Raw genomic sequence first — 54,538 nt, 5'->3', positions numbered from 1 at the left:
GCCCTTGATCGGCCGAGAGGTGATCGTGCCGTCGGCCTGGATGCGCAGATAGGTTTCGGGCGAAGCGCTCAAGACTTCGATGCCCCGAGTTTGAGGTAGGTCGCATAGGGCACTGGGCTGACCGCGCGCATCTGCTCGAACGCCTCAAGACCACTGCCGGCGAAGCCTCGGCGGGCCAGGTTGGTCAGGCAGATCTCGTAGCTCTCGCCATCGGTGATCAGCCGCTGTGCTTGCTCAATCTTGGCCAGATAGTGGGCGCGGTCATCGCGCAGACCCAGGGTGTTTTCGTCCACCAACCCCGGCGAGTATGCGGTGCGCTGGCTAGGTGGCGACGCCTCAGGGGCTTGTTCTGGCGGGGGTCGTGGCACCTCGCGCGCTTGGCCTGCTGGCACTAGTTGGCAACTGAAGATCTGCCCAGTGTCCTGATCGAGAACCACAAAGTCGGTGGCAAACAGCCATTGCGCATCGGGGTGGCGGCCTCATGGGCGTCTTCGCCGTCTGCGAGCGCCTTGAGCTCATAGCCAAAATAGCCAACCAGCCCACCGGCGAATCGCTCGCCCCACCCCGGGGGCGCATCCACGTGGACGGCCGTCACAAGGTCAGCGAGCAAGTCAAAGACATCACCGTGGATGCTTCGCTGCCCGCTTGGCCCCAGCAGATTGAGCGTTTGGGTGGGTAAGTCATAGTCGAGGCCGACCCCAGTTGAGCCGACCGCCCCCATCACCGATGGAAGCCAAAGGCCTGATCAGCATTGGCATAGCGCTGCCGGAAGACAGTCGCCGGATCAGGCGGATCAATAAGTTGTTCCACGTGCAACACCCAGGAGGCCTGACCACCGACCGCGAGGAATGACTCGATGATTCCGGTGCTCGGCCCTGGTGTTGGTGGCTCTGGTGTTGGCGGCCCTGACGTCAGTTGCTCAGACGTTGTCGACGAGACCGGCTCAATCGCCACCCCGGCCAGCCGGACAAAGTTAGCCAACAGCTCCCGGCCGCCCTGGCTCGCAATCGACTCGGGGTGGAACTGAACTCCCCAGATCGGCAGCGTTCGATGCGCCAGGGCCATCACGATGCCATCGCCGGTGCGTGCCGTCACCTCCAGCGATTCAGGCACATCGGTGCTGATCAGCGAGTGATAGCGGACCACCGGCAGGCTGGCGGGCAGCCCGGCAAAGAGGCCATCGCCGCTGTGCTCAATCACGTCAACAACCCCGTGACGAGGCAGCGGCGCGGGGTGGTGCGGCCGCCAAAGGCTTCATTGATGCCCTGGTGCCCCAGGCATACCCCGAGGATTGGCCGTTCCGCCCGGGCAATGACTTCGGCGCACACCCCGAAGTCCTCACCTCGCGAGGGCCTGCCTGGCCCTGGCGACAGCACAAAGGCATCGATCTGAGCTAACGGAAGATCCGCATACCGAGTCGTGTTGGGGAAGGTGAGCGGCTGATCACCGGTGACTTCGTAGAGATATTGCGCGATGTTGGCCGTGAAGGAGTCGGCATTGTCGATCAACGCGATCACCACGGGGCACCTCTCCAGCGATCTATCCGGCGCGGGTGAAGTCAGCGGGGTTGAGGCCACAGATTGGCGCGATATGGGTCGGTGTCGCTTCATACGCCGCACCTGTTGACCCATCACTCTCGATGATGTCTGCGAGTTCTTCGGCGGCCCCTGGCGGTGGATTATCGCCCAACCGCTCCAAAATAAGCGCCGCCGGACCGGCCGATGGAGACTCGGAGACTTCAAGGAAGGCGACGCACATTTCGCGGATAGCCCGATCGATGTCTTCATCGGAGCCTGAGACCACCGTGATGGGTTCCGGCTCACCTGCGTCGTCAGTCGATGCTTCATTCGACGACTGCGCAGCAGGTTCCGCGACGGTGGTGGGCTCAGCAGACGAAGTCACCTCAACCGTGAGAGGCGCTTCGTCCGCTGAGTTATCCGTCCCACACGCAGCCAACACGAATGCACTGGCCGCGCAGAGAATCAGGTGACACCTCATCGCCACAATCTACGCCTGCAGTGTGCTCGCAGGTCAGAGGCGCACGACCATCTTTCCGGTGTTGGCGCCCTTGAGGACACCAAGGAAGGCGTCGACGGAGTTGTCGATGCCGTCGACAAAGGTCTCTCGTGCGGTCAGTTTGCCTTCGGAGAGCCAGCCGCCAGCCTTCTGGGCGAACTCGCCGCCGAGGTCCCAGTGGTCGCCGACCAGGAAGCCCTGAATCGTGCCACGGGTCTGGATCAAGCGGGCCAGGTTGCGCGGGCCGGGGCGGGCTCGGTGTTGTTGTAGACCGAGATGGCGCCGCAAATCGCGATGCGACCGCCTTCGCGCAACGCACCAATCGCAGCCTCCAGGTGCTCGCCACCCACATTGTCGAAGTAGATGTCGATGCCCTCGGGTGCGGCTTCCTTCAGCTGCGGGGCAACTGGGCCGTCCTTGTAGTTGAAGGCGGCGTCGAAGCCAAGGTCGTCAACCACGTGCGCAACCTTGTCCGCCGACCCTGCGCTGCCGATGACCCGGCTGGCGCCCAGGGCCTTGGCGATCTGACCGACCATGCTGCCGACAGCACCAGCGGCACCAGAGACGAAGACGACGTCGCCTTCCTTGATCTGCGCGATGCGGGTCAGTCCTGCGTATGCGGTGAGTCCCGTCATACCCAGCATGCCCAAGTATGCCGACGCTGAGGCGACGGAGGTGTCGACGACCCGAGCTTCGTCTGCTGGCATGACGGCCACTTCGCGCCAGCCCAGACCGTGCAACACGTGGTCGCCGACGGAAACCTTGTCCGAGCGGGACTCTTCGACAACGCCGACTGCAGCACCGGTCATCGCTTCGTCCAACTCATACGGTGCGGCGTAGGACTTGGCGTCGCTCATCCGACCACGCATATAGGGGTCAACCGACATGACCTCGTTGCGGACCCGGATCTCGCCATCAGCCAGTTCAGCGATCTCGCTCGTGACGAGGTTGAAGTCCTCCTGGGTCGGCCAACCAACGGGCCGGGAAGCCAGACGTACTTCGCGGGGTACGGTGATCTGCTGTGTCGAGTCGCTCATCATGTCCTCTGCTTGTTGCTTGCGCCTCCGGTACAGGGGGCTAATGGGGCCAACCACACGAAGGTGGCACGTATGCCCGATTCAGTGATTTCGGTGGTAATGGCCAGATATCTGGCAAACTCGGTCATGCGCACAATCTTGAATGTGATCTGGCTGCTCTTTGGCGGAGCCTGGTCCACGATCGGCAACGTCATTTGGGTGATCGTCGCTGGTTGGTGGCTTGCGATCGGACACATCGTGACGTCAATCCCGATGTTCTTGTCCATCGTGGGCATCCCGTTGGGCCTGGCCAACCTCAAGATGATCCAGATTTCGCTGTTGCCTCTGGGCAAGATGATCGTGCCGAGCGACAATCTGCGCTTTGCGAAGGCTCAGCAGTCCAATATTGGCCGCGTTGAGTGAGGCTTCGGTCAGCTGAGGCCTAGGCCGCGCTCGGCATCGGCAGCAGGTGTGCCACGTGGCTGTTTGCTGCGGCGGCGGAGATTTGCACGGATCCCCAGGCTTCCATGGCCGCGACGCCTAGCCAGACAAACAGCCCGGCGCTGAGGGTTGCCGCGATAGCACCGGCCATCTGGCCGCCGCGACGCAGGCTGCCAATGATGGCCCCAGCGACGATGAGTAATGCTGCTAGATCGATCAGGCCAAAAGCGCTGAGGTCAGTCACGGTGAATCCTCGAGTGTTCGTCAGTAGAGCCTTTAGCGTCCGGCAGTCTGCTGTGCGAGTGCTGTCAAGAGCCCGTGCGCTGCCTCCTAGTGGAACTTTGCGCCCGAAAACGGGCCATTTTTATGCGTGAAACGCCACTAGGACGCATCGCGATGTGAGCGATGCCACGCTTCAAAGGCTTCGCGACTGGTCTTTGACGGGGTGTAGCCAAAGACTTCTTTGAGCCGATCGTTAGCTAAGACGGGTCGATGCTTCAAGAAAATGGTCTGCTCCGGGCCATACGCCGTGAGGTTGAGTCGCTTGCCTGCGGCCAGTGCTGCCTTCAACACCCGTTCCGGTATGGCGAGCACGGGCTTGCGCAGTGTTGTCGCGATTTCATCGATGCTCAGCGCCCCGTCACCGGCGACGTTGAAGGCCCCGGTGGCTTGGCCGGTCACCGCGCGCTCGATGATCGCCGCGACGTCGGTGTCCCAGATAAAGACAAACGGCGAAGCTGACCCGCGAATCTTAAGCAGGCGCTTGCGCTCAAACAGTGCGGTGATCTGGTTGCTGACGCTTTCGCCCAGGATGGTGCCGATCCGCAAAATGACCTGCTCAAGGCCTGGGTGCTCGGCTCGGGTCGCAGCAAGCATCTCTTCGACTTGGCGCTTGTGGTCGCTATAGGCGAAGGCCTCATTGCCGCGCAGCGGGTCATCTTCATGCAGCCAACCGTCGTGGGCGGCGCCGTTGTCTGGGTGGTAGCCATAGGCCGCGCCTGAAGAGGACACGACGATGCGGCGCACGTTGTGGCGCACACAGGCGTCGATGACGTGCTTGCTGCCGTTGACGTCGACGGCATACTCCAGGGCTCGCGACGAGTCTTTGCCTGGTGTGACGATGGAGGCCCAGTGGACGACCACGTCGATGGGTTGAGCGGCGAAGACCTGCTCGACTACATCGGCCGAGGTGACGTCCATTTGGCGGTAGTCAACACCTGCGACCGGGTTGGCCGGAGCCCGCAGGTCGGTGCTGATGATGGAGTGGCCCGCTGCGGCCAAACCAGCGACGACGGAGGTCCCGAGGAAGCCGTTGCCGCCGGTGACAAGGACGGTGCCGGTCATGTCACGCGCCTCAACGCACACGGCCCGGCGCGACGACTGGTTCGGGTTCATCCTTGGTGCGACGAGCCCACAACTGAGCCACGATCAGGCCAGCGATGATGTCCCAAATGCCCCACCAGGCGGCGACCAATGCCATACCCCCAAGTCCGCCGTAGAAGGTGAAAATCAGCACCAAGCCCAGGCCCGAGTTGCGGATGCCGACTTCAAAGGTCATCGCTTTTCGGCTGCGCGACGGCAGGCCGGTGACTCGGGCAATGCCATAGCCGAGGCCGAGTGATAGGGCGTCCTGCAGCACGACCGCGATCATCACGATCATGATGTAGTTGACGAAGATGTCCCAGTTGCCGGTCAGACTGATCACGATGATGGCCCCAAGGGCCAGGAACGCGACTGGCCCGACGATCTTGCTGGCCTTGGTGGCAAAGGCGGGTCGCAGGTTGGCGATCGTCAGGCCCAAGACAAACGGGATGCCGATGACGACCAAGATCTCGCTGAGCACATCCCACGCGTTGAGCTCAATGCCTTGCAAGAGGGTTGAGCCAGTCGGGTGCAGGCCGCCCCAAAAGCAAAGAGCGGCGCCATCGCAAAAATCGCGATCACATTGCCGACCGCCGTCATTGACACCGAGAGCGCCACGTCGCCCTTGGCCCGGTGGGTCAGGATGTTGGAGACATTGCCGGGCGGGCAACAGGCCACAAGCAGCATGCCGAGCGCGACCGAGCCACGCACGTCAAGCAGCAGCGTGAGCAGGAAAACGAGGCCGGGCAGCACCAAGAATTGAGCAGCGATGCCGACCGCGATGGCCTTGGGCCGGCGGAAGGCCTCTTTGAAGTCAGCCACTCGTGTGTCCAGCGCGATTCCAAACAGCAACGCCGCCAGAACGACCTTGAGCGTGAGCAGCGAGCCTTCGTCAAAGGCAATCCGTATGTTGTCGACATCCGTCATGCTTGCGCTCCGATCGGCACTTGGGTGCCACATTCAGCGCCTGCAACTCCTCGGCGAGCACCGAGACATAGGCGTGCTTGTTGACGTAATACGACATCCGCTCCAGCGCCAAGTAGTTGTAGCCACCCGTGACGTCAGGTCGCGGACCAGCAAACTTGGCCTCGAACGCGGCAGCGGCTTCGGGGTTAGCCGTGCGCGCCTTGAGGTAGGAAGCGAGCAACTCAGCCTGCGCATACCGGCCCTGCCAGCCAATCCCCGACGACTCCAGCATCCCCAGAATGAAGAGGTTCGGAGAGTTCGGCGGGAAGATATTGAGATAGAGGTCAGGCGATTGGCCACCCCAGTTGAGGTGAGCCCTGTCGAGGAAGGGTAGTGCAGCCGATAGCCGGTCGCCAGCACAATCAAGTCGTATTCGGTGAAGCTGCCGTCTTTGAAGCGGACGCCAGTTTCTTCGAACCGATCGACATCGGGGCGCACCTGCAGGTCGCCGTGCCCCGCGTGATGCAGCACCAGGGTGTTGACGATGGGGTGCGACTCATAGATCTTGTAGTCCGGCTTGGGAAGCCAAAACGGCTGGGGTCGCCGGTGAATTGGCGCAGGATGCGGGTGTCGATGGCCTGCTTGATCTTGGGTGGCAGCGGTTTGCCCTGGTTGAGGGTGTCGGCCGGCTTGCCGAAGAGATATTTCGGCACGAAGTAGTAGCCGCGACGCACCGACATATCAATGGACTTGGCATGGTGCACCGCGTCAACGGCGATGTCGCAGCCTGAGTTGCCAGCCCCGATGATCAACACTCGCTTGTCGGTGAAAATCCGCGCGCTCTTGTATGCGCTGGTGTGCATGATCTCGCCGCCGAACTCTCCGGCGAAGGTCGGGATCGTCGGCTCGCTGAGAGTGCCGTTGGCGGCGATGACCCCCGCGTGCTGATGAGTGGATTCGTTGCCGTCGGCGTCGCGAGTAGTGACGAGCCAGCCGCCGCTGCTTTGCTCGTCGTTGATGACTTCGGTGTCGATGACTTCGGTGTCGAAGCTAAACCCGTCGATCAGGCCAAAGTGTTTGGCGAAGTCGGTGAAGTATTCGCGCAGGTCACCGTGGCTGGGGTAGTCAGCGACCTCGTCGCGCATCGGGAACTCATCAAACTGCGTGGTGGTCTTTGACGAGATCAGGTGAGCCGACTCATACATCGTGCTTCTGGGGCCCTCGATGTTCCAGAGACCACCCACGTCGCTTGCCAATTCGTAGCCGTGCCACTCAATGCCATAGCGCTGCAGGGCGCGGGCAGCGGCCAGGCCGGTCGGGCCAGCGCCGATGATCGCATAGCTGCTCGGGTTGGGCTTTGTCACGCTTGGCTCCTTGGGCTTTGCGGATGCGCCGACTCATCATCTGCGCGTAGAGGGAGGGGGATGCGCGGCGGATATACCAGGACAGTTGGGCGATCCGGCCGACCAGGACGCGGTCTTTGCCATGCTCGATGCCGTTGATGATCGCGTCGGCGACGTCTTGCGGGGTGACTTCGCCGCCCGTCGAGGGCCGATGTTCGGTGCCGACCATCGGGGCTGCCACAAAGGTTGGGTGCACGAGGGTCACGCCGACGCCGTCTGGCTCTAACTCTGAGCGCAGCGCCTCAAACAGGCCGGTGACCGCGTGCTTGGAGCCGACATAAGCCGGGCGGCCGACAACGGGGGCGAACCCGGCGACTGAGCTGACGGTGACGATTCGTCCGTGGCTTGCTTTGAGGGCGGGCAGTGCGGCTTGAGTGCAGGCCAGGGCGCCGAAGTAGTTGACGGCCATCACGCGCTGGTGCGCTGCGATGTCGTGCTCGTCGAAGTCGCCGATCAGTGAGAGGCCAGCGTTGTTGATGAGCACATCGATGCGGCCCTGGTCGGCGAGGATCTGCTGGAAGGTTGCTGCGACGCAGGATTCATCGGTGATGTCGCAACCGAGGATGGGCGCGCTGGCTTGGGCTGGGATGTCGACGCCAATGGGGATGCCGCCGGCTGCGCTCACGGCCTCGACAAGAGCCGAGCCAATCGAGCCTGCCGCGCCGGTGATGACCACCACTTTGGCGTGCAGATCAGGAGGTTTTACCGCCACGGTGCGGACCTTTCAGCCAGGGATTTATCGCATCGTAGCAACGCGGCCCTGCCCAGGTCCGTCTTCTCGGCCACCGTCTCAGAGCCCGCCACCCACCTCACCTGAGCCCCACCGGAATCAGCCCGCGCTTCCCGGCGTTAGTTGAAATGTGAAGAACATTGGCTTTTCCTCGTTTGGACACTGGAACCCGGCAAACGGCTCGCAGACTCGCTCTGCCTCCGACGTGCTGCTGCAGTCGATTGACCTCGCGGTGGCCGCTGAGGAGTTGGGCGCTGACGGCGCGTACTTCCGGGTGCATCACTTTGCCCGGCAGTTGGCTTCTCCCTTCCCGCTGCTCGCTGCGACCGGCGCCAAGACCTCAAAGATCGAGATCGGCACCAGCGTCATCGACATGCGCTATGAAAACCCGCTGTATATGGCCGAGACGGCTGCCGCCGCTGACCTCATTGCGGGTGGCCGACTGCAGTTGGGGATTAGCCGTGGATCGCCCGAGCAGGTCGTCGAGGGCTATCAGTACTTCGACCACGCCTCGCGCGATGGTGAGAACGACGCCGACATGGCGCGACGGCATACCGCCCGATTTTTGAGGCGATCCAAGATGAGCGGTTCGCCGAGCCCAATCCGCGGCCGATGTTCCCGAACCCGCCGGGCAAGTGGGCATCGACCCGCAGTCGCCAGGTTTGCGCGAGCGGATTTGGTGGGGCGCCGGCACGCGAGCGACCGCTGAGTGGACTGGTCAGCAGGGGATGAACTTGATGAGTTCGACGCTGCTGACCGAAGACACTGGCGTGCCGTTCCACCAGTTGCAAGCCGAGCAACTTCGGGTCTTCCGTGACGCTTGGGATGCCGCTGGCCATCAGGGCACTCCACGCACGTCGGTCAGCCGGAGCATCTTCCCGCTGGTCACGGATGCGGATCGGCAGATGTTTGGCCGTGAGGCGCTCAGCCGCGACCAGGTTGGTCATATCGACGGTGGGATCGCGCGATTTGGCAAGACGTATGCCGCTGAGCCCGATGTGTTGATTGAGCAGTTGGCCGCTGATGAGGCCGTGCAGGCCGCCGACACCGTGCTGTTGACGGTGCCGAACCTGTTGGGCGTCGACTACAACGCGCACCTGTTGGAGAGCTTTTGACGCACGTCGCTCCCGGTTTGGGCTGGCGCTAGCGGCGGGATGAAAAACACCCCGGGGGTGTTGAGATAGATAGAGGCCGCTCCTCTGATCCCCAGGACTGCCTAGGTTGATCGCAGTGTTGAGCCGGCCATACATTTTTGGAGGATCAATGAACAACCTTGGTATCCAGGGTCAGGCTGCCCCCGAGTTCCGTGTCCCCATGTGGATGAAACCCGGACGGTTCGCCAGCGCCCGAGGTCAAGCTTGCTGACATCACCGAGCCGTATATCTACCTCTACAACTTCCAGTCGTGGTGCCCCGGGTGTCACTCGCATGGCTTCCCGACGCTGAAGGCAATTCAGGCAGGGCTTGAGGAGCGCGGCCTGTTGGATCAGGTGCACTTCACGGTCGTGCAGACGGTCTTTGAGGGCCATGACCAAAACACCGCCGAGCAGGCTGTTGCGTCGCTGAAGCGGCACGACATCACCGGCGTTGACCTGGGACATGACTCCGGAGAGCCGCCGACCATCATGGCTGACTACCGCACAGGTGGCACGCCATGGGCCGTCATCATTGGCCCGCCACAGGGGCCAGAGGGTTTGCGCCCGGTCTTGGCGAACGACTTCCGAGTCGACGCTGAGGTGCTGGTCGACTCGTTCGCGAAGTTGCTGGCTCCGGCCGATGCACAGGACGAAGCTGAGGCTGCACAGGCCTAATGCTTGACTAGAAGCGGTGGAAGCTGAATATAGCTTCCACCGCTTTGCGTGCCCGCCTTCGTCGCGTGCTGCGCTAACCTCGGCGGATGACTTCCACCTGGCCCACCGTCGCGGCCGATGAATTGCTCTGGGTTGGCGGCGAAGAGATGCGCGCTGTCGACAAGCACATCTTTGACGAGTTGGGCTATTCGATCTTTCAGACGGTCGAGAATGCTGGCCGCTCGCTCGCCGAGGTGACCCGAGGTTGGTATGCGCCGCGCGAGGCCATCGTGCTGGTGGGCCGAGGCGGCAATGGGCTTGGCGGGTTGGTAGCCGCTCGACATCTTGCAGCAACCGGCGTGGAGGTCACTGTCGTATTGACTGCTCCTCGGGCCGACTTTGACGGGCCTGCCGGTGTGTTGTTGTCGGCGCTGTCTGGCTTTGAGGTCCCGGTCGTCGACGATCCCACGCCACTGGCCGAGTTGGGGCCGGGCGGCGATGGCGTGATCTTGGACGCGATGGTCGGATACAGCCTGCAGGGCGAGTTGTCGGGTCCGGCCCGCGAGCGTGCCGAGCAGGCCAACGAGCATCCATGGCCGGTGCTTGCTCTTGATAACCCCAGTGGTGTTTCGGCTGATGCTGGGCCTGGCGCAGATGGTGCGGGCTCGCTTCCCGCAGGTGCCATCGATGCTGACGCCACCATGACGCTGAGCCTGCCCAAACATGGTCTGCGCGATCTGCCCGGTGAGCTATTCATCGCTGACACCACCATTCCGCCGACGGCCGTGGTGGCTGTTGTGAGCAGAAGAAGTGGCCACGTTCCTTCCTGCGGCTCTGCGCATACCCCGCGCACTCCCCGTTTTACCTCGGCCAAATCTTGCGGGTCGTCTAGCTCGAACCGGGAGCCATCCCCACTCGCCAACAGTCGCAACCTTCCCTGTCCACAGGCAACAAGTCGCCCCCAGCGCAACCAGCACGAATCGCGACACACTGTTTTTGTGCCACCCACCGCCCTGTCCCGACTGGAGGCATACGTCTCCCCTGGCCAGGCATTCACAAGGCGCCAGCTCGAGCGGCGATTCGGCGGACATGCCCTGCGCGATGCTCTCGAACAGGGCCCGCTTGTCCCAATGCTGCCAGCCGTCTTCGGCGTCGCCCCTACCCACGGTTTTAGCTGCCGCGCTTTGGCAGCTTCGCTGTGGCTAGACGAGCGTGGCATTCTCGGCGGCACCACTTCGCTCCGACTACTCACTTTGCTTGACCGAGACCCACCCCAAGTGACCGGAATCGTGCCCACCGGAAGTCGGCTGAAGACTCCCCCTGGCTAAAGCTGTACCGACGCAACGTTCAGGTGCCTCGCAGTTGGGCTGATGACATGTTCGTGGCCCGCGCCGATCATGCCCTGGTGCAAGCTTGGCAGCCGGGGCGCGAGGGTGTCGTCATTGATGCCGTCCGCCGCAGAATGGTGCGAGTGTCCGCGATCGCCAACGCGGCAGAACGCTATCCACGCGTCCAGGGCCGTCGCGATCTGCAGCGTTTATTGACACACCTTGAAGGAGGCGTCGAGAGCTATTTGAGTGGATCGCGACCACCCAGGTCTTCACTGGTCCAGAGTTTGCTGAGTTCAAGCGGCAGGTGAATGCGCGTGTTGATGGGCGGCGTTATGTCCTCGACATGTGGCACGAACAGGCGCGATTGGCGATTGAGTTAGACGGGCAGGCATACCACTCTGGAGATGTTGCGCGGCAGCGTGACGTCACCGAGATGCCGACCTCGCGACCCTTGGGGTCCTCACCATCCGTTTCACGTATGCCGACATCACCGGCCGCCCGCAGTGGTGTCGAGACCGTGTGAGACGAATACTGTCGACGCGGTTGCGCCCTGGAGGAGCGATTTGAGCGAAATCAGCCGGTTCTCGCTCAAATCGCTCCGCTAGGAAACACCAGGCGCGCTAGTCCTTGAGGAAGGTGCGCAGCGCGTTAACAAAAGCCTCGGGCTGCTCCGAGTGCACCCAGTGACCTGCACCCTTGATCGTGGCCTTCACGGTTGAGGGGAACAGCGCTCGCATCGCCGGGGTGTGCTCAGGCTTGATGTAGGGCGAATCGCCGCCCGCCAGCCACAACACTGGCCCATCGTTGGTGGCACCTATCTCAGGGAAGCCACCAATCTCGGACAGGCTGTTGCGCAGCAGGTCGAGGTTTGGCCGCCATTGCCACCCATCGGCTCCTCGCTGCAGGTTTTGCAGCAGGAAGCCCCGCACGCTGGCCTTGGGTATGTCCTCAGCCAGTTGCTCATCAGCCTCACCCCGACTGGTCAGCGCGGCGAGGTCGAGCGCGCTCAGACTCCCCAGCAGGTGCACGAAGTCGTCGACGCCATTGCTCGCAGCAGGCGCGATATCAACAATGACCAATCGACGGATCAACTCGGGATGCCGCAGCGCCAACACCATCGCGACCTTGCCGCCGAGTGAGTGACCCACCAGGTCAATCGGCCCATCGCTAGCGAAATCCGCCGCCAAATCAGCCGCAACCAGTTCAGCCATCTCGACATAGCCAAAGTCGTCGGTCCACCCAGATCGCCCGTGATTGGGGAGGTCAACGAGCAAGGAGCTGTAGTCAAGCTCCAAGGCCTTAGCAATCGTCGTGAAGTTTTTGCCCTGCCCCATCAGCCCATGCAGAAAGACAACCTTGCGGCCCCCTTGTCCAACAACGCGGCTATGGATCTCGACTGATTGGCTCACGCCCCAACGGTAGAGGACGCGAGCCGCACCAGCCGCCAATCGCCACCCATCAGGCGATCAATCATTAACCCCGCAATGCACTCGCAAAGATCGCCGGGAATTTGCGCCATTGCGGCTTGGCAGCAAATGCCGTCAGCCGTCGAGCCGTCGTCGCAGCCGTCGTGTTGTTCACAAACCACGGCGGTTTGGGCGAGATCGACAGTTCGCCGCCCATCAGCGAGCGCGGCAATGGCCGGAACGGGCCAGAGACAACGGTCCGCTCAACGTCATCGAGCAACAACGCGTTGTGCACGACACCGATCCCGCTCTGCACATCTTCAGGGGTATGCCCGGGGAAAGCTCCCCAGGTCGCACGCGGTGACAAGAAGCCCAGGGCCGTCCACGCGTTGACGCCGATCGTGCCGTAGCGCAGCCGAGCAACGAGCGCTTCCAGCGACGGCCCAATCGCCTTCTTGGTCTTCGGGTCCATGATGATGTTGGCGCCCAACGTGCCATGCAGGTGCTCATTGCTGGCATCGATCGCATGCGCCAAGAACACCTCGCCCTCACCCTCAATCTCGGCGACACCCAACACCGGCGCGAAATACTCCGTGCTCAAGGCAGGCTCGACATCGTCCAGCGATAGGCCAGTCACCAAGGTCCGCTGGCCAGCGACAGCCTCGGCCTGGTCATAGGTCGTGCATGCATCCGACACCCGGCCATCGCTGCCCGGATACCAGCCGGGCCGCTTGGGCGCATCAGCAAGCGCCGTCCGCACTTCTGCCAAAAACTCATCCTTCTGCGCCCAATCGGAGCTCACAATGACGACCTGACCAGCAATGCAGTTGAAGCCACCGTTGTGCAGTCGCATCGTCGCCACATGATTAGCCTGGAACTTCAGGTCGGCCTTGGACCATTGCCCCGGCACCACGATGACCGGTGAAACTCCACCCAGTTCAGCCGTCACCGGCTTATCCACTTGGCGCTCACCGAGCCTGCGGTTGGCTTCACCTTCGGCGCCGGACCCCCAGACGATCGCGTTGAACGTCTGTTCACTGCCGGTCATGTGCACCGAGGTGATATCCGGGTGGCTAGTCAGCGCGCTACCGACATCGGCCCCACCCGTCACGATCGCCACCAACCCGGCGGCAAGGAAGGGCTCAAAGATGTCCTGATAGACCGAAAGCAGGTCATCCGTGATCGGGTTCAACTTCAAAATGACCGTGCGGTTGTGTGCGAACAACTCGTACAACACATCCAGCGGGGCGATCGCGAAGATGTTGCCTGCCCCCAACACCACCGACACTCCGCCGGTATGCGAGGGGTCAAGTTGCGTCAGCCCGGCACGTTCGCGCAACTGGACTTCGGTCACCCCAGGTCGAGTCCACACGTGCGCGGCAAAACCGCTGAAGAGCAGCCGGTCAAAGACCGAATGCGGCAACACCGAGACCGACTGGCGTCCGCCGGGGGCCGGCTTAACTGCATACCCACGCAGGACTTCGTCGCCGTCGAGGCGACTGAGAGTTTCCGCGAGCGCCTCGACATAGGTCTGCACGGCATACGGGCCGCTGCTCCACTCTTCCCCGACCAGTGGCGAGCTAGCTGGCAAGCCCTTAATCTCGGCCGCGATATTGACCCAGCGCTGAGCGTTATCGGCGCACAAGGCACCGACCTCAAGAAGCATTTTGCGCCGCTGAGCAACGGGCATCGCCGCCCAATCACGCTGTGCAGCGTTGACGGTTGCCACAGTAGCATCGAGGTTTACCGCGGTCTGGATGGTCATGGTGACCTTTCGCTCAGGGGCTTTCACTGTGACACAGCAACCGCAAACACGCAGAAGGGGCCGGTGCCCGCAGGCCCGACCCCTCTGCTTAAGCGCAGACTACTTACTCTCAGCCAGCTCTTCTTCCTTCTCCAAGCTCGCGCGGGCCTTAGCCGAAGCAACCTTGTTGATGGACTTGTGTCGCTGTAGGTCCCAGTAGGCGAACACGAAGTAGATCACGGTGCACCAAATGGTGAGGTCGTAGAACAACTCGCGGTTCACAAAGTAGGTGTACAGGTCGGGGCTATCGAACATGACCCGCCAAGCCAGCACGGCCGGGACAACCAGACCAACAACGATCCAAATGGCCTTGATGATCTTGGTTAGCGTTGTTGTGTCCTTGACCTCAGAGAATCCGCCCAGCCGAGCCTGCTCCGCCTGGAACTCCACAACTCGCTTGTTGTAGGCGGCCTCGGCCGCTTTTTGCTCGGTGAAGTCTTCACCCGCACCGGCCTGTTTGGCCAGGAACATGTAGAGACCCACAGCCAAGAACCATGTCGGCACAAAGAGGTAGTAGAACGGGATGATGTTGAGGAAGTTCAAGCCGAAACCAAAGACCAAGCAAACGCCCCAGGTGATGACGGCTGGCATGTTGTTTTTCAGACCCTTGTAGCTCATCCAGTATTCGGACAGGCCGTACTTCGCGAAGAGTTTGTGCTCGGCGTAGGCAATGCCACCCAGTGCCACCAAGATCAAACCTGCGTAGGTCAACAGCGGCAGGATGCTCTTGTAGATGAACGGGAAGCAGGCGGCGACGATAGCCACGAGGCCAACCTGGATGGTCACCCGCCAGCGAGGGCTGTTGGGCAAGAGTGCTTGGGCTGCCAGACCCGCCCGGTAAAGGTTGGAGTTCGCAGTGGTCCAACCCGCGACGATCACAATCACGAACCCGGAAGCACCAAGTGCATAGAAAGCCACGTCACCGGGCTCCGCCTCCAAGATGCTGACCTGCATCACGGCTGCGGTTGCTGCGCCCATGAGGCCAGCCGAGATCCAAGCAATGTAGTGACCAAACATCATGCCAGCGCTGGTTGCATACGCGGCGTTGGGCGTCTTCGCGAAGCGCAGCAGAGCCATGTCGATCAGACCGAAGTGCGCGAAGGTGTTGGCTGCCCAAGCGAACCCGATAACCTCCCACAAACCAATGCCCGGCTCACCAGCAGCGTTGGTGCCAGTGAAGACGCTCTCGCCAGCGATCGCGATGAAGTCGTTAAATCCGGTCAGTGTTGTGTAGCCGGTGACCGATTCGGTCAGCGCGGGGATGAGGACCATGCCACCAACGGTGAACATCACCATCAGCCAAGGTGCGCAAATACCAGCAAATTCACTCAACGCCTCAAAGCCGAAAGCGGCAACCAGCACCACAATCGCGCCCACTGCAAGCGCAATGAAGACAAAGTATGGGCTGGTTGGGTAGGCCTCGACCTGCGGCGGAATGTTGGAGACCACTCGCACAGCAGTAGCCGACACGGCAATCATTGCGGCCGAGATGGAGATGAAGATCAACACGTTGGCGCCGTTGTACAGCCTGAGAGCAGGTCGCCGCCAATGCGTTCCAGGTAAGCAAACAGGCTCAACCGGGTGCTGGTGACGATGGGAGCAGTGATGAAGCGAAAACTCAGCACAGCCAGGGTGTTACCGATAATCAGACCAATCAGGATGTCCCAGATCCCGGCACCCAGGCCGACGAACGTCGCACCAATGACGAACTCAGTAGCCGCTACGTGCTCCGCTGCATACAGACCGAAGAAGTGGCCAAAGCCGGTGCGTCGGTGGGCGCGACTGGCAGTTGCTCGTCGTCGAGGTCCTCCAGCTTTGCGTTTGGATCACATCCAGTCGTGCTCATGCGCGCCTCCCTGCGTGGTGCCCACCCAGGGCCCGTGAATGTGAAGTCATGACGGGGTTCACTCGTCGGCCGTTAGCGACTGTTGGATGACGGTGCCGGTCACCCATTGAGCGTTTTCAGGGCTTCCTCGACGGTGATCTCACCTTCGACAGCTAGCGCGAAGCGGTTGCCCACTGCGGTGCCAATGCTGGGGAAGGATGGGATCGCGACGTACTGAATGCCGGTGTAGGGAACTGGCTCGACCGTGGGGTTGTTGGGGTCGGCCGACTCAATAGACTCCAGTGCCAACTCGGCGAACGGCGCCGCATCCGTATACTCCTGCGTCTCGTACAGCGAGGTACGCGTGCCAGGAGGAACGTTGGCCCAACCGTCTTCCGCGGCGACGAGCTCGGTGTACTCCTGCGAGGTGGCCCAGGCGACAAAGTCCTTTGCTGCCTCAGGTGCATCCGTGCTCTCGGGAACGGCCAGCGACCAGGCCCATAGCCAGTTGCTGTTGACCTCCAGGCCGGTGCCGGGGGCGAGCGCAAAGCCGACTTCGTTGGCTACGCGGGACTCATCCTCGTCCGTGAGGGCCGAGCCAGCGACCGTAGCGTCAACCCAGATGGCACAGCTGCCTTCTTGGAACAGCTCCAGGTTGCCGTTGTAGCCAAGCTCGAAGCATTGTCGGGGCCGAAGGCCTGCAGCATCGAGGTGTAGTCGCCCAGCGCATTGCGCCAATCCGCGCTGTTGAGCTGCAGGGGCGTATGCGTCGTCGAACCACCGGGCGCCGTAGGAGTTGGCCATCGCGGTGATCAACGCGACGTTTTCACCCCAACCGGGAGCGCCTCGCAGGCAGACCCCGTTGACGTCTTCGCTGTCGAGTTGCTCGGCAGCTTCCATGATGAATTCCCAGGTGGGCTGTTCGGGCATCTGCAGGCCGGCCTCGTCGAAGAGGTCGGTGCGGTACATGGTGAAGGTCGACTCACCGTAGAACGGCGAAGCGTACTGCGTGCCTTCGTAGGAGAGCGCCTCGCTGATGGCGGGCAGCAAGTCCTCGGCGTTGTAGTCCGCTGGCATGTCATCCAAGGGCAGCAGCCACTCGCGCTCACCCCAGATCGGGACCTCGTAGGTGCCAATGGTGACGATGTCATAGCCGCCACCATCAGTGGCGATGTCGGTGATGACTCGTTGGCGAAGGGTGCTTTCTCCGAGAGTCTCAAACTCGACGGTGACGCCGGGGTTCGCCTCTTCGTAGACAGAAGCAAGCTCCTGCATACGCACCATTTCGCGGTTGTCGACAGTGGCAATGGTCAGCGTCGTTTCTTCGTTTGAGGACTGGGCCACCGTAGCGGTGGTCGCCAGCATGCTCGCCCCGGCGACGGTCACTGCACCCACAATGTAGGGCCGCGTGCTTCTTGGCATCTGGATTCCTTATCGTCTTTGATCGGCATCTCGTGCCCAACGAGAGCGGCACCCCGGCCCCCCCCAATCCCCGCTCCTGTCCATGACCAGCGTGTGCTCATATGAGCGAGGCTGATCTCACATGAGAGTGACCCAAAAAGAGATGACTGTCAAGGGATTCTCAGACTCTTATGGGCAAAAGTTCAGTCAAGAGAAACCCTGCAGGCCAAGGGTGACGGGCGCACCCGGCGGCGCACGGCTACTTAGACCAGCCCATCGGCTCGCCGCACGACGTCACGCAAGAACGTGTCCAAGTCGGCAGGATCGTCGATGTATTGCGAGGGCTTGATCGCAAAAGTCGTGTATCCCTGCTGCCACTGCTCCGCAATTGGCGCCATCGCAGCCCCCAAATCCGCGCATGAGTCGTCACTGCTGAACGTCGCACGCGTCCCCCCAATCATTTCAATCTCATCGATGCTGCGCCCGCCTTGGGCAAGCGCAGACCGCAGCGTTTCCAACTCCTGCTCGGTAGGCGCACCAAGGGGTGGAACCCATGACCCATCCGCACCAGGCGGTCCAGGACCGGGCCGCTGACTCGCTGAGCGCCGAACCAGAGACGAGGGCCTTCGGGCCGGCTGGAAGACAAGGATCTCGACGAACTCCTGGCCGACACGTCTTCAGTCGCGGACACCCTTGCCCTTTTGACCGCTACGTGGCTCTCACCAGCCAAAACTTCGACAAGGTGACTGACCTGTCAACCCTCGTGCCGGTGCCCGAAGCGCCCTGGTTCCCCGCCGACCTGATCAGCTGGGAAGCCCGTTGGTGCCTGGCACACATCACCGCCGAGGTCGCGCGGCATACCGGACATGCCGACATCATCCGCGAAACCATCGACGGCAAGAGGGCGTATGAGTTGAACGACTTGGCCGAGGCTCAGGCCGGCTGAGCCACCCAAGCCCCCCGGCTCCTTAGTCACCAGCGACCTGGGGTGCTACCTCGGTGCCCAGAAGTTCGATGCCGCGCAGCAGGTCAGCGTGTGCGAGTCGAGGGTTAGTCATTTGGATGGAAACCCGGTCAACTCCGCCCAACTGCTGAGACACTCGCCGCAGTTTGGTGGCGATGGTGTCTGGGTCGCCCATGAAGAATGCGCCGTCGGGTCCGCTGGTGGCATCGAACTGGCCGCGGGTCGGCGCAGCAAAGCCCCGCTCGAGCGACACCTTGGTGAACATCTCATGCCACCCCGGATAGATGGTGTCAGCGGCGGACTGGACGCTGCCTCCCACGAACCCAAACACGTGCAGACCCACCTGAAGCGACTCGGGGGCATGCCCTGCCTGCGCACCGGCGCGGCGGTAGAGATCAATCAGCGGCGCGAATTGCTTTGGCTGTCCGCCGATGATGGCGACCATCAGCGGCAACCCGAGCAGGCCCGCCCGAACGAATGATTCTGGAGTGCCACCAACACCGACCCAGATCGGCAGTGGGTGCTGACTCGGGCGCGGGTAGACACCCTGCCCGGTGAGCGCTGGCCGGTGCTGACCTGACCAGGTGACGTGAGTCGAATCGCGGATCTTCAGCAGCAGATCGAGCTTTTCTGAGAACAGCGAGTCATAGTCGGAGAGGTTTAGGCCGAACAGCGGAAAGGCCTCGGTGAACGAACCTCGCCCCACGACCAGGTCAATCCGCCCCTTGGAGATGAGGTCGAGAGTGGCGAACTGCTGGAAGACACGCACCGGATCGGCGGCGCTGAGCACTGTCACCGCGCTGCCCAGCCGGATCCGTGACGTCCGTGCTGCGGCAGCGCCAAGGATCACCGGTGGCGCTGAGTCGTAATACTCCTCGCGGTGGTGTTCACCGATCCCGAACGAGTACAACCCCGAGGAATCAGCGAGCGCAATCTCTTCCAGCAAGTGTTCGATCCGCTCCTCAGCCCCCACCACGCGTTCGGTCGTTGGGTCAGTCACCGTCGAGACGAAACTGTCTACTCCGATGTGCATGGTGTCCTCCTGTTGGACTATTGACGAGCTGCATCCTTCAATGTACTTGACGTGTCAACAACTGTTCGCGCGGATTATTTCCCGCGAGCTCCATTAGCAGGTGGCGACTCCCTAATGGCAGCCGCGGCGACCATACTAAAAAGATGACTCACCCACTCGAGATTTCGTTCACTCAGGGGATCACCGTCGTGTTGTCGACGGTCGGCATGTATGCGGCGTTCCTGATCATGATCAGGGTCTTTGGGTCACGAGTGCTGGCTCGCATGTCGACGTTTGACCTGGTTGTCACCCTGATGATGGGCGCCATCGCTGGTCGAGTCGTGCTCGGCCACACGCCCGTTTTGGCTGCTGGTGTGCTTGGCCTGGCAACCTTGCTTCTGCTTGAGGTCATCGTCGGCATCGCCCGAGCGAGTGACCGCGCCACCTGGCTTCTCGCGCCACCGCCAGTGATGATCATCGAGGACGGGGCCGTGCTCAAAGAAGGTATGCGGCGCTCGCACGTCACGCACGCCGAGGTTGCCAGCGCGCTGAGACAAGCAGGGTCAGGCACATCGCCGAGGTGAAGTACGGCATTTTTGAGTCGACCGGCCAAATCAGCGTGATGCGCTACGGGCGTGAAGTTGACCCCGAGTTGCTGGTTGATGTCATGCGACCTGGCAACAAATCCAAGACCAAGCTCCAACCGCCCCCGTCCAAAGATGACGCGGCGGGTGGCACTTGAACAATCAAGGGATGACGAACCCGCAGCCTAAGCCACCCACCACCGCAGTGCTCCACCTGGGTCGCGAAGAGCTGGTGATTCGCCAGCGCTACGAGGTTTTGAGCATTGTTAACGACCTGCTCATCGGCATCTGGTTTCTCGTTGGCAGCATCATGTTCTTTTCAGACACCTGGGCCTATTGGGGCACCTGGCTGTTCGTCATCGGCAGTGTCGAAATGCTCATCCGTCCGGCCATCCGGTTTGCCCGACACGTGCACCTACAGCGCTATCAGCCAAGCAACCCGGCGGTCGGAGCAAGCGGTCAAGATTTCTAGGCCTAGTTTCCCGCGGCCGGGTTTGCCGAGTCGGCCTGGTGACGCTCGACATACGGCATGACGGTCGAGCCATCACCCATCGAACCGGACGCGATCACGCCCAGCGAACCGTCCTGATCCAAGATCACGGCCTGCACGTTTTCTGCGAACCATGCCCACTCTGACGGACAGCGGTGTCGACGTCGATGTGCGTGAGTCGATGCTTGCGCAGGGCAGCATTCTGCAATTCGCCACCGTAATAAAGCAACACCGGCGGCGAATCGAGAATTCGCCTCATGAACTTCCACCGAGCGCGGCCAGCGGCTAATACCCACTGAATCGTGACCAGCAACACCAACGCTGCCACGGCTTGAGCAACGCTAACTCCGACGGCCGTGATGACTCGACCGAAAGCTGAACCCAAAGTGACTCCGATGACGAAGTCAAGCGGTGTCATTTTCGCCATGGTGCGTGGACCGGTGCCACGCAGCAGCAATACGAGTGTTAGATAGCCGACCGTGCCGAGTAAAAGGGTGTGCCAAATGGGAGCCCATCCGGACCAAAAATAGTTAACATCCATGTCTTCAATGGTCACACGGATCAGCGCGCGGTCTATGGCGCGCGTGCGGTCAGGAACAGCGGACTGTTCAAGCCTTCTGCAATTCCTGCGCCAGCATCACGATGATGCCGCTGGGGCCACGAACATATGTCAATTTGTAGACACCTTCGTATGTCGCTACCCCGCGCAGCGGATAGCAACCGTGCCCGGCGGCGACGGCGAGCGCCTCGTCGATGTCGTCGACCGAGAACGCGACCCGGTGCATACCGATCTCATTCGGCAGCGCGGGCTGTCTCTCGATCGCGTCGGGATGAGTGTACTCGAGGAGTTCGATGCTGCCTCGACCGTCTGGTGTTTGTAGCACTGCGATCTTGGTGTGATTGCCGTCGATCCCCACCGCTGTCTCTGACCATTCACCACTGACCTGGTCTCGGCCAAGAACGTTCAAGCCAAGATCGGTAAAGAAGGCGATCGCGGCTTCAGATCGCGAACCGCGATGCCAACATTCTCAAGTTTGATGGCCATGGATGCACGATACGACCCCTACCCAAGCATCGCGCTGGCCGAATACCGGTGTAGCAATTGAAAACGCTACGGACACTTCGTCAGAAGGTCCGTAGCGTTGTTGTTCTTCAGATATCAACGACTACGCGTGGTTGTCGTCGTTCTTGTCGTTGAACGCGTCCTTAACGTCTTCGCCAGTCTGCTTGGCAGATGCCTTGCCCTGGTCGGCCTTGCCCTCTGCCTGCATCGAGGTGTTGTCCGTCGCGCCGCCAACAGCGTCCTTAACCTTGCCCTTGGCGTCTTCGGCCGCGTTGCTAATTTTATCGCCGAGTCCCATGAATTCTCCTTCGCTAGATGGACGGTACGTTCACCACAATTGGACATTTTTGCCTGGCATGCAAGCCCAACGCCACCAAATCTGTCGGACGGCTTGAGAATCCACTTCTGAAGTGCCCTTTGGCCCAAAAACACCCCCCTGGGGTGCCTCAAGCGACCGAGACCCCCTCTGCCTGCGAGATCGCCCACGCTGCGTTGATCAGCCCGATGTGACTGAAGGCTTGCGGAAAGTTCCCCAACAAGTCGGCACCTGCGGGATCGACTTCCTCGGCTAGCAACCCGACATCGTTGGCATAGGAGATGGCTAGTTCGAAAGTCTCGCGGGCCCGGCGCGTTTCTCCGATCAGGGCCTGAGCCTGAGCCAGCCAAAAGGTACACAGGAGGAACGTCCCTTCTTCGCCTTCTAGACCGTCCTCGGCCAGATAGCGAAAGACCAGGCCGTGATCGTCGGTCAGCCGCTCTGCAATAGCGTCTATGGTCGCGCGGACCCTTGGGTCATCAACAGGTAGAAAGCCGACAATGGGCAGCATCAAGACCGACGCGTCGAGATGGTCTGAGCCGAACGACTGGGTGAACGCTTGTGCGGTGTCACTCCATCCTTGGTCAAGAATGGCCGTCGCGATCTCTTCCCGGGCCGCTTTCCACTCGGGTATGCGAGCCTTGGCCTCCAGAATTTCGGCTAGCTCGATTCCGCGGTCGAGGGCAACCCAGCACATCAATTTTGAATACAAGTAGTGGCGGGGTTCGCCGCGTATCTCCCAGATACCTTGATCGCTTTCGGTCCATCGGGTCGTGGCAGCCTCGACGGCTGAAACGAGGAATTCTTGCGTCTCGGTGTCGAGATCGCCCAATTGATCTTGGAATCGGTGTGCTGCACCGAGCAACTCGCCATAAACATCGAGCTGTCGCTGGTTCCAGGCGCCATTGCCTACACGCACCGGTGTGCTGTCGCGCCAGCCTCGTAAGTGGGGCAAGGACCGTTCGCTGAGATCTCGCTCGCCGCCAACCCCAAACATGATGGGTAGGTCGTTGCCTCGCAGCATTGACGTCGCCGCAGCGTTGGTCAGGAAGGTGAAAAAATTGCTGGCATCGTCGGGACAGGCAGCAATCCACAATGCTTCCAGCGTCAGGCTGGCATCTCGCACCCAGGTGTAGCGGTAGTCCCAATTGCGGGAGCCGCCCACCGTTTCGGGCAGTGATGTGGTGGGAGCGGCCACAATTGCTCCGGTTGGTTGATATGACAGTGCATGCAATACCCGGCCAGAGTGGGTCACCAAATCAGGCCAGGGACCGTCGTAGTTTTGACGCTCGGTTGACCACCGTTGCCAGTTTGCGATCACGTCGTTGAGGCCTTCTGCTATCTCGCTTGAGGACCAGACATCGGGCACCGCCTGTGAGCTGGTGCGGTGCTGGAGGGCAAACCCATGCGACTGACCGCTCGACAACTCAAACTCGGCAGTCACCGACTCGCCTAGTTTCACCTCGGCCGGGGAGGAAAACACCAAGATGTCGGCTCCACCGCGGGCCACCACCCCGCCGTCAACCGCATGCAGCAGTGGATGGATCAAGCCGTACTCAGGTCTAGGTGCATAGTCCATCGTGAAGGCGATGCTGCCTTTGGTGCAGGTCACCTGTCGAAGAAGCACCCCAGGTGATTGGGCTGCCAAGTCGTGATCTGGCGTATTAGGCCCGATGGACATCGCATCAAGCACAACCGCTTCACCAGTCGCGGTCCGGTAGGTCGTCTCGAGTGCCATTGACCTGTCCAGATAACGGCGCTCGATGGATGCCTCATCCACTGGACGCAAGAACCAGTGCCCACCGTCGTCATCGAGCAAGCCGGCGAATACTGCTGGGCTATCGAACCGAGGGAAGCACAGCCAGTCGACACTTCCGTCGCGACTAACCAGCGCCGCCGATCGGCAATCCGACAACAACGCATAGTCAGCGATTTCTTGGGATGCCATCAATGGCTCCTTATTCTTGGCCGCGGGTTGTTTCGCTGAGTCCCATCTTCTATTGCGCACGGGCTAACGCAGGTTAAGACTGGCACCCATGTCTAGTCGTATTGCAGCTATCGCCATTGACGCCGAGCAACCAGGACTCATTGCCAGATTTTGGTGTGATGTTCTTGGGTGGCACATCACCGAAGAACACAACAGCATCGTCAGTATCGCAGCGCCCGATGGTGTGGGGCCAACGATCGATGTCTTAGTAGTCCCTGAGAGCAAGTCCGTCAAAAACCGCATCCATCTGGATTTGACTGCCGACAGCCCCAGCGCCGCGGGCGAACTCGAGCGACTTCTTGCCCTAGGCGCGCGCCCCACCGATGTGGGGCAGGACGCAGATGAGAGTTGGGTAGTGCTCAGCGATCCAGAGGGAAACGAGTTCTGCCTACTCGCGGTCAGGTGAGGACAGAACATGACATGCACTGACGTCGTGGTCATTGGTGCAGGTCAGGCCGGCTTGTCGGCTGGCTACTATCTGCGGCGAGCGGGACACCGGTATGTGATTCTCGATGATCAGCCCACCCCCGGTGGCTCTTGGTCTCACGCTTGGCCCTCATTGCGACTGTTTTCACCGGCGCAATTCTCGTCGCTGCCGGCCAGACCCATGCCTGCATGGCCCGATGGATTTCCACCCGCTTCACACGTGGTCGAATACCTCGCTGAGCACGAGCGCCGATACGATCTACCGGTCAAGCGACCGATCCGGGTCAGGGAGTATGTCGAGACGGATCTGACCTCGTCGTAGAAGCCCAGAACTGCTTCTGGCGAGCGCGTCGAGTCATTAGCGCCACTGGCACCTGGCAACAACCATTCTGGCCGATCTACCCAGGCGCCCGAGAGTTCACCGGAAGACAACTGCATACCGTGCACTACTGCGAGCCCACGGAGTTCACCGGACAACACGTCGTCGTTGTTGGTGGCGGCAACTCCGCCGCCCAACTTGTCGCCGAAATCTCCACGCAGGCAGATACGACGTGGGTGACTACTAGCCCGCCACGGTTCCTACCCGACGATGTCGATGGCAGGGCGCTCTTCAAACTCGCCTCTCAACGCGCCGCTGCCCTGGCCGCTGGGCACTCCGATCCGGGCGGAATAGCAGAGCTAGGAGATGTGGTGATGGTGCCCGAAGTCCGGGCAGCCCGGGATCGCGGTGCTCTCAAAGCGCTACCGATGTTTGACCGGCTCACCCGACGCGGTATTGCCTGGAAGAATAAGCACCAGCATGCCGATGCAATGTGTGGGCCACTGGTTTCCGACCCGCTTTGAACCACCTTCGACCATTGCGGTTGCGCGAGCACGACGGCACCATCGCCGTGTCGGGGACTCGCGCCGTGAAGGAGCCGAGGTTGCACCTTCTCGGCTACGGGGATTGGACTGGGCCGGGATCGGCCACCATCGTCGGTGTCGGCCGAAGCGCCCGAGACGCTGTTGCTGAACTAGATCTCTAATTTCAACTCATCCTTGAATCATTCCAACCAGGAAGTATTCTCGATGAATGTTGACCCCAGAAGTTCCCGCTGAATTGGCGGCCGACCAAGAGTCTGCGGAGTCCATGATCCGTGCTCGCGGCGTGCGGGTCACCGCTTCTCGGGTGGCTGTGCTGCGAGCCGTCAACGAACTGCCCCACGCAGACGCAGATACCTTGACCCAGGCCGTGCGGAACCGGCTCGGTGCTGTGTCGACCCAAGCGGTGTACGACGCACTCGCGCTTTTCAAACAACTGGGGCTGGTCCGAAGAATCGAGCCAGCTGGCTCGCCGGCTCGTTTCGAGACGCGGGTGGAGACAACCACCATCACGTGACTTGTCGTCAATGCGGGACCATCGCCGACGTGGAATGCCCCTCGGGCGAACCACCCTGTCTGACCCCGCCCGATACCCAGGATTTCCTGATCGACGAGGCCGAGGTCATCTATTGGGGCCGCTGCGCCGACTGCCAACAACAACCAGTGTAAAAGACCAGCCCACACGTTCCCACGAACTGTGGAAACATCCCTTTCCCATGAGGAGACACATGACCAACGCTGACAAAGATTTGATCCACGACGGCACAGACCCCAGCGGGTCGGCTACTCTCGGTGGCGCGCCGGCTGAATCTGACCGCAATAGCCTGAGCCTGTCGCCCAATGGTCCACTGTTGCTTCACGACGTGCACTTGGTCGAGACGCTGGCCCACTTCAACCGAGCAAACGTGCCAGAACGCCAGCCGCACGCTAAGGGCTCGGGAGCCTTCGGCGAGTTCGAGGTGACCGGTGATGTCTCTGCCTACACCAAGGCGGCTGTTTTCCAGCCCGGCACCAAGACCCGTATGTTGTCTCGTTTCTCGACGGTCGCGGGTGAGCAAGGATCGGCTGACACGTGGCGTGACGTCCGCGGCTTCTCACTGCGTTTCTACACCTCCGAGGGCAACTTCGACCTGGTTGGCAACAACACGCCAGTGTTCTTCATTCGCGACCCCATGAAGTTCCCGCACTTCATCCGTTCGCAGAAGCGCTTGCCCGACTCTGGCCTGCGCGATGCCACGATGCAGTGGGACTTCTGGACGCATACCCCGAGTCGGCCCACCAGGTGACCTACCTCATGGGCAACCGTGGCTTGCCGCGCTCGTGGCGCTACATGAACGGCTACGGCTCGCACACCTACATGTGGGTCAACGAAGCCGGTGAGCGCTTCTGGGTTAAGTACCACTTCCACACCAACCAGGGTGTGGAAAACCTCACGGCAGACGAGGCCGAGCGCCTTGCCGGAGCGGACGGTGAATACCACCGCCGCGACCTCTTCGACGCGATCGGTCGCGGGGAGCACCCCACTTGGGAGTTGTCGGTGCAGGTCATGCCGTATGAAGACGCGAAGGACTATCGCTACAACCCGTTCGACCTGACCAAGGTCTGGCCACACTCGGACTACCCGCTGATCAAGGTCGGCACGATGACCCTGAACGAGAACCCGACGAACTTCTTCGCCCAAATCGAGCAGGCCGCCTTTGCGCCGAGCAACACCGTGCCCGGCATCGGCTTCTCCCCGGACAAGATGCTGTTGGGCCGCGTCTTCGCCTATGCAGACGCACACCGCGCCCGGATTGGCACCAACTTCCACCAGTTGCCGGTCAACCAGCCGGTCAACAACGAGCCAGCCCCCTATATCGTCAACGGCAATATGGCCTATCAGCACACGGGTGATGCCCCGGTCTATGCGCCGAATAGCTTCGGGCGCCCCTACGCCGATCAAGAGGGCCCAGTCGCCGAGGGTTGGGAAGCCGATGGCGAAATGGTGCGCCAGGCATACATCCTGCACGCCGAGGATGATGACTGGAGACAGGCCGGCACCTTGGTTCGCGACGTCTTTGACGACGCCACCCGTGATCGTTTCGTTGACACTGTTTCTGGTGCTCTAGCGGGGGTTCACCCTGAGGTGCTGGAGCGCGCATTCCAGTACTGGCACAACGTCGATGAGCAGATCGGCGCCCGTATCAAGGACGCCGTTCAGGCCAATGCAGCAGCGGGCGATGCCGATCCCGCTCCAGAGACCATCCTGCGGGAGCCAGCCACCAACGCGCGGACCTAACCAAGCAACACGGCTGCTCAAGCCAACAACCAGGCCCGCCGGGTGCAAGCGCTACTTCGCTTGCACCCGGCGGGCCTGCGGCAGTTGTCCGCGCTGACGCATGACAGCGAGAACACGCCGGTGACTGTCTATTCGTTGTCGCCACCAGTGTCTTGGGGCATCGCTGGTCCGCCCTCGACGGTGGCAGTCTCCCCTGCGTCAGGACGCACCCACGCGCGTACGGCCGGGCTGTCTTGCCCAGTAGCCCGGGTGTAAGCACGAATCTCTAGGCGCTGGTCGACCATCTGCTGGCGTAGCCCGGCATACCGAGTGGCTAAACCGGGCACTCGGTCGATGACGTCCATCACCAGGTGATAGCGATCCAGGTTATTCAACATCAGCATGTCGAAAGGCGTGGTCGTCGTGCCCTCTTCGACGTATCCGCGCACATGCAGGTTGGAATGCCCCGTGCGCCGGTAGGTCAGCCGGTGAATGAGCCACGGATAGCCGTGGTAGGCGAAAACCACCGGTTTGTCGGGGGTGAAGATCGTGTCGAATTCCCGATCTGAGAGCCCGTGCGGATGCTCCTTCTCATCTTGCAGTCGCATCAGGTCCACCACGTTGACCAGGCGCACCTTAAGGTCAGGGATGTGCTCGCGCAGCAGAGCCGCCGCAGACACCGCCTCCAGCGTCGGCACGTCACCGGCACAGCCGAGCACCACATCCGGTGACTCCCCCGCCACCTCGGTGCCCGCCCAATCCCAGATGCCCAATCCACGGGTGCAGTGCTTCAAGGCCTCATCGACCGACAAAAAGCTCGGCGCGGGTTGTTTGCCGGCCACTACCACGTTGACGTACTGCTTACTGCGCAGCACGTGGTCGTAGGTCGACAGCAGCGTGTTGGTGTCCGGTGGCAAATACACGCGCACGATGTCGGCCTTCTTGTTGACCACGTGGTCAATGAACCCGGGGTCCTGGTGTGAGAAGCCATTGTGATCCTGGCGCCACACATGCGAGGACAGCAGGTAGTTCAACGACGCGATCGGCCGACGCCACGGGATTTCGTTGGTCACCTTGAGCCACTTGGCGTGCTGGTTGAACATCGAGTCGATGAGGTGAATAAACGCCTCGTAGGAGTTCATTAAACCGTGCCGACCGGTTAACAAGTAGCCCTCAAGCCACCCCTGGCACTGGTGTTCCGAAAGCATCTCCATGACCCGGCCCACTCGGGCCATCGCTTCACCCTCATCGTTTGGCAGATAACCGGCCATCCACTGCTTATCCGTCACCTCAAAGACGTTCTGCAACCGGTTGGAGGCTGTCTCGTCGGGCCCAAAGATCCGGAAGTTATCGGGGTTGAGCGTGATGATGTCCCGCAAGAAATTGCCCAGGATGCGGGGAGCTTCGGTCATCGAGCCGTCTACCTCGACCCCGTAGTCGCGCCAGTCCGGCATCCGCAAATCGCGCAGCACCAGACCGCCGTTGGTGATTGGGTTAGTAGACATGCGCAGAGCGTCCGGCGGATTGGCCGCAGTGATCTCAGCAATCAGAGCACCGTCGTCGTCGAACAACTCTTCAGGTCGGTAGCTGCGCAGCCAATCTTCAAGGTTCTTCAAATGTTCGTCGGTATCGCGAGCGTTGGCCAGCGGCACCTGGTGTGAGCGCCACGAGTTCTCGGTGCGCTTACCGTCGACCTCCTTCGGCCCGGTCCAGCCCTTCGGCGTGCGAAAAACGATCATCGGCCACAGTGGCCGTTCTTGAGGCTGCCCTGCGGCGTCGCGAGCAGCAGCATCAGCCTTGATCTGAGCGATCTCGTCGAGCACGACATCGAGCAGTTCGGCATACCTGCGGTGCGCGGTTGCATGGTCTTCGTCTTCAAAACCGCCCGTGAAAAAATGTGGCTTGTGACCGTAGCCGTGCATCAAGGCAGCGAGTTCGTCCTCAGGAATGCGAGCCAACACTGTTGGGTTGGCGATTTTGTAGCCGTTGAGGTGCAACACCGGCAACACCACACCGTCGGTATGCGGGTTGAGAAACTTGTTGGAGTGCCACGACGTGGCCAGCGGGCCAGTTTCGGCCTCTCCATCACCCACGACCGCGAAAACCAGCAGATCAGGGTTATCGAAAGCTGCTCCGTAGGCGTGAGACAGCGCGTAACCCAGTTCACCGCCTTCATGGATCGACCCAGGCGTCTCTGGGGCAACGTGTGAGGAATGCCGCCGGGAAATGAGAACTGGCGGAACAGGCGATGGATGCCCTCGGTGTCACCGGTGATGTCTGGGTACGTTTCGGTGTAGCTGCCCTCCAGGTAGCAACTGGCCACCAGCCCGGGGCCACCATGGCCCGGGCCCGTCACATACAGCGCGCTGGTGCCCCGCTCGGCAATGGCGCGATTGAGGTGCGCGTACAAGAACGTCAGCCCGGGGTGGTTCCCCAGTGGCCGAGCAAGCGCGCCTTGACGTGCTCTGGCTTGAGCGGTTCGCGCAAAAGCGGGTTGTCAAGAAGGTAGATCTGGCCCACAGACAAGTAGTTGGCGGCCCGCCACCACAAGTCCACTCGCCAAAGCGTCTCATCGGATAGCGCCTGATCCGTCGAATCCTCCCGGCTCGGCCAAGCGTTCTCGGAGATCGTGTACGTCTTCATCGCATTCCCTGCCTGTCGATTGCATCAGGTGGTGGATCGGACCCAACTCGAATGGTGCGCGACCCCGGCGACGTGTGCAGGATGTCGCAAACATCGCCAAGCTAATTATGGCACCACTCGCGCAACTGTTCGAGCTGCAGGCCGTGTGTCATCCCCCAACTCACTGCACGGGCGCGGGTATCGACATCGATTTTGCGATAGGCGCTACGAATGTAGGACTTCACTGTGTTTGCGCTCAGGTAACACCTGGCCGAAATTTCGGCATTGGACAAACCCTGCGTGATGAGCGCAAGCATTTCTGCTTCTCTGGGCGAGAGTCCCGCTTCCCGGCCTGGCCACCGTTGGGCCGCACCGGGTCCGTTGATGTCGATGTTTGGGTCGTCGCTATGGTCGGGATCGCGTGAGCGGTCGGCGTACATCACGACCTGTTCTCCCGCGTGGACGCGCTCTAGCGCAGTCACCAACTCATCGGCCGACAACGTCTTAGGCAAATAGCCCGAAAGTCCCTTCGATAACCCGGCTTCAAGCGCATCAGGCTGCGACTGCCAACTGTAAACCACGATATGACCACAGTTCGGATTCGCTACCAGGGTCTCGACATCTTCCCCATAAATCTGCGGCACGGCGAAGGTGTCATACAACGTGACATCAACGGGATCGGTCGGCGTCAGATTGACGTTAAGTTCGGCAACCCGAATGCGATCCCCGTAGGGCGCCAACATGTCGGCCAACCCGCGCACTACCACCTCGTAGTCGTTCATCAGCGCTACCGATAGCGTCGCTGAACCCGAGTTTGTGGTGCTCGGCTCGGTGGGGGCGCTCATGGAAGTGCAGATTACACCCACGCACCGAAGCCGATTTGAACAAGGCCCCTATCCAGCGATAGGGGTGGCCACTAACTGCGCTGCAGGACGCCACTCAACCGGCCACGAGCCTGTTCGGCGGGTCGCTGCTGTTCACCCTGCTGGGCACCCAAGACGACTAAGACACCCGTCACAGCAGGCAAAGCCCACTGGCAATACTTCAACTGCTGTTGTGCAGAAGCGAGTTCGCTGTCACTGCCCGCGGCTGGTTCGGTAACCCCCTGAGTGGGGTTGTCCTGCAGGTCATAGACCTTCTTGCCCAACATGCCGCTGTATACGGTCAATCCGACCCCAACGACAGTAAGAGCAGTTTTGACCGCGGTGTTCTGTTGCGCTTCCTCCTGTTGCTCGACGCGCTTTTTGTTGCCGGCGATGAGGCCTCAGGCCGCCCAAAGCATGCAGCGCAATCGCACCAGCGCTAACAGGGGCCCAGCGAGCCCAACCCAAGGAGGACAACCGCAATGCTTCTTGCGAAGATTGCGCCTGGGCCGTCGCTCCGTTCAAACCCACGGCCCCCATGAGGGATCCGCCGAACCATGCCCCCAGACCGAGATCGTGAGCAGACCTAACCAATGTGTTGCGTTCTGACACTGTTCCTCCTGAGACATCTGGTGAGTAGCCAGCAAGAGCCAGCTACGTGATCATTCACTAACTATTTCAAGTTAACCCCGCCGTGAACACACCCGAGAGGGTGCCCTCATTCCAGCCCCATCACACCGACATCTGGCGCAATTCGCGGCCGTTGAAGTGCACCAAACCGCGCTCAGCAAACGCGTTCAACCACCCGAGCATCGGCCACTGATCCCAACGCTCGTGAAAGACCTGCGCGTTTCGCACGATGGCGTCCAGATGCTCGATAGGTGGTGAGGATATGGGGTGATGTTGGTGGTACGCGTCGGCGCCGCCAACCCAGACGAGGTCGATCCCACGCGATCGGGCCGTCCATGCCAGATCAGTATCTTCGCCACCGTAGCCAACATAGTCCGGGCAAAACCCGCCCAGGATCGACCAGGTTTGCGGAGTGAGGGCAGCACTGAGGGACCAGAACAGATCGTGATTTCCCCGGGCTGGAGTTGGCCAGGGTCGGGAGCGGGTCGTGCTGGGTGGGGGTCTCGCACCGCGTCCAGTCCGTCACTATGCATCGGCGGCACCATCGCCTCAGGTAGGTATGTCACTGGCCCGCACCACAGTGCCGGACCAGACCCAAGGGCTGCGTCGGCATACCGACTTAGGGTGGAGTGCCGACCAGGCAGTCGACGTCGAGCAGCACAATGAGGTCGGCTCCGCGGTCAGTGCTCGCTGCACTCCCTCATTGCGGGCGTAGGCCAAGGGCAGCCCTAGCTCGTGTCCGTTGACTGCGAGAACGTCGACTTCACGATCGCCTCGATGCGCTGCCACCACCTTTGGTATCTCACGGTCGTCGATAGCCACGACGACGTGGTCGCTGTCCGGGTTTGACTGGGACAGCAGCCGTAACTGGTGGCGTAGATGAGTATGCCGACCGCGCGCAACGGTGACGACGCAGACCTTAGCCACCTTTACCTCCTCAATCGTGGCGGGCCGCTTGCTGGCACCCACCCGTTCAATGATGTCGGCGGCGCGGCTGGCGGCGTCGACAGTCTGCCAACGAGCCCATTGAGATGGCCGACGAATCGCTTCGGTCACGGCTGTGGCCCAATCGAGCCTGGCGAGGTCCTGACTGCCAACGGAGACCGCCAGTCCTAGACGACTCAACTCAGCCCCGAGATAAACTTGCTCTTCATGGGGTCGCGCTTGCGGGTATAACACTGCCGGTATGTCGAGCGCTGCTGTGTCGGCGATGGCATTCTGACCGCAGTGGGTCACGACCACCGCGGCGCGCGCCAACACGGCCCCGACGTCATCCACCCAATGAGAGCCACCGATTTCCACCCACGCCATATCTGGTAGTTGCTTGGAAAGATGTTGAAGAGTATCGCCAGTGGTTGTGCCATCGCGCCCGCTCAACAGCACACCTGTACTACCACTTTGGCGCGTAGCGTTCAGCCCTGAGATTCCTCCGGTATGGAAAACCTTTTCTGTATAGGGCTGCAGCGCTGGGTTTGGGCTGGCCTCAGGTGGCCACGGAGCCAGGATGGCGGTGGCGCACCGGTAAGCCAACGTGTGCGCATCATCGCTGCGATCACCTGGCTGCGCCACGAGAACGGTGTTCACCCCCAGCAAGCGCAGCAGGGTCACCACTTCAGCGGAGACGTCAACGACAAAAATGTTGGGACGTCGCTCCAGCACCCAAGTCGCTATGGCTGCCATCTTTGCGGAGAAGCCCGCGTGGGCCAGCGGCGCCCAATGCAACGCTCCGAAGGCATCCGGGTCTACGAAAGGTTCTGACCCATCGTTATCCCTGGGCAGGGTGATTCCCGCCTCCTCTTGTAGGTCTGAACCAAGAAACACCACGTCATGGCCCCGCTGCCGCAAATTTGCCGCGATGACTTTAGCGCGGGTCAGATGTCCAGCACCGTGGTCGTGAACGTAGTAGCCAATTACCATTCTGCAATCGTCTTCCGATAGATGTCCTCGTAGGCAGCGACCATGGCCGCCACTGAAAACCGCTGCATCGCACTGGCTCGCACCTCGGCTCGCGGCATAGCCGCGGTGCTGTCAACGTGCGCCGCTAAGGCCAGACTCGTGGCTTCATCCGTGTCTCCTGGACTGACCAACACACCCATGTGTTCATCAAGCACCTCAGCTAATCCGCCTCTGCGCAGCGCCAGCACCGGAGTGCCGGTCAATGCGGATTCGACCGCTACTAGACCGAAAGGCTCATCCCAGCGCGGCGTCATCAGGAGGAGCCCGGCGCTACCTACGACGTTCGCCGTCTGGTTTTGGCTGAGGTGTCCTTCGTAGTGAACATTTCCTCCCAAGAGAGGCTGCAGACGTGCCGTAAACCAGGCAGGGTCGCCGATCGGGCCGATCAGGCGAAGGGGTCGATCAGCGTGGCGGGCCGCAGCGACGGCGAGGTCAGCACCCTTTTCCGGCACCATCCTGCCCACCCACACTGCATCCGGCCCCCATTTCCGGTGGCGAACGTAGCCCCAGACACTCCACTGGGTATGACGACCGCTGGCTGCGACAAGGACGTCCACTGAGCGGCCAGCGAAGCGCTGACCGCGACGAAAGAGGCACGGGTTTTGCACAACGCGATGCCCAACTCCATCCACGGGAACGGAGGGTGTGTAGCGTTGTGACAAGGGGTAGGTCTACGGCTTCGGCGCTCATCAACGGCAGATGATGCAGGGAGTTGTTGTGTACAACGTCGAAGTCTGCGCGACGTCGCATCAGCTCACTTGTCACCGCGAGGAACGCGTTTTGGTCACGCAAAAAGCCCGGTTCGGGGAGTTGGGGGTCTATCGCCGCCACCGTCGAGAGGTCCGGCAAGACGGGGTGTTCGACCAATTCATCGGCGAAGTCGGGATCCGATCCGGGAGCGGCAAACAACGTCACCCGGTGACCTCGTTCGCGAAGTCCGCGAGCCAGCGTCGCGACATACGACTCTTGGCCACCGGCATACGGTTCGACCACCGGATGGCGAGAAGGGCCCAGCAAAGCGACTCTCACTGCGGAACGCTCAATGTGCCCAGATAATCCGCAAAACCACTTTCGGCCCGGCCGACACGACGCCCCGAGGTCGCGACGCGGGTGGTGTCGGTCGCAACCCATCGCGAAGTATGAGACCTAGACCGAGCGACAAGAGCAACATCTTCATGCGCCGACCGCGGACCAAACCCATCGACTTCGCTCCAGGTGCTCGCTCGGACACCTAGGTTGGCCCCGTGGACGTGGGGGTGGCCCTCCGTCAGCTGGTGCTTGCTGTGCCAGGTGGCGAGCAGGCGGGGGTCGTCCAGGCCGAACGGCTCCACGGTTCCCACGACAAGATCCATCCCGCTATTGGCCCACATCAGCTGACGGACTAGCCACGTGGGTGGCACAACGGTGTCGGCGTCGGTGCAGGCCAACCAGGTTTGGGTCATCTGCGGCCCACTGAGACAGCTCAATCCGTGAACTATCGCGGCGTCCCGGGTGGCTCCTACTCCTACCCCGGCCAGAGTCACTATCTGGTTTCCACTGGATAGCGCCACGGCTCCCGAACCGTCCGTACAGCCGTCTAAAGCCACCACGACACAGGTCCGCACGCCGGGGTAGACCTGTCTCAACGTGCTGATCGCCATAGCGACGCTCTTCAAGCAGGCCGGCAAAAGAGCCTCTTCGTTGCGTACCGGAATGGCGACGACGACCTGGTGGATGTTTTTCACGTGCGACCTTCTGACTCGGCGATCGAGGGCGCATCGGCCCAAACTTCGATACATAGATCCCCATCTCGATACTGAGCCGATGGTGAGTAGCCCAGCACAGTGCGAGCTTGCTCATGGACCAAAATTCCGTCTAACGGCACTGACTTCGTTGGATGCTGCCAATGGCATAGCAGCAGTTCGCCGCCCGTGACTAACGCTGCTCGGGCGCGGCGAAGGGTGGCGATCAATTCGGTCGCGGTCAGAAAATAACCAACCTCAGACAAGATCACCAGATCGAATTGCTCATGGGGTATGTCATTGGGCAAGTTCCCCGCTGTGATGTCGGCGGCTGGTGCGGCCAGCCGAGCGGCAGCCACCGCCCGCGGGCTGGTGTCAATCGCGACAACCTCTTCTGCGCGATTGACAAGCGCGGACGTCACGTGTCCGTCTGCACACCCCAACTCCAAAATCCGCTCATAGCGGGCGCGACCTAACGCGGCTAGGAGCAGTGAACGCCGTCGCTGCTCGTAGAAGGACTGGGCGTTTCCCCATGGGTCACTCCCCGCGTCATACATCTCATCAAAGGTGGCCGAGCGGGTGATGGTGCGGCTGTCTCGATCTTCTCGGCTCAAAACAGGCAACTCAGCGCCAGGGTCGATCAGTGTTTCGATGAGTCGCCGAGCACGAGCCAAGAGGGTCCCGCTCAGGATCGCTGCTACCGGTGGATGGTCAAAATTAACGTTGCTGGGCATGCGCTGCGAGGCAAACTCCTCCAGCGCCGCGCGTTTGAGCCAACAAGCGACCCGTGAGGGCTCGGCGGCCACCATTCGAGACCAGGGCACGGATGCGGGTTCGCTCCAATGCCACATCCAGATGGGAAAGTGAACTACTACGGCGCCGGTGATCTTCGCGGCGCGTTGGGCTGCGCGCCCCAACGAATCGTGGTCAGTGTGGCCGTCGTCGGTCCACGGGGCCAAAATCAACGTGGCCTCATCGCTGCGGTTGACGATGGCCTGCATCAACTCCTCCTCGTGCTCGCTCAAGCGCGCATCCGGCAGATTGAGGTGACTCAGATGCGCATGCGATGCCAACTTCTCGACCGCTCGCTGCACTTCATGGCGGCGCTGATCGCCCAACCGCGATCGGCCCGACTCCTCTAGGCCAGGCTGAGACCTTTCGCCGTTGGTTCCCATCAGCACCGTGATCGGCAGTTCCAAAGCAGCTAAATCGGCCAGCAGGCCGCCAACGCCAATCGTTTCGTCGTCGGGATGGGCAGCCGCGACCAACACCGTCGAAAAGCGACTAGCCGTCGCTACGAGGTCGAGGATTGGAACGTCCTCCCACTGCGGGGTAGACCACCAGACTGCTTCGCTTATCCCCTCGTCTTCATGCCTAAATTGCACGGTGTTCGAGTTCACTTGGCGGCTCCATGCGGCGAATCCACGTGAACGTCTGCGACGACAAGCGAACCAAGGCGAGCCAAGTCCCGCTCTGCGTGATGTTGACGCAGATACAAAGTGAGGTCCGCAACTCGTCGAAGATGGGGTTCGTCAAATGCCAAGGGACCGGGCCCTAGCGCATGCCCGACGCTCGTGATGACTCGCTCAGCGACCTCGGCGACACAGGCGCGCGTCCGGCTCGCCAGCAATGCAGCTTCGCTTGATGTCGTCTGCGGATCGTCCATCGCCCTGGCTGCTTCGCGCAAAGTTAACAGCGCGGAATGCAAAGCAGCGTCGCAGCAACCAAGGTGCATCAGCGCGATTTGATCCGGCGTCCGGCGTGCGGCTGCAGCTTTCAGCGCACCGGCTAGGGCTGCCGCGGCACCAAACCAGGCGGCAGCTACAGCCACCCCGCCCCAGGCGAAGCCGGGACGCTCTAGGTACCAACCGGGAGGGCCGACTGGTTCCGCCGCGGCGTTGTCCAATTCCACCGTTCCGGTGCTGATCTCTTGCAGGCCCAGCGCCTTCCATTCCGAAGGCAGCACCCGGACCCCCTCAGCACGCAGCGAGAGGGCAAACAACTGTTGTCCGACACCCTCAATTGACGCCGTGACGAGGGCGTGTGAAACCTGTGTCGCCAAGGAGCACCATGGCTTCGCGCCAGTGAGGGTCCACTGGTTATTAGCATCCGGTCCAGATGCCGTGACCCGCGTCCCAGGGGGCTAGCGGCGTAAACCCCCAGGTCCCAGGCGCGTCAGCCCCACGGGGTGGTTGGCTCGTCGACCCGGCTTGATGCAAAATCGCCAACGCGTCAAGGTGCGGCTCGATGACGCGTGCTGCGCTGAGGTCAATGCTGGCGATGGTGGCCAAAGCTGAGAGCACGGGCCAACTTGAAATCCCGATTTGAGGGCCCAAGCCAGATAGCGAGTTGGCTAGCCGGAGCGCGGAGTCGATATCGGCGGGACTACTGGGCACCCTGTGTGCCAACTCCTGATCGGCCCATACCCGGAATCCCCACGGTTCGGGTGACGCGGCAGGCTTAGTCGGCGGCAGTGTGGGCACTATTTGAACGATAGTCCCCTCAGGACTTAGGAGTACCCCCGCAAGGGTGGGACGGCAGCACGTTTGATGAGGCGATCAGGGCATGACCACGCATCAATATTTCTCCTCACTTCGGCTGCGAAACGATAGATGTCTTATGCCGCGCCAAGTCTATTCATAGAAAGAACATAGGGGGCGAGGACTCAATGGGGAGTAGCCCGCACCCGAGCCAGGAGTTCTCGACATGTTTACGACCTATTCCCTTCGCGCGGCTTGGTCATGTCTCACCGCCGACAAAACAATGACCAAGTCGCAGCGCGGCGAATCGCCCGCAAAGTCTGCGGGCCTGCAAGCGCCAGATCGCCCTCGCAGGCCCGCAGACCTACGCACCCTCTACCGCTGCCCAGCATTGCTTAAGGAGCCAACCGCTACTCAGTTGGATGGAACTACTTCAGATGCCGATCCACAGCAACACCGAACGTCTTCTGACTAGTCGGCTGAGACCGACCGTTCCTTTCAAAACCCGTCTACGGCGTACCGGTGTAACTTTGAATGCATGACTTCCCTCTGTCGGGGGTTGTCTTCCCTTGACGCGGGCGATCTTGAGCTAGCCGGAGGCAAGGGCGCCAACCTCGGTGAATTGCGCGGTGCTGGATTCAACGTTGCAGATGGCTTCGTTGTCACTACCGATGCCTACCGTCAAGCTGTTGCTGATCGCCACCTCCGACCGGGCAGCGGCAGCACCCAATCTCGCTGCCAACACAGGTGCGTGCCGAGGTGTTGTCTGCATATGGCCAGCTCGGCGCTGGCCAGGTGGCGGTCCGCTCTAGCGCTACGGCAGAAGACTTACCCGGAGCAGCATTCGCTGGTCAACAAGACACATTCCTGGGGGTCTTGGGCGAGGAACACCTGCTAGAAGCGATCCGCTGCTGCTGGACCCTCCTTATGGACCGAGCGCGCAATTTCATATCGCGCTCGGATCGGCATCAACTCCACTGACGTGGCGATCGCGGTGGTGGTACAACGTATGGTGCCGGCTGACCGAGCCGGTGTCCTGTTCACGGCTGACCCCATTACCGGGGCACGGGATCGGGTGGTAATCGACTCCGACCCCGGCCTCGGCGAAGCGGTCGTGTCAGGTCTCGTCACGCCCGATCATGCGATCGTTGACGCAGCCGTGCAGGTGATCGAGCACCGCGACGGACAGCGCGAAACCGTCATCCGTGCACTTGCCTCGGGTGGCACCGAAACGCTCGTCGGTGCCGACGCGGTGGCCCACGGCTCTCCTTTGCCGCCGCCGACTTTGCTGCGCTGGCTCGGATAGGCCGGGGCATCGCAGAGCACTGGTGGCCCACAAGACATCGAATGGGCCGTGAGCGCTGGCAAGATTGCCATCTTGCAGGCGCGTCCGATGACCGCGCTGCCGCCAGCGCCTATCTCGCTAAGCAGGGTGCAACGATTCTTCGGGCCGATAGTCCTGGAGTTGTTACCCAGGCGGCCCTATCCAATGGAACTGAGTGCCTGGATGCTGCCCACCGTCGGTGCCCTAGTTGAGCAAATGCTTGCTGGACTCGCTGGCGCCCGCGTTTCACTCACCGATACCGTCCCTGCTCAGGACGGAGTTGTGCAATCCTTCGTGCCACCCCGCCCCGCACACCCCTATTCGGCTCCTGCGCTCCCTATCCCGCACCAGGCGAAACGCCAACGACTGGCGACACGATCCACTGCACCACCGATACCTCGACGAGGCGACTGCGCTGGCAGCCACGGACGTCGCCTCGGCTCAGTGGGCCGATTTGGTCGAGATTCCTACCCAGGCCGCGCGCTTGGTTGATCTGGTCGCCCAGGTGCGGATCGGCTACCTACCGGCGGCAGCTGCGGGGATCATCCGACTGCGGCTCGTCGTGCGCGCCTTGGGAGCCGATCACCTGTTGCAAGACCTCACCGCACACGCACCTACCCTCACTCGAGAGGCCAACGACGCCCTATCTCACCTCGCCGCCGTGGTGCGCGAGGACAACCAACTACGGCATGCATTCGCTGATCTCGAAGGCGACGAACTGCTCGCCTACGTGCAGACCAACACCTCAGCGATCGACTTCGCTCAGGGTCTAGCGACGTTCCTGGCACATTACGGACACCGGGAAACAGCCAGCATCTTGCTGCTTCGCGAACCTACCTGGGTAGATGACCCAAGACCGTGCTGACGCTCGTGGCGATGCTGGCCTCCGAACGCCCCGACGCCTCAACCGCCACCAGAGGCGAGGGCTCGCTAGATACCTTGCTCAACCACCCCGTCATCCTTCGAACCAATTCCCAAGAATGGGTCCGTCGCCTGGTCGCCGCGGCGGCCTCCGCGGTAGCACTACGGGAGGACACCCATTTTGAGGCAACTCGACTAATGCCGGTCACCCGAGGTGCGGTGGTTGAAGCCGGACGACGATTAGCGGCGGCGGGCGCGATTACTGATCGCGACGACATTTGGTACTTGAGCTGGCCAGAGGTGGCCACGATCACCGATCCCCACGAGATCTCACCAGCAACCATGAAGCGGTTAGCCGCGACGGTGCGACGGCGTCGTGCTGCGTATGCAGCATTGGCTGGTGCCCCGCTGATTGCGACCAGCACGCTCTATCCGGATGCAGAGCGCGAGGCTGATGTGTTGGTTAGCGGGGCTCCCGGCGCGGGAGGCAGAGCCACTGGGCGGGTCCGCGTCGTGCATGGTCCCGAGCAGTTCGGGCTTCTGAGAGGAGGCGAGGTGTTGGTCTGCCCGACCACCAACCCGTCTTGGACGCCCCTCTTCATTCGGGCCGCGGCCGTGGTTGTCGACCACGGTGGGATGGCGTCGCACGCGGCAATCGTGGCTCGGGAGTACGGCCTACCCGCAGTGATGGGCTGTGGTCGCGGGACGACAGTGTTAAGCGACGGTCAGCAGGTCATCGTCGACGGAGACCGTGGGGTTGTGATGGCCGCAGACACCCAAGATTATCTGCGCGGCTGAGCGCCAAGGGGAGCCACGTCGAAGAGTTGCGGGTTGAGTGCTGACAAATCTAACGGTGCACACTGGTACCTATGGCACGCTCTGGAGAAACGCACACAACCGGGTCTGACCACCAGTCGATAGACGCCTTTCACGATGTCCTTGTCGTCGGTGGCGGCAACGGTGGAGTCTCCGCAGCCGGTCGGGTACAACGCCTGGGGTGCCGCAATGTGGCCGTGATTGAGCCTCGCGCCGTGCACCGCTACCGGCCGCTGCTGAACTATGTCGGTGGCGGACAAGCGAAGCTTGACGAGCTCACCAGCACCATGGCCAGCGCGCTGTCCAACGGGATTAGCCACTACCGCGAATCGGTTCAATCCATCGATCCGCAACAACGCATCGTCACCACCGACGCGGGTCGACGCCTGCGCTATCGAGATCTGGTGTTGGCCCCTGGGCTGCTCCCTGATGTCGATGCGATCCCGGGTCTTGCGGCCGCCTACCACGCGGGTTGGGCCACCACGACCTTTGTCCCCGAGGCCGCTACTCAACTTTGGCCGATGATCAAATCCACCCGATCGGGCACTGTCGTCTTCACCGTTCCACCGGAACCTGCGCCGTGTGGTGGGTCCGCTCTTAAACCGCTCTTTCTCGCGTGCGACTTTGGCAACGCGAGGGAGTGTTGGAGTCCATGCGAGTGGTGCTCGCGGTGCCGACAGACACGGTGCTGGGGGTGCCGTTCATCGACCGGCGCCTGGAGCCTTATCTGGGAAAATACGGCGTTGAGGTTCACACCGGAACGACTCTGTCCGAGATTGACCCCGAAAGCCGCCAAATCACTCTCGAAGGACCCAGCGGCACTGTGCACGTCGATAATGTGGCGATGGCCCATCTGGTGCCGCCCTACCGCCCAGGCTCATGGATCGCTGAGAGCGGGCTCGCGCAATCCGAGACCGGCTTGGTTGACGTTGATCCGCAGACCTTCCAGCACCGCCGGTTCGACACCGTCTGGGCAGTGGGTGACGCGGCTGCCCTCAACACTCGCCCATCCGGTGGGGGCCTGCGCAAACAGGTGAAAATTTTGAGCGACAACATCATCGCCGCTCGCCTAGGCAAAGAATTTGGTCGCTACGACGGTTACACGGTGGTGCCCATTACCGTTGAACGCCACCGTGCTCTGGTCGCGGAGTTCGACCGTAACGGGCACCCCACTGGCTCAGTTCCCTTGATCGACTTGACCCGACCACGGGTGCCGTTCTGGTTCTTCGATCGCTACCTCGAGCCTTTGGTGTACCAGCACGCATTGCTTAAAGGCAGGGTCTGACCTTAGCTCTTGTCTTTCCGAACGCTGAGGTCTCGGCCGTCCTCGTCGTTTGCGATGTTGACGTCAGGCGTGTCCGGCACGCTATCCGCACCGCCCATTGTGGTCTCGGCGTTGACAAAAGATGATCCCGCCTCGAGAGAGTCTTCTTTGGCTTGTCCTTTTTTTGCTTGTCTGTGTTCATTTATTCAGAGTATGCGAGCCCCTAGCCCAGCCTCGCGGCGGGCACCACCGTCCTCGCAACTCATGGACGTTGCCGCACCGATCCGGCCCACCACCGTGGGAAAGTCGCCCTCATCAGGGAAACAGTGCTCGCCGCAATGACTATGACGGGCGCAAACACGCTGCGGCCTTTAAACTCGTGACGCAAACGCCGGGGTGGTTCGTATGCCACTAGCCAGACACAACGCAAGGAAGCGTCGTGACAGAGACCAACCAAGCAGCCAACAATGAGCCGCCAAAAAGTGGATCGAACCTGTTGTCGATCATCTCATTCGTCCTTGCGGCTATTGCCGTGGTCTTTATCCCTATCCTCTTCGGTGGCGCCGCCATTATTACCGCCGCTGTCGGCATCACCCGCAAGGAGCGTCTGTCGAAGATCGCGCTTATCGTGGCCATCGTCGCGACTATCGCGGGCTTCGTGCGTGTAAGGTCGACTGTTTCGAACGGGCTCCAGTATGGCGTGGCGACTGGCGCAACTGGTGGTGCAGTTGTGGGGCTATTTAGCACTGGGTTACCCGGTGCGGCTATAGGTTTCACGGTCGGTGGAATCAGTGGAGGGCTCTTTGGAATTGGTGACGCACTGTTCGAATCTGCTTTTGAGTGTTGGTAAAGGGAGGTGGTGACATGAATATGAATTCACGAGATTACATCAATATTCTTATAATTTCGGGCGGTGCAGGTTTAATAGGTTCGGCGGTTGGTCGCAGAGTTGAAGACGCAGGCTATTCTTTTCCTCTATCCTTCGCGATCGCCGGTTTTGCGGCTTTTGCCTTTGTGGTCCCAGTTTTGATATTCAGGGTCACTGATTTAGGGGCTGTTCGCAATTGGTATACTTCCATGTTCCTTGGAGGCATTAGCGCGATTTTCGCTGGAATGGGAGGAATTCTATTCTCAGGTGAAGAACCAAATGTGCGAGGAGCATGGACGCTATGGTTCTTTCTATTTTCACTAGGTTTAGTCGGAGTCGGTTCTATCGCGACGTTGACAGCTATGCTGCGCTCGCATGAATTGAGGAAAGCTCTGGGAGACAGATTTTTAAGTAAGAGTGGAAATGAGTAAGACATGGGCCGCACTAACTTTAGTGCAGCGCGCTGAAATCCAGCCACTCAGGCACTCCGGCTGCAACCCAACCAACCAAACCGACTCCACCGGGGCCGCGTCTTGTGGAGAGACAATTTATTGGGGAGGAGTGGCTGCCGTAGGCATGGTGAAGTCCTGGGTTGGACTTGCCACGTCAGCTACGGGAGTGGGTCTAGCCTGGGCAGTAGTGGGCCACTATGCGGCCCTCGGTGCTGCAGCCCAGACCGGACGGGGAATCTCAGAATCATGCTAGGTCGACCGACTCAGGAGGCTATTCGTGATGTCGCCGGATAGAAGGAAGGTCAACAAGATAGCCCTCCTCATCACGTTTTCCTGTGGATTTGCAGTTTTTGCGCTTTGCGATTATCAGTACAAGCACCGTTGAATTGGTGATCTTCGGAACGCTCGCGCTAGTATCTTTAGCCTATTTCTTATACGCGCTCCTAAGCGGAATAATAAGTCGAGAGTAGATTTTCACTGCTCCGCAAATTATTTAATCTAGTTTGGATCCAATGAATCAGACCTCGAAAACTATCTTCACCTGGAGGCAAAGCGTACCGTCCATAGTTGTCACTGCTTTGGTCTTGTACATCTTCCTACAGATCGCCCCCTCGTTATCCGGAGGTCTGAGAATAACGGTTTACACGCTGGCGCTCTGGTGCTTAGCGCGAGCGCCTAGATAGGTGTAGCGGCTGGCGTTGTTTGAGTTTGCTTCCACTGACGCATCAAGCAAAATCAGTTGCGCCCCTGGGTGCCATACATGAGGCTAAGGCCATGACCTCCCCCGACGCTGACTTCACCGGCCTTAAAGCGACCTTCCTCAACTGCACGCTCAAAAAGAGTCCCGCGATGAGCCATACTCAGGGCTTGATCGACGCGAGCGCCGCAATTATGCGCAAGAACGGTATTGAGGTCGACGTCATCCGGCCCATCGATCACGATATCGCCATCGGCGTCTACCCGAATATGAAGGAAGAGGGCTGGGAAAAGGACGCCTGGCCAGACCTTTACCCAGGGATCCTCGACAGTGACATCCTGGTGATCGGTGGCCCCATCTGGCTCGGCGACAATTCCAGCGTTACCAAGATCATCATTGAGCGTCTCTATGCGCTGTCGGGCATGCTCAACGATCAGGGCCAATCGATCTTCTACGGCCGCGTCGCTGGCTGCCTACTTACTGGCAATGAGGACGGCATCAAGCACTGTGCGATGAATATCCTCTACAGCCTCGGCCACGTTGGATACGCCATCCCACCCCAGGCCGATGCTGGCTGGATTGGCGAGGCAGGGCCCGGCCCGTCTTACCTCGACGAGGAAGCGGCGGCCCCGAGAACGACTTCACCAACAGGAACACCACATTTATGACCTGGAACCTGATGCACCTGGCCAAGGCGCTCAAGGCTGCTGGCGGCATCCCGGCTTATGGCAACGTCCGCCCAGCGTGGAGCGACGGTGAGCGCTTCGACTACGAAAACCCCGAATACCGCTCCTGATCTCAAGCGACATTGTGTGGCGGCGCTAGGTCTCCCCGCTGGCAGCAGGACCAAGATGTTAATTTGACGCTATGACAACTGTGGCTGAACTTCTGATTGATTCCCTAGCCGAGCATGGTGTCCGTCAGGTGTGGGGTGTCGTGGGAGACGCGCTCAACCCGGTTACGGATGCGATCCGCCGTGAGGACCGCATTGAGTGGGTCGGGGTCCGCCACGAAGAAGCCGCGGCCTTCGCGGCCTCTGCCCAGTCTCAACTGACTGACGATCTCGCCGTCTGTGCCGGCACGGTCGGACCCGGAGCAATTCACCTCCTCAACGGCCTCTATGACGCCAAAAGTCTCATACTCCGGTGCTGGCGATCTGCGGGCAGGTGCCGCGGGAGGAAATGGGATCAGACTTCTTTCAGGAGGTCGACAACGATGTGCTCTTCGCCGATGTGTCGGTCTTCTGTCAGACAGTAACCAGCGTGGACCAACTGCCTGGTGTTCTTGAGCAGGCCGTTAATACCGCGCTGTCCGAGCGGGGGTTGCCGTGCTAACGCTTCCGGGAGATATCGGCGGACTAGAAGTGCCCAAGAACACCCCGGTCCCACAGTTTGCGAAAGCCCAGCCGGTGGCGGCGCCCGCTCCCCAAGCGGTGCAAGCAGCAGCCGAGGCCATCAACGGCGCCGACTCGGTGACGTTCCTCGTCGGTTTGGGAGCACGCCACGCTCGCACGGAAGTGCTGCAGGCCGCCGAGCACCTCGCGGCCCCGATGGTGCTCTCACTGAAGGCGAAAGAGGGCTTCGACGATGACAATCCCTATGAGGTCGGCCAGTCTGGACTGATTGGCAATCCGGCGACTGCTCTTGCGTTCGACTCCTGCGACGTGTTGGTGCTTATTGGCACGGACTTTCCCTACCCGGAGTTCCTGCCCACCGGCAAGATCGTGGTGCAACTTGACGTCCGCGGAGCCCACATCGGGCGCCGAACGCCTGTCGATTACCCGGTGGTCGGCGATGCTCGCCTCGCGCTTGATGCACTGCTGCCGTTGTTGGACGCAAAGCGCGATCGCGATCACCTTGATGCGGCGCGAAAGGCCTACGCGTCGTGGGGCAGCGGTCAGGCCCACTTCACCGACCCCGATTACGACAAAAGAAGGTCGGGCTGCTGCGAGGCAAGGTCGACAACCGCGATGAATTGATCCGACCAGAGTTGCTGGCGGATGTCGTTGAGCGGCACGCAGACTCCAACGCGATCTTCACCACCGACACCGGTATGTCGACGGTCTGGCTGAGCCGCTTCGTGCGGATGAGCAGCGATCGGCGGCTCCTCGGATCGTACAACTTGGGCTCAATGGCCAACGCGATGCCGATGGCACTGGGGGCCCAGGCCTTGGATCGTGACCGGCAAGTAATCGCCTTCTGTGGAGACGGTGGTCTCTCGATGCTGATGGGTGACCTGATCACGGCCGTTTCCGAAGAGCTTCCGGTCAAGATCTTCGTCTTCAACAATGGGCGACTCGGCATGGTGAAGCTCGAAATGGAGCAGGTCGGTCTGCCCGAGTTCGGCACCGTGCTGAACAATCCCGACTTTGCCAAGGTTGCCGAGGCCATCGGAATGCGAGGGATTCGAGTCACTAACCCACACGACGTCGACGGTGCGGTAGTAGAGGCGTTGGCCCACCCAGGTCCAGTGCTGCTAGATGTTGTGACCAACCCGGACGAGATCGCCCTGCCGCCGAAACCAACCCTTGAGCAGGGGTGGGGCTTCGCGATCGCGAAGATGAAGGAGTTTGCGGTCTCTCCCGAGTAACGAAATGCTGCGCGAGAGCTTGGCAATCGGGTAAACAGGAGGAATGACTCCGACACGCGATACTGTCTTACTGGACGTTGACGGCACTCTGGCCGACTCGACCTACCACCACGCCCTGGCGTGGTCGCGGTCCTTCGCCCACTTCGACCTCACTCCGCCTCTGTGGCGGGTGCACCGGGCGATCGGCATGGGCGGGGACAAGTTAGTTGCTGTCGTGACCGACGACGACGTGGAGGCCCGTCTTGGCGACGATTTACGAGCCAGGTGGGAGCAGGAGTATTCCCACCTCCTTGACGAGGTCGGACTACTAGACGGGGCGCGTGACCTGGTCCTTATGCTGCGCAAGCGCGGGCTGCGAGTCGCCCTAGCCTCCTCGGGGAAAAAGCGGTTCACCGATCACGTCATCGAACTGCTCGACCTGCCCGACGACGCGTTGAGCACTGTCACCACTTCTGACGACGCCGAGCAGTCCAAGCCAGCGCCGGACATACTCGAGGTTGCCCTGCGCCAAGCGGGGGTGAGCGCGCGATCCTCGTCGGCGACACTTCATATGACGTAGCCTCCGCCGCCCGGATGGGTGCGCCCTGCGTGGCAGTCCGCTCCGGTGGCTTCGGCGTGCAAGAGCTGCGCGATGCCGGAGCTGTCCTCATTGTCGATGGCCCTCAAGACCTGCTCACCGCCGACTGGGACTCGTTGTGCCGGACCGAACCACCCGAGGGCGCAGACGAGCCACAGGAGCCGTTGCCCCACTGATTGAGAGGGGCGGGGAACCATCTGCACCCTCCTTGCCGGTAACGGGAGTGGGAGCCGCATACTTAGGCAGTGGCTAATGTCGATCTGATCTACGCGGTAGTGGGAGCGACGCTATTGATCGGCTCGATTCTGCCAGGACTACTCACCCAAAAGCTCTTGTCAGCGCCAATGGTCGTCGTAGGTGTGGGGATGTTGATTGGTTGGCTGATTCCCGCTGAGTCTGAGCTTGTCAATGTGATTGAGCGTCCCGAAATTGCCGAAAGAATGGCCGAAATCACCGTTATCGTGGCGCTCTACGGCGTCGGGTTAGCGCTAGACCGTCCACTGACGTTCCGCGGATGGTCCACCACCTGGCGGCTCCTGGCGGTGGGTATGCCGTTGGCCATTGTCAGCGTCGCCCTCCTGGGTTGGTGGGCATTGGGACTGACACCAGCGGTCGCTATTCTTTTCGGTGCGATCCTGGCCCCCACCGATCCCGTGCTGGCTGCAGATGTTCAGGTGGAAGGGCCGAGTTTGGGGGAAAGTGCCGACGACGAAACTGATGAGGCGCGCTTCGCTCTCACTTCCGAGGCTGGACTCAACGATGCCCTTGCTTTCCCTTTCATCTACTTCGCCATTTACCTCGCTGCCCGAGGAGCACCCGAAGAATGGGTTTGGAATTGGGTGGCCTGGGACCTGGTGGGTAAGACCGTCATTGGCGCGGTGACCGGATGGGTGCTGGGGCGGCTCGGCGGAGAGGCCCTATACCGCTTGCGCGTCGGAGACCATCAACTCATTCGCTATGCCGAACCCGCAGGTGCAGTAGCGACCCTGCTCATGTCCTACGGCGTCGGTGAACTCGTGGGTGGCTGGGGCTTCTTGGCCGTGTTCTTTGCGGCATTGGGCATTCGATCGGCCGAGCGGGGCAACGAGCACCATGCACGCTTCCACGAGTTCATCCAGCGGACCGAGCATTTGCTCACCCTGTTGGTACTCCTGGTCATTGGGATCTCGTTCATTTCTGACGCGGTCCCCCGTTTGCAGTGGTCGCATGTCGGCGTAGCAGCGGTGGTGTTGCTCGTGATCAGGCCGTTGGCCGCCGGGATCTCCTGATTGGCGATAAGCGCTTGCTGCGCGGTGAACGGTGGGTCGTCGCGGCGTTCGGTGTTCGCGGCGTGGGCTCGCTGTATTACTTGTGCTACGCCATGGAGTACTTCAGTCAGGATGACGGGTGGGCCCTGTGGCCCGCGGTCTCGCTGGTCATCGTCTCCTCTATCGTGCTGCACGGCGCGGCCGCCCCACCGGCTATGAACGCGCTTGAGCGCTATCGCGAACGTGTGCAGTCAGACTGAACAGGACCGAATAAGTGGGGTCAGTGTTTGAATCGACGATCATGACAGGGATCTTCCCTTGAAAAAGCATGCCCAGGCTGGTCGAACCAAGAACAGCACCGGCCAGGCTGTGGACTCGGGCACCAAGGATGAGCAGCCCACCGTTGTTGGCACTCTGGGTGAGTCCTTCAACTGGTTCTGCTTGAGCACGACACCCGTGATGTTGAGGTCCTCGTGGGTCGCACGAATTCGCTCCGCCGCTTTGCGGTTGGTTTGCTTGGCCTGCGAAGACTCGGTGGGGTCGCCAGATTCGGTGCGCTCGGCAGACCACGTGGTGGTCAACAAAAGCGGTGCTCCCCATCTTTGCGCTAAGTACGCTCCGGTATCGACGACCCGGTCAGAGTCATCAGCGACTCCAACGACCACCGGTCGGCCCGGACCCGGCAGTTCGCTGGTTCCATCTTGGACGATGACAACTGGGCAGTGGGCATATCCGATGATGGCGTAGGCGGCGGCGGCTAAACCAAGCGTGTTGATCCGGCTCTCGCCGTGGTTGCCCAACACCACCATCGGCGTACTGGCAGACAGTTCCTGCACATCGGTCTGCGCGCTGAAGAATGCACCACCAATTTGGACGGGCAGGTCCCGCATGGCTTCTCGCACGATCGCGCTTCCCCGCTCTGCGATGCTCTTCGCCTCAGCTTCGACGTCTGCACCGTTCGATAGGCCACCGTTCGGATCTTGGCTGTCGTCGAACAGGTCGGCGGTATGCATGATGAGTAGGCTCATCCCACTCTGATGGGCGGCCTTTGCTGCCCATTTCAGCGCAGCTTCGGACGCGGTAGATCCGTCATACCCCACGACAATCGGATCTTGAGTTGTTCCCATCACGACGGGTCCTTTCGAGCGTGCGGGTGGCCAATCCTCCACCCTCGCACGGAGGATCGTGTGGGGGTAGGGGCCAAAGTCCTTGTCGTGATCTCGTTCTCGGGCGCCATTCGAGCGGCAGCTAGGTTATTGATGTGACCAATCCTGAGCCCCGCCCCCAAGAAGTGGCCCTCGCATCCGGGCCGCGCTGCAACGGGTTGGAGGTCTTGACCCCACGCGATGTGCCGCTAGGTGGTCCCCGGGCGATGACCGTTCGACAAACCCTGCCCCAGCGCAAACGTTCACTCATCGGGGCGTGGTGCTTCGTCGATCACTATGGACCGGATGACGTGCTGGCCACTGGCGGTATGCAGGTGCCTCCGCACCCGCATACCGGACTGTCCACCGTCAGTTGGCTCTTTTCCGGGCAGGTCGAACACCGAGATAGCGTGGGCACGCACGCGATGGTGCGACCCGGTGAGCTCAATCTCATGACGGCAGGTCGGGGCATCAGTCACCCGAGCGCTCCACAGCAGACACTCGTGTGCTACACGGTGTCCAACTGTGGCTGGCGCTACCAGAGCGGGCGCGCTTTATTGATCCCAGGTTTGACCACCACATTCCCCCAGTTGTAGCCGGTGACGGGTGGCAGGCTCAGGTGTTTTTGGGCAGTCTGCTTGGTTCAACATCTACGGTAGCCACGCATAGCCCACTGTTGGGAGCCGAAATCCGACTCGAACCGCGCAGCACCCTCACCCTTGACCTCGATGCCGATTTCGAGCACGGCATTTTGCTTGACTCTGGCGAAGTTCGCATCGATGGACAGGCCCTGCCGTCCGATCACCTGGGCTACGTTCCGACCGGCACGCCCCAGGTTTCTCTCACGGCCACAGGCTCCGATACTCGTCTTATCTTGATCGGCGGTCAACCGCTCGGAGAGCGGATCGTGATGTGGTGGAACTTCATCGGCCGCACCCACGAAGACGTGGAGACCTATCGACAACGTTGGCAGCGCGAGATTGATGTCGCCGAGGGTGAGGCGTTGCCCGGCCGTCCCTGGTACGGCCTACCTAGCGGCGATCCTGAGGGACCGTTGCCAGCCCCGCCACTGCCAGGTGTCCGCATTCGACCCCGGTCCTAGTGCGCAGTCAGCACTACTACCAAGCAATCTCCTTCGCACGCCTGACTTAAAGTCAGCAACGCTATGCGGAATACTCAAATACGGCGAAGGATGAAGGGGCGGGGGCCGGAACGTTTCGGGCTGCCGTAGAACGCTGCACCAGATATGGTCAACGAACAGTCACTAACAGGAGGAAACCATGGGTCTAATCTCGAATTTCACGCGCCGTCTCACTGGCGGCCGGCGCACCACGTCACCCGGGCCGACAACTCACGGCAGCGGGTCACCGACCACAAGCGGTATCGGTCGGATCGTGAGCCGGTTCACCGGTCGTGGCCGAGGCCTGTGAACTGAGGTACAAGCGCTGAACCTCGGAGTCTGTCCACTCGTAACGACGCCGATTCATTCAGCGGGTACGTCCCTTGATGGGTGTCAGTGGCGCAGCACCACGGTCAGGAGGATGACGGAGTCTTCGATGGCCAGTAGTGAGTGATTCGCATTGGGCACCTCGATGAGATGCCCCGATGCTCCTTCCCACGCGTTTTCGCCTGTCTCTAGGCGGACGCGCCCTTGGACTACGTGCACTGTAGCCTCACCGGGGTTGGCGTGGTCATCAAGTTTTCTTCCGGCCATCAAAGCAATGACTGTCTGGCGCAACTGGTGCTGACGGCCGCCAAAAACCGTGTTGCTGCTTCGACCGCTGCTCGCGGCTCGCGCGAGTTCGAGTTGTTCACGCGCTAGTGCGGTGAGCGAGGTGTTGATCATTGGTCTTCTCCTAGAAGTCCTGAGCTGCGTTGCTGAACTTGCTGTAGTGCCCCTGGAAGGCGACGATAATTGTGTCGGTGGGACCATTTCGGTGCTTCGCGACGATGACGTCAGCCTCGCCAGCACGTTCTGAATCTCGGTCATACATCGACTCTCGGTGCAGCAAGATCACCATGTCAGCGTCCTGCTCAATAGAGCCTGACTCACGAAGGTCTGACATTTGCGGCTTCTTGTCATTGCGCTGCTCAGGTCCACGGTTCAACTGGGAGAGCGCAATAACTGGCACTTCCAGCTCCTTGGCCAGCAGCTTGAGTGCACGCGAAAACTCAGAGACCTCTTGCTGACGTGACTCAACGCGCTTGCCCGAACTCATCAACTGCAAATAGTCGATCACAACAAGTTTGAGGTTGTTGCGCTGCTTGAGTCGGCGACACTTAGCCCGGATCTCCATCAACGCCATGTTGGGGCTGTCATCGATATACAGCGGGACTTCACCTAGTCGGCCCTGTGTTTCGCCTAGCCTCGTCCAATGGTGATCCTCCAGGCCGCCCTTTCGCAGGTTTTGCAACGGGATCTCAGCCTCGGCGGAAAGCAAGCGCATAGTGATTTCGCTGCGGCTCATTTCGAGCGAAAACACCACTGTGGCCATATTATTTTTGATCGCTGCTGATCGTGCAATATCCAACGCAAATGTCGACTTACCGACAGCCGGACGGGCCGCGACAATAATCATCTGGCCCGGGTGCAGACCATTCGTTAACTCATCAAGTCGCGCAAACCCGGTGGGGACACCCGACATCTCGCCGGTGGACCCAGAGTTGTGCTCGATTTCGTCGAGCGTCCCCTCCAGCAACTCTCCGAGTGCGTGATAGTCGTCCCCCGAGCGCTGATCAGCCACGGCGTAGATCTCGGCCTGCGCAGCGTTGACGATCTCTTCGACATCGCCACCCTCGCGGGCATACCCCAACTGCACAATCTTGGTGCCAGCATCTACCAACCGGCGCAGCATGGCGCGCTCGGTGATGATCTGGGCGTAGTAAGAGGCGTTAGCAGCGGTCGGCACCGACGCGATCAGTTGGTGCAGGTAGGCCGTGCCACCCACTCGCTGCAATTCGCCGCGCTTGGACATCTCATCGCTGACCGTGATGGCGTCAACAGGCTCACCACGCCCGTACAACTCACTGATTGCCGCGTGGATCATTTCGTGCGCTGGGCGATAGAAGTCTTGAGACTGGACGAGCTCGACACACTCGGTGATGGCGTCCTTGGAGAGCAGCATGCTGCCCAAAACACTCTGCTCTGCGGCGACGTCTTGGGGTGGCACTCGGTCTTGCGGCGGGCCGTCGGGGACAGGCCCGAAGTCTTGCCTCTCCAACTCACTCAGCGACATTCAGGACTCCTCACCAGGCCTCGCGGGCGGTCTCCGCGCAGGGGCGCTGGAGACATACGCATCCCATCATTGGGGTGTGACATACCCCCAGAATGAGACGCATCGAGTCACGTTACGGCGAGGCAGGCAGAAGCCAAAATGAACTTGTGGATAGCCCTGTGCAAATCCTGTGCATCGATATCCACACGTGGTGCACAGCCTGTGGATAAAGGTGTTGACACACCCGTCACTTAGACAACAGCAGGGCTTTGAAGTGCTGAAACGCCGCCAGTAGGCTGTGGATTCAAAAATTCTTTGGCAGAAGTCTCATGTGCACCATCAAACACAACCAAAGACGTGGAGTCCTTTGCCAATCGGCCATCCCACTCCGCCACCATGTCGCGCACAGAGGGACCTATGCGTTGACCAAGATGGATATCTAAAAGAACTCGCTGCGGCTCCCGCGAGGACCGATGGGCTTTGCGAACGATCTGCGCAGCCTGCTTCATCGCTTCGTTGATCAACGGGCCAGCTGCCAGGTCCAGCACTCCCCCAACGCGCACAACTGCCCCAAGCTTGGATCGGTGAACCGCGATTGAGACACCTTCGGGTTCAGTTTCTACGCCGTCTTCGACCACGAAGACCGGACTCACTGGCCCAAGAGTTGCCACCGCCTTCATCGCCTCGTGCAACAGAGCATCCAAATCAGCGCGCAACTCATCAGACCCTGCGAATCGGGTTGCCACGCGATTAACCACGTGCTCGGCCAACATGCGCAACTTCACCTGCGAGCGCTGGGAGACCCACCGTAGGAGTGAAAAGGCCTCTTGTTCGGTCATCCCATAGACAACCCGAACGATGCCTTTGGCCTGGTCAATGATCGCCCGGGACTCCAGCGCCTTCGATAACTCATCCCGCACTTCGCTATTGACCTTGTCGCGCGCGTCATCCGTGAGGTCTACGACATAGCCAAAAACGGTGCTGACACTGCCACTGCCATCTCGGACCCCTTGAACCAGGGTGCAAGTCCAGATCTCGGTCCCGTCATCCAACATTTTGGGATGCGGCAAGGCGTAGATGCCGCCGTTTTGCGCGCACTCCATCACCATGTTGGTCAGCCGCTCAGCGTCTTCGGGACACACGTGCTTTAACAAAATGTCGGTGTTGGCCGGGCCCTCGGCAGGCAGACCGTACAACTCCTGAAGCTCAGCGCTATAAGTCCCCACCATTGAGGGCACATCCAAGCTAAAGATCGCGACCTCTGAAAGCGTGCGAGGCATTCTCTTCACTCCACTTCGTGCGACCTTTGGGACAAACTCCGCCCCCCATCGGGCGCCAGGCCTTTGCCTGACTTGATCGCTTTCAACAATTTACCATCCCTTTACCAAACCCACATCTCGAACTAGCCATAGAATTATCCCGTGACTTCGACCGCGGGTAGCGACACCTCAAGCCGACGAAGAGAAATTCTCACCTTGGCGATCCCAGCCTTTCTCACCCTTGTGGCCGAGCCACTCTTCCTTCTCGCTGATAGCGCGATCATTGGCCATTTAGGAACAACTTCCCTGGCCGGACTGGGTGTGGCAACGGGAATCTTGTTGACCGCCGTGAACATATTCGTGTTCTTGGCCTATGGCACAACCTCCGTAGTGGCCCGGCGACTAGGAGCCCAAGACAAGGCCGGCGCACTCGGGGCTGGAATCGATGGGATATGGCTTTCCCTAGGTTTAGGAATCCTCACGATGGGCGTCATGATTGTTGGCACCCGACCTCTGGTTCGGCTGTTTGCTGCCTCGCCAGCCGCCCTTGACCAGGCTGCCA

General features: G+C 61.0%; 69 protein-coding genes and 10 pseudogenes (2 of these 79 only partly in view). 37 read left to right on the top strand and 42 right to left on the bottom strand.

The genetic code is table 11. The annotated features are described in order from the left end of the window. From L0A91_RS13405 to L0A91_RS13385, 7 genes and pseudogenes are all read right to left on the bottom strand, one after another. Positions 1-72 (bottom strand): annotated as a pseudogene (locus L0A91_RS13405) (anthranilate synthase component I family protein) (it extends 572 nt beyond the left edge of the window). Then, positions 69-368, bottom strand: a complete 300-nt coding sequence (locus L0A91_RS19180; protein WP_311197834.1) for a hypothetical protein — start codon at positions 366-368, stop codon at positions 69-71. The pseudogene L0A91_RS13405 and the gene L0A91_RS19180 overlap by 4 nt, the downstream one beginning before the upstream one ends. Before the next feature lie 23 nt (positions 369-391). Beyond that, positions 392-721 (bottom strand): hypothetical protein, encoded by a 330-nt coding sequence (locus tag L0A91_RS13400; RefSeq protein WP_235244884.1) that lies wholly within the window; start codon positions 719-721, stop codon positions 392-394. Beyond that, on the bottom strand, positions 721-1,200 hold the full coding sequence (locus L0A91_RS17700) for a glutamine amidotransferase-related protein (protein WP_260115233.1): 480 nt from the start codon (positions 1,198-1,200) through the stop codon (positions 721-723). The genes L0A91_RS13400 and L0A91_RS17700 overlap by 1 nt, the downstream gene beginning before the upstream one ends. After that, positions 1,197-1,520 (bottom strand): glutamine amidotransferase-related protein, encoded by a 324-nt coding sequence (locus L0A91_RS17695; protein ID WP_260115232.1) that lies wholly within the window; start codon positions 1,518-1,520, stop codon positions 1,197-1,199. The genes L0A91_RS17700 and L0A91_RS17695 overlap by 4 nt, the downstream gene beginning before the upstream one ends. Positions 1,521-1,539: 19 nt before the next feature. Next, positions 1,540-1,956 carry a hypothetical protein gene (locus L0A91_RS13390; RefSeq protein WP_235244882.1) on the bottom strand — a complete coding sequence of 139 codons (417 nt, stop codon included), beginning with the start codon at positions 1,954-1,956 and terminating at the stop codon, positions 1,540-1,542. Positions 1,957-2,031: 75 nt separating this feature from the next. Further along, positions 2,032-3,053: pseudogene (locus tag L0A91_RS13385) on the bottom strand (NADP-dependent oxidoreductase). A gap of 126 nt (positions 3,054-3,179) precedes the next feature. Between L0A91_RS13385 and L0A91_RS13380 the strand changes: the two are divergent. Beyond that, entirely contained in the window at positions 3,180-3,455 is a 276-nt protein-coding gene (locus L0A91_RS13380; protein ID WP_235246628.1) for a YccF domain-containing protein, read from the top strand. 19 nt (positions 3,456-3,474) lie between these two features. Here the strand turns inward: L0A91_RS13380 and L0A91_RS13375 are convergent, their stop codons facing one another. The 7 genes from L0A91_RS13375 to L0A91_RS13350 all read right to left on the bottom strand — a co-directional run bounded on the left by L0A91_RS13375 (position 3,475) and on the right by L0A91_RS13350 (position 7,856). Next, the gene (locus tag L0A91_RS13375; RefSeq protein WP_235244880.1) at positions 3,475-3,717 is read right to left on the bottom strand and encodes a hypothetical protein; all 243 of its coding nucleotides are present in this window, start codon (positions 3,715-3,717) and stop codon (positions 3,475-3,477) included. 137 nt (positions 3,718-3,854) lie between these two features. Beyond that, entirely contained in the window at positions 3,855-4,817 is a 963-nt protein-coding gene (locus L0A91_RS13370; protein WP_235244879.1) for an SDR family oxidoreductase, read from the bottom strand. 10 nt (positions 4,818-4,827) lie between these two features. Further along, positions 4,828-5,346: a bile acid:sodium symporter family protein gene (locus L0A91_RS17690; RefSeq protein ID WP_260115231.1), complete on the bottom strand. Its 519-nt coding sequence runs from the start codon at positions 5,344-5,346 to the stop codon at positions 4,828-4,830. Further along, on the bottom strand, positions 5,265-5,762 hold the full coding sequence (locus L0A91_RS17685) for a bile acid:sodium symporter family protein (RefSeq protein ID WP_260115230.1): 498 nt from the start codon (positions 5,760-5,762) through the stop codon (positions 5,265-5,267). Before L0A91_RS17685 ends, L0A91_RS17690 begins: the two co-directional genes overlap by 82 nt. A 33-nt stretch (positions 5,763-5,795) precedes the next feature. After that, positions 5,796-6,272, bottom strand: coding sequence for a hypothetical protein (locus L0A91_RS13360; RefSeq protein WP_235244878.1), 477 nt, complete (start codon positions 6,270-6,272; stop codon positions 5,796-5,798). Next, positions 6,164-7,105 (bottom strand): NAD(P)/FAD-dependent oxidoreductase, encoded by a 942-nt coding sequence (locus tag L0A91_RS13355; RefSeq protein WP_235244877.1) that lies wholly within the window; start codon positions 7,103-7,105, stop codon positions 6,164-6,166. The genes L0A91_RS13360 and L0A91_RS13355 overlap by 109 nt, the downstream gene beginning before the upstream one ends. After that, positions 7,014-7,856 (bottom strand): SDR family oxidoreductase, encoded by an 843-nt coding sequence (locus L0A91_RS13350; protein WP_235244876.1) that lies wholly within the window; start codon positions 7,854-7,856, stop codon positions 7,014-7,016. Before L0A91_RS13350 ends, L0A91_RS13355 begins: the two co-directional genes overlap by 92 nt. Before the next feature lie 148 nt (positions 7,857-8,004). Here L0A91_RS13350 and L0A91_RS13345 point away from each other — a divergent pair. The 5 genes and pseudogenes from L0A91_RS13345 (at position 8,005) to L0A91_RS13325 (ending at position 11,517) form a co-directional block, all read left to right on the top strand. After that, positions 8,005-9,021: pseudogene (locus L0A91_RS13345) on the top strand (LLM class flavin-dependent oxidoreductase). 333 nt (positions 9,022-9,354) lie between these two features. Beyond that, positions 9,355-9,684 (top strand): hypothetical protein, encoded by a 330-nt coding sequence (locus L0A91_RS13340; protein WP_235244875.1) that lies wholly within the window; start codon positions 9,355-9,357, stop codon positions 9,682-9,684. An 86-nt stretch (positions 9,685-9,770) separates the two neighbouring features. After that, positions 9,771-10,991 (top strand): NAD(P)H-hydrate epimerase, encoded by a 1,221-nt coding sequence (locus tag L0A91_RS13335; protein WP_235244874.1) that lies wholly within the window; start codon positions 9,771-9,773, stop codon positions 10,989-10,991. A gap of 23 nt (positions 10,992-11,014) precedes the next feature. Then, entirely contained in the window at positions 11,015-11,302 is a 288-nt protein-coding gene (locus L0A91_RS13330) for a hypothetical protein (RefSeq protein WP_235244873.1), read from the top strand. Next, entirely contained in the window at positions 11,299-11,517 is a 219-nt protein-coding gene (locus L0A91_RS13325; protein WP_235244872.1) for a hypothetical protein, read from the top strand. Before L0A91_RS13330 ends, L0A91_RS13325 begins: the two co-directional genes overlap by 4 nt. A gap of 97 nt (positions 11,518-11,614) precedes the next feature. On the opposite strand, the gene L0A91_RS13320 is transcribed toward L0A91_RS13325, so the two are convergent. From L0A91_RS13320 to L0A91_RS13300, 7 genes are all read right to left on the bottom strand, one after another. Then, entirely contained in the window at positions 11,615-12,403 is a 789-nt protein-coding gene (locus tag L0A91_RS13320; protein ID WP_235244871.1) for an alpha/beta fold hydrolase, read from the bottom strand. A gap of 64 nt (positions 12,404-12,467) precedes the next feature. Then, the gene (locus L0A91_RS13315) at positions 12,468-14,165 is read right to left on the bottom strand and encodes an aldehyde dehydrogenase family protein (protein WP_235244870.1); all 1,698 of its coding nucleotides are present in this window, start codon (positions 14,163-14,165) and stop codon (positions 12,468-12,470) included. A 99-nt stretch (positions 14,166-14,264) separates the two neighbouring features. Further along, positions 14,265-15,713: a hypothetical protein gene (locus tag L0A91_RS13310; RefSeq protein WP_235244869.1), complete on the bottom strand. Its 1,449-nt coding sequence runs from the start codon at positions 15,711-15,713 to the stop codon at positions 14,265-14,267. Then, positions 15,707-15,829, bottom strand: coding sequence for a hypothetical protein (locus tag L0A91_RS17680; RefSeq protein WP_260115229.1), 123 nt, complete (start codon positions 15,827-15,829; stop codon positions 15,707-15,709). Before L0A91_RS17680 ends, L0A91_RS13310 begins: the two co-directional genes overlap by 7 nt. A gap of 95 nt (positions 15,830-15,924) precedes the next feature. Beyond that, complete coding sequence (locus tag L0A91_RS17675) at positions 15,925-16,050, bottom strand: hypothetical protein (protein WP_260115228.1); 126 nt, start codon at positions 16,048-16,050, stop codon at positions 15,925-15,927. A gap of 99 nt (positions 16,051-16,149) precedes the next feature. Next, the gene (locus L0A91_RS13305) at positions 16,150-17,415 is read right to left on the bottom strand and encodes a sugar ABC transporter substrate-binding protein (RefSeq protein ID WP_235244868.1); all 1,266 of its coding nucleotides are present in this window, start codon (positions 17,413-17,415) and stop codon (positions 16,150-16,152) included. A 278-nt stretch (positions 17,416-17,693) separates the two neighbouring features. Next, the gene (locus L0A91_RS13300) at positions 17,694-17,948 is read right to left on the bottom strand and encodes a hypothetical protein (protein ID WP_235244867.1); all 255 of its coding nucleotides are present in this window, start codon (positions 17,946-17,948) and stop codon (positions 17,694-17,696) included. A 194-nt stretch (positions 17,949-18,142) separates the two neighbouring features. Between L0A91_RS13300 and L0A91_RS13295 the strand changes: the two genes are divergently transcribed. After that, positions 18,143-18,376 carry a DUF664 domain-containing protein gene (locus L0A91_RS13295; protein WP_235244866.1) on the top strand — a complete coding sequence of 78 codons (234 nt, stop codon included), beginning with the start codon at positions 18,143-18,145 and terminating at the stop codon, positions 18,374-18,376. 22 nt (positions 18,377-18,398) lie between these two features. Here L0A91_RS13295 and L0A91_RS13290 read toward each other — a convergent pair whose 3' ends face one another. Next, positions 18,399-19,427 carry an LLM class flavin-dependent oxidoreductase gene (locus L0A91_RS13290; protein WP_235244865.1) on the bottom strand — a complete coding sequence of 343 codons (1,029 nt, stop codon included), beginning with the start codon at positions 19,425-19,427 and terminating at the stop codon, positions 18,399-18,401. A 143-nt stretch (positions 19,428-19,570) separates the two neighbouring features. On the opposite strand from L0A91_RS13290, the gene L0A91_RS13285 reads away from it, so the two are divergent. From L0A91_RS13285 to L0A91_RS13275, 3 genes are read left to right on the top strand one after another with little or no spacing between them, the layout of a single operon-like run. Further along, positions 19,571-19,990, top strand: a complete 420-nt coding sequence (locus tag L0A91_RS13285; RefSeq protein ID WP_235244864.1) for a DUF421 domain-containing protein — start codon at positions 19,571-19,573, stop codon at positions 19,988-19,990. Next, on the top strand, positions 19,987-20,148 hold the full coding sequence (locus L0A91_RS13280) for a hypothetical protein (RefSeq protein WP_235244863.1): 162 nt from the start codon (positions 19,987-19,989) through the stop codon (positions 20,146-20,148). The genes L0A91_RS13285 and L0A91_RS13280 overlap by 4 nt, the downstream gene beginning before the upstream one ends. 11 nt (positions 20,149-20,159) lie before the next feature. Then, positions 20,160-20,462: a YrhK family protein gene (locus L0A91_RS13275; RefSeq protein ID WP_235244862.1), complete on the top strand. Its 303-nt coding sequence runs from the start codon at positions 20,160-20,162 to the stop codon at positions 20,460-20,462. A gap of 2 nt (positions 20,463-20,464) precedes the next feature. Here the strand turns inward: L0A91_RS13275 and L0A91_RS17670 are convergent, their stop codons facing one another. The 5 genes and pseudogenes from L0A91_RS17670 to L0A91_RS13255 form a co-directional block, all read right to left on the bottom strand. Beyond that, positions 20,465-20,599, bottom strand: coding sequence for a hypothetical protein (locus L0A91_RS17670; RefSeq protein ID WP_260115226.1), 135 nt, complete (start codon positions 20,597-20,599; stop codon positions 20,465-20,467). Further along, complete coding sequence (locus L0A91_RS13270; protein WP_235244861.1) at positions 20,587-21,021, bottom strand: DUF421 domain-containing protein; 435 nt, start codon at positions 21,019-21,021, stop codon at positions 20,587-20,589. The genes L0A91_RS17670 and L0A91_RS13270 overlap by 13 nt, the downstream gene beginning before the upstream one ends. Positions 21,022-21,088: 67 nt before the next feature. Next, a pseudogene (locus tag L0A91_RS13265) lies at positions 21,089-21,525 on the bottom strand (VOC family protein). Between the two features lie 121 nt (positions 21,526-21,646). Next, entirely contained in the window at positions 21,647-21,841 is a 195-nt protein-coding gene (locus L0A91_RS13260) for a CsbD family protein (protein ID WP_235244860.1), read from the bottom strand. 148 nt (positions 21,842-21,989) lie between these two features. Further along, positions 21,990-23,807 carry a glycoside hydrolase family 15 protein gene (locus L0A91_RS13255; protein WP_235244859.1) on the bottom strand — a complete coding sequence of 606 codons (1,818 nt, stop codon included), beginning with the start codon at positions 23,805-23,807 and terminating at the stop codon, positions 21,990-21,992. Between the two features lie 88 nt (positions 23,808-23,895). Between L0A91_RS13255 and L0A91_RS13250 the strand changes: the two genes are divergently transcribed. From L0A91_RS13250 to L0A91_RS13235, 6 genes and pseudogenes are all read left to right on the top strand, one after another. Then, positions 23,896-24,252 (top strand): VOC family protein, encoded by a 357-nt coding sequence (locus L0A91_RS13250; RefSeq protein WP_235244858.1) that lies wholly within the window; start codon positions 23,896-23,898, stop codon positions 24,250-24,252. A gap of 9 nt (positions 24,253-24,261) precedes the next feature. Further along, positions 24,262-24,594, top strand: a complete 333-nt coding sequence (locus L0A91_RS19175) for an FAD-dependent oxidoreductase (RefSeq protein WP_311197833.1) — start codon at positions 24,262-24,264, stop codon at positions 24,592-24,594. After that, positions 24,525-25,115, top strand: coding sequence for an NAD(P)-binding domain-containing protein (locus L0A91_RS19170; RefSeq protein ID WP_311198167.1), 591 nt, complete (start codon positions 24,525-24,527; stop codon positions 25,113-25,115). The genes L0A91_RS19175 and L0A91_RS19170 overlap by 70 nt, the downstream gene beginning before the upstream one ends. After that, positions 25,112-25,297: a hypothetical protein gene (locus L0A91_RS19165; protein ID WP_311197832.1), complete on the top strand. Its 186-nt coding sequence runs from the start codon at positions 25,112-25,114 to the stop codon at positions 25,295-25,297. The genes L0A91_RS19170 and L0A91_RS19165 overlap by 4 nt, the downstream gene beginning before the upstream one ends. Positions 25,298-25,344: 47 nt before the next feature. Further along, positions 25,345-25,650, top strand: a complete 306-nt coding sequence (locus tag L0A91_RS13240) for a transcriptional repressor (RefSeq protein WP_311197831.1) — start codon at positions 25,345-25,347, stop codon at positions 25,648-25,650. Between the two features lie 211 nt (positions 25,651-25,861). Then, a pseudogene (locus L0A91_RS13235) lies at positions 25,862-27,411 on the top strand (catalase). Positions 27,412-27,539: 128 nt separating this feature from the next. Here L0A91_RS13235 and L0A91_RS13230 read toward each other — a convergent pair. The 11 genes and pseudogenes from L0A91_RS13230 to L0A91_RS13185 form a co-directional block, all read right to left on the bottom strand. Beyond that, positions 27,540-30,033, bottom strand: a pseudogene (locus tag L0A91_RS13230) (phosphoketolase). Positions 30,034-30,134: 101 nt separating this feature from the next. Continuing rightward, entirely contained in the window at positions 30,135-30,857 is a 723-nt protein-coding gene (locus L0A91_RS13225) for a LuxR C-terminal-related transcriptional regulator (protein ID WP_235244857.1), read from the bottom strand. Between the two features lie 71 nt (positions 30,858-30,928). Further along, a complete protein-coding gene (locus L0A91_RS19160; RefSeq protein WP_311197830.1) occupies positions 30,929-31,180 on the bottom strand; it encodes a hypothetical protein in 252 nt (83 codons plus the stop codon). Positions 31,181-31,607: 427 nt separating this feature from the next. Next, complete coding sequence (locus tag L0A91_RS17665; RefSeq protein WP_260115225.1) at positions 31,608-31,733, bottom strand: hypothetical protein; 126 nt, start codon at positions 31,731-31,733, stop codon at positions 31,608-31,610. 321 nt (positions 31,734-32,054) lie between these two features. Beyond that, positions 32,055-33,422, bottom strand: a complete 1,368-nt coding sequence (locus L0A91_RS13215) for a glycosyltransferase (protein ID WP_235244856.1) — start codon at positions 33,420-33,422, stop codon at positions 32,055-32,057. Continuing rightward, entirely contained in the window at positions 33,416-33,916 is a 501-nt protein-coding gene (locus tag L0A91_RS13210) for a glycosyltransferase (RefSeq protein ID WP_397333733.1), read from the bottom strand. The genes L0A91_RS13215 and L0A91_RS13210 overlap by 7 nt, the downstream gene beginning before the upstream one ends. Beyond that, the gene (locus tag L0A91_RS13205; protein ID WP_397333732.1) at positions 33,894-34,592 is read right to left on the bottom strand and encodes a glycosyltransferase; all 699 of its coding nucleotides are present in this window, start codon (positions 34,590-34,592) and stop codon (positions 33,894-33,896) included. Before L0A91_RS13205 ends, L0A91_RS13210 begins: the two co-directional genes overlap by 23 nt. Then, complete coding sequence (locus L0A91_RS13200) at positions 34,487-35,185, bottom strand: glycosyltransferase family 2 protein (protein WP_235244854.1); 699 nt, start codon at positions 35,183-35,185, stop codon at positions 34,487-34,489. The genes L0A91_RS13205 and L0A91_RS13200 overlap by 106 nt, the downstream gene beginning before the upstream one ends. After that, the gene (locus L0A91_RS13195; protein WP_235244853.1) at positions 35,182-36,582 is read right to left on the bottom strand and encodes a bifunctional PIG-L family deacetylase/class I SAM-dependent methyltransferase; all 1,401 of its coding nucleotides are present in this window, start codon (positions 36,580-36,582) and stop codon (positions 35,182-35,184) included. The genes L0A91_RS13200 and L0A91_RS13195 overlap by 4 nt, the downstream gene beginning before the upstream one ends. Then, positions 36,579-37,244, bottom strand: coding sequence for an acyl-CoA dehydrogenase family protein (locus tag L0A91_RS13190; RefSeq protein ID WP_235244852.1), 666 nt, complete (start codon positions 37,242-37,244; stop codon positions 36,579-36,581). The genes L0A91_RS13195 and L0A91_RS13190 overlap by 4 nt, the downstream gene beginning before the upstream one ends. A 40-nt stretch (positions 37,245-37,284) precedes the next feature. Next, positions 37,285-37,578, bottom strand: a complete 294-nt coding sequence (locus L0A91_RS13185; RefSeq protein WP_235244851.1) for a hypothetical protein — start codon at positions 37,576-37,578, stop codon at positions 37,285-37,287. Positions 37,579-38,200: 622 nt separating this feature from the next. On the opposite strand from L0A91_RS13185, the pseudogene L0A91_RS20020 reads away from it, so the two are divergent. From L0A91_RS20020 to L0A91_RS13100, 18 genes and pseudogenes are all read left to right on the top strand, one after another. Next, positions 38,201-38,314, top strand: a pseudogene (locus L0A91_RS20020) (hypothetical protein); the annotation flags it as partial. A 95-nt stretch (positions 38,315-38,409) separates the two neighbouring features. Further along, positions 38,410-38,643, top strand: a complete 234-nt coding sequence (locus L0A91_RS20015; protein WP_397333731.1) for a PEP/pyruvate-binding domain-containing protein — start codon at positions 38,410-38,412, stop codon at positions 38,641-38,643. A 13-nt stretch (positions 38,644-38,656) separates the two neighbouring features. Continuing rightward, the gene (locus tag L0A91_RS13175) at positions 38,657-38,968 is read left to right on the top strand and encodes a PEP/pyruvate-binding domain-containing protein (protein WP_397333730.1); all 312 of its coding nucleotides are present in this window, start codon (positions 38,657-38,659) and stop codon (positions 38,966-38,968) included. Positions 38,969-39,266: 298 nt separating this feature from the next. Continuing rightward, positions 39,267-39,851 carry a hypothetical protein gene (locus L0A91_RS13170; protein WP_235244848.1) on the top strand — a complete coding sequence of 195 codons (585 nt, stop codon included), beginning with the start codon at positions 39,267-39,269 and terminating at the stop codon, positions 39,849-39,851. After that, a complete protein-coding gene (locus L0A91_RS13165; protein ID WP_235244847.1) occupies positions 39,845-40,645 on the top strand; it encodes a PEP-utilizing enzyme in 801 nt (266 codons plus the stop codon). Before L0A91_RS13170 ends, L0A91_RS13165 begins: the two co-directional genes overlap by 7 nt. Positions 40,646-40,716: 71 nt before the next feature. After that, positions 40,717-41,070 (top strand): annotated as a pseudogene (locus L0A91_RS20010) (FAD-dependent oxidoreductase); the annotation flags it as partial. A gap of 263 nt (positions 41,071-41,333) precedes the next feature. Further along, on the top strand, positions 41,334-41,948 hold the full coding sequence (locus L0A91_RS13155; protein ID WP_235244845.1) for an FAD/NAD(P)-binding oxidoreductase: 615 nt from the start codon (positions 41,334-41,336) through the stop codon (positions 41,946-41,948). Between the two features lie 418 nt (positions 41,949-42,366). Beyond that, the gene (locus tag L0A91_RS13150) at positions 42,367-42,777 is read left to right on the top strand and encodes a hypothetical protein (protein WP_235244844.1); all 411 of its coding nucleotides are present in this window, start codon (positions 42,367-42,369) and stop codon (positions 42,775-42,777) included. 14 nt (positions 42,778-42,791) lie between these two features. After that, positions 42,792-43,226 (top strand): hypothetical protein, encoded by a 435-nt coding sequence (locus L0A91_RS13145; RefSeq protein WP_235244843.1) that lies wholly within the window; start codon positions 42,792-42,794, stop codon positions 43,224-43,226. 795 nt (positions 43,227-44,021) lie between these two features. Then, positions 44,022-44,740, top strand: a pseudogene (locus tag L0A91_RS13140) (flavodoxin family protein). A gap of 71 nt (positions 44,741-44,811) precedes the next feature. After that, a pseudogene (locus L0A91_RS13135) lies at positions 44,812-45,015 on the top strand (thiamine pyrophosphate-binding protein); the annotation flags it as partial. Between the two features lie 110 nt (positions 45,016-45,125). Further along, complete coding sequence (locus tag L0A91_RS13130; protein ID WP_235244842.1) at positions 45,126-45,278, top strand: hypothetical protein; 153 nt, start codon at positions 45,126-45,128, stop codon at positions 45,276-45,278. Between the two features lie 29 nt (positions 45,279-45,307). Further along, on the top strand, positions 45,308-45,922 hold the full coding sequence (locus tag L0A91_RS13125; protein ID WP_235244841.1) for a hypothetical protein: 615 nt from the start codon (positions 45,308-45,310) through the stop codon (positions 45,920-45,922). Beyond that, positions 45,919-46,533 (top strand): thiamine pyrophosphate-dependent enzyme, encoded by a 615-nt coding sequence (locus L0A91_RS13120; protein ID WP_235244840.1) that lies wholly within the window; start codon positions 45,919-45,921, stop codon positions 46,531-46,533. Before L0A91_RS13125 ends, L0A91_RS13120 begins: the two co-directional genes overlap by 4 nt. Positions 46,534-46,576: 43 nt before the next feature. Next, positions 46,577-47,092 carry an HAD family hydrolase gene (locus tag L0A91_RS13115; protein WP_235244839.1) on the top strand — a complete coding sequence of 172 codons (516 nt, stop codon included), beginning with the start codon at positions 46,577-46,579 and terminating at the stop codon, positions 47,090-47,092. Between the two features lie 14 nt (positions 47,093-47,106). Further along, complete coding sequence (locus L0A91_RS13110) at positions 47,107-47,286, top strand: hypothetical protein (protein WP_235244838.1); 180 nt, start codon at positions 47,107-47,109, stop codon at positions 47,284-47,286. 69 nt (positions 47,287-47,355) lie between these two features. Next, positions 47,356-48,378 carry a cation:proton antiporter gene (locus L0A91_RS13105; RefSeq protein WP_235244837.1) on the top strand — a complete coding sequence of 341 codons (1,023 nt, stop codon included), beginning with the start codon at positions 47,356-47,358 and terminating at the stop codon, positions 48,376-48,378. Between the two features lie 14 nt (positions 48,379-48,392). Next, entirely contained in the window at positions 48,393-48,617 is a 225-nt protein-coding gene (locus tag L0A91_RS13100) for a hypothetical protein (RefSeq protein WP_235244836.1), read from the top strand. A 39-nt stretch (positions 48,618-48,656) separates the two neighbouring features. Here the strand turns inward: L0A91_RS13100 and L0A91_RS13095 are convergent, their stop codons facing one another. Beyond that, complete coding sequence (locus L0A91_RS13095; RefSeq protein ID WP_235244835.1) at positions 48,657-49,484, bottom strand: universal stress protein; 828 nt, start codon at positions 49,482-49,484, stop codon at positions 48,657-48,659. Positions 49,485-49,618: 134 nt separating this feature from the next. Between L0A91_RS13095 and L0A91_RS19155 the strand changes: the two genes are divergently transcribed. Together L0A91_RS19155 and L0A91_RS19150 are read left to right on the top strand one after the other, a co-directional pair. After that, on the top strand, positions 49,619-50,098 hold the full coding sequence (locus L0A91_RS19155; RefSeq protein WP_311197828.1) for a pirin family protein: 480 nt from the start codon (positions 49,619-49,621) through the stop codon (positions 50,096-50,098). An 80-nt stretch (positions 50,099-50,178) separates the two neighbouring features. Then, entirely contained in the window at positions 50,179-50,604 is a 426-nt protein-coding gene (locus L0A91_RS19150; protein ID WP_311197827.1) for a pirin-like C-terminal cupin domain-containing protein, read from the top strand. 411 nt (positions 50,605-51,015) lie between these two features. On the opposite strand, the gene L0A91_RS13085 is transcribed toward L0A91_RS19150, so the two are convergent. The 3 genes from L0A91_RS13085 to L0A91_RS13075 form a co-directional block, all read right to left on the bottom strand. Next, the gene (locus L0A91_RS13085; RefSeq protein ID WP_235244834.1) at positions 51,016-51,348 is read right to left on the bottom strand and encodes a cupin domain-containing protein; all 333 of its coding nucleotides are present in this window, start codon (positions 51,346-51,348) and stop codon (positions 51,016-51,018) included. A 10-nt stretch (positions 51,349-51,358) separates the two neighbouring features. Continuing rightward, a complete protein-coding gene (gene dnaB, locus L0A91_RS13080) occupies positions 51,359-52,738 on the bottom strand; it encodes a replicative DNA helicase (protein WP_235244833.1) in 1,380 nt (459 codons plus the stop codon). 230 nt (positions 52,739-52,968) lie between these two features. After that, the gene (locus L0A91_RS13075) at positions 52,969-53,997 is read right to left on the bottom strand and encodes an ANTAR domain-containing protein (RefSeq protein WP_235244832.1); all 1,029 of its coding nucleotides are present in this window, start codon (positions 53,995-53,997) and stop codon (positions 52,969-52,971) included. 141 nt (positions 53,998-54,138) lie between these two features. On the opposite strand from L0A91_RS13075, the gene L0A91_RS13070 reads away from it, so the two are divergent. Next, a protein-coding gene (locus tag L0A91_RS13070; protein WP_235244831.1) for an MATE family efflux transporter crosses the window boundary here: on the top strand, positions 54,139-54,538 show its beginning. The gene runs 941 nt beyond the window's last position; 400 of the gene's 1,341 nt are visible here — the first part of the coding sequence; it begins with the start codon at positions 54,139-54,141; the stop codon falls past the right edge of the window.

The organism is Ornithinimicrobium sp. INDO-MA30-4 (assembly GCF_021535045.1).
GTDB lineage: Bacteria > Actinomycetota > Actinomycetes > Actinomycetales > Dermatophilaceae > Ornithinicoccus.
The sequence above is the reverse complement of the archived record's forward strand: the minus strand, read 5'-3'. Positions and strand labels throughout refer to the sequence as shown.

What these genes read in the sequence shown, in the direction of transcription:
- L0A91_RS13400 (WP_235244884.1), bottom strand. Translation starts at nt 721, where the DNA reads ATGGGGGCGGTCGGCTCAACTGGGGTCGGCCTCGACTATGACTTACCC.
- L0A91_RS13380 (WP_235246628.1), top strand. Translation starts at nt 3,180, where the DNA reads ATGCGCACAATCTTGAATGTGATCTGGCTGCTCTTTGGCGGAGCCTGG.
- L0A91_RS13370 (WP_235244879.1), bottom strand. Translation starts at nt 4,817, where the DNA reads ATGACCGGCACCGTCCTTGTCACCGGCGGCAACGGCTTCCTCGGGACC.
- L0A91_RS17685 (WP_260115230.1), bottom strand. Translation starts at nt 5,762, where the DNA reads ATGACGGATGTCGACAACATACGGATTGCCTTTGACGAAGGCTCGCTG.
- L0A91_RS13335 (WP_235244874.1), top strand. Translation starts at nt 9,771, where the DNA reads ATGACTTCCACCTGGCCCACCGTCGCGGCCGATGAATTGCTCTGGGTT.
- L0A91_RS13315 (WP_235244870.1), bottom strand. Translation starts at nt 14,165, where the DNA reads ATGACCATCCAGACCGCGGTAAACCTCGATGCTACTGTGGCAACCGTC.
- L0A91_RS17675 (WP_260115228.1), bottom strand. Translation starts at nt 16,050, where the DNA reads ATGAGCACGACTGGATGTGATCCAAACGCAAAGCTGGAGGACCTCGAC.
- L0A91_RS13290 (WP_235244865.1), bottom strand. Translation starts at nt 19,427, where the DNA reads ATGCACATCGGAGTAGACAGTTTCGTCTCGACGGTGACTGACCCAACG.
- L0A91_RS13285 (WP_235244864.1), top strand. Translation starts at nt 19,571, where the DNA reads ATGACTCACCCACTCGAGATTTCGTTCACTCAGGGGATCACCGTCGTG.
- L0A91_RS13275 (WP_235244862.1), top strand. Translation starts at nt 20,160, where the DNA reads ATGACGAACCCGCAGCCTAAGCCACCCACCACCGCAGTGCTCCACCTG.
- L0A91_RS13270 (WP_235244861.1), bottom strand. Translation starts at nt 21,021, where the DNA reads ATGGATGTTAACTATTTTTGGTCCGGATGGGCTCCCATTTGGCACACC.
- L0A91_RS13260 (WP_235244860.1), bottom strand. Translation starts at nt 21,841, where the DNA reads ATGGGACTCGGCGATAAAATTAGCAACGCGGCCGAAGACGCCAAGGGC.
- L0A91_RS13255 (WP_235244859.1), bottom strand. Translation starts at nt 23,807, where the DNA reads ATGGCATCCCAAGAAATCGCTGACTATGCGTTGTTGTCGGATTGCCGA.
- L0A91_RS13250 (WP_235244858.1), top strand. Translation starts at nt 23,896, where the DNA reads ATGTCTAGTCGTATTGCAGCTATCGCCATTGACGCCGAGCAACCAGGA.
- L0A91_RS19175 (WP_311197833.1), top strand. Translation starts at nt 24,262, where the DNA reads ATGACATGCACTGACGTCGTGGTCATTGGTGCAGGTCAGGCCGGCTTG.
- L0A91_RS13240 (WP_311197831.1), top strand. Translation starts at nt 25,345, where the DNA reads ATGTTGACCCCAGAAGTTCCCGCTGAATTGGCGGCCGACCAAGAGTCT.
- L0A91_RS13225 (WP_235244857.1), bottom strand. Translation starts at nt 30,857, where the DNA reads ATGAGCGCCCCCACCGAGCCGAGCACCACAAACTCGGGTTCAGCGACG.
- L0A91_RS13215 (WP_235244856.1), bottom strand. Translation starts at nt 33,422, where the DNA reads ATGGTAATTGGCTACTACGTTCACGACCACGGTGCTGGACATCTGACC.
- L0A91_RS13210 (WP_397333733.1), bottom strand. Translation starts at nt 33,916, where the DNA reads ATGGTGCCGGAAAAGGGTGCTGACCTCGCCGTCGCTGCGGCCCGCCAC.
- L0A91_RS13205 (WP_397333732.1), bottom strand. Translation starts at nt 34,592, where the DNA reads ATGGGTTGCGACCGACACCACCCGCGTCGCGACCTCGGGGCGTCGTGT.
- L0A91_RS13145 (WP_235244843.1), top strand. Translation starts at nt 42,792, where the DNA reads ATGAATATGAATTCACGAGATTACATCAATATTCTTATAATTTCGGGC.
- L0A91_RS13130 (WP_235244842.1), top strand. Translation starts at nt 45,126, where the DNA reads ATGGGATCAGACTTCTTTCAGGAGGTCGACAACGATGTGCTCTTCGCC.
- L0A91_RS13115 (WP_235244839.1), top strand. Translation starts at nt 46,577, where the DNA reads ATGACTCCGACACGCGATACTGTCTTACTGGACGTTGACGGCACTCTG.
- L0A91_RS13110 (WP_235244838.1), top strand. Translation starts at nt 47,107, where the DNA reads ATGGGTGCGCCCTGCGTGGCAGTCCGCTCCGGTGGCTTCGGCGTGCAA.
- L0A91_RS13095 (WP_235244835.1), bottom strand. Translation starts at nt 49,484, where the DNA reads ATGGGAACAACTCAAGATCCGATTGTCGTGGGGTATGACGGATCTACC.
- L0A91_RS13085 (WP_235244834.1), bottom strand. Translation starts at nt 51,348, where the DNA reads ATGATCAACACCTCGCTCACCGCACTAGCGCGTGAACAACTCGAACTC.
- dnaB (WP_235244833.1), bottom strand. Translation starts at nt 52,738, where the DNA reads ATGTCGCTGAGTGAGTTGGAGAGGCAAGACTTCGGGCCTGTCCCCGAC.
- L0A91_RS13075 (WP_235244832.1), bottom strand. Translation starts at nt 53,997, where the DNA reads ATGCCTCGCACGCTTTCAGAGGTCGCGATCTTTAGCTTGGATGTGCCC.